This window comes from Peptoclostridium litorale DSM 5388 (assembly GCF_900141635.1).
GTDB classification, from domain to species: domain Bacteria; phylum Bacillota; class Clostridia; order Peptostreptococcales; family Peptostreptococcaceae; genus Peptoclostridium; species Peptoclostridium litorale.
This window is the reverse complement of sequence record NZ_FSRH01000009.1, coordinates 57,672-115,342: the sequence shown is the minus strand read 5'-3', so window position 1 is coordinate 115,342 and position 57,671 is coordinate 57,672. Positions and strand designations below refer to the sequence as shown.

Here is a 57,671-nt window from a genome sequence, read left to right as displayed (position 1 = left end):
GAGAAACATTCGTGGGAGGGGTTTCTTTCTCGCTTAAGAAACTTCTAAAGGCAGGAATAGTCCTTCTGGGATTCAAGCTCAGTTTTGGGAGCATAATAGAGCTTGGCCCAAGGCTGCTTCTCACGGTAATAATTTTTGTGGCGCTGGTTATGGCTCTTTCTGTAATGATTGGAAAGGCTCTGGGTGCGGACAGCAGGCTTTCGGCCCTTGTAGGGGTTGGGTCATGCATTTGCGGCGCATCGGCCGTTGTGGCCATGGGCCCGTGCATAGATGCAAAAGAGGACGATTGCATACTTGCTGTTTCAGTAGTCAGCTTTTGGGGGGCTGTGGGAGTTATAGTATATTCTGCTGTGGCTGCCGTGTCGGGCATTACTGATGTGCAGTATGGGATATGGTCAGGACTTTCTCTTCATGGTGTGGCTCACGCAATCGCAGCAGCATTTGCAAGGGGAGATGATGCCGGGAACATAGGAACTGTTGTGAAAATGGCGAGGGTGCTTATGCTCGTGCCCCTGTCTATTATCCTCAGCGCTGTGTTTGCGGGAAAAGAAGAGGGCAATAGGGCAAAATTCCCCATGTATGTGGGCTATTTCATAATTGCAGGGGTACTATCTTCATTGGGAATAATGCCTGAAGTGGCGGTCGGCTTTCTTTCAAGCGTGAGCTCGTGGTTTATAATGATGGCCATGATATCCATGGGCATAATGGTGGATTTCAAGCAGATAAAAAGCAGGGGAATGAAGTCGATTGCAATAGGCACTGTGCTTTTTGTGATAACGGGCCCGCTGTCATATGCGTTGGTTCTTAAAATGTTCTAGGTTATGCCTGCACTAAAACGATGCCAGAGTTAATCACATAAAAGTCACATAAGACATAAAAAATCCAACCTCAGTGCGGGTTGGATTTTTTGAAAGCTGTTTTTAAGATGAGATATAAAGACATATCGATTAATGGTGTTACCTTGTATACGCTATTCTATCACTATCACTGAGGCCTGTCCTATTTTAACCCAGTTGTACAGGAACTGGGCATGGGAAGTGAAATTCCTTACGCACTTGTGTGATCTTGGAACCGTCCCAAGCGTTATTATGGACTCCTTGTGCCCTGGGTCTATGAGCTGGCCGCCTGATTTTATATAGTCAACCGGAACCCCGTGTACATATGCTCCTCCTGTAAACCTTATTGCATATGGAGCATATCCCGATATTTCCTTCGTTATATCGTCGAGATACAGGAATTTTGGCTTTCTCTCTATGGCCATGAAGTAGCCAAGAGGCGTCTCGAGCTTGTATTTTGCCTGAGCGCCCGTGGTTGCAAATGAATATGATATCATCTGCCAGCCAAGGTCAGTCCACTCGAAAACTGCTTCATTCTGATTTTTCCTGTCTACAACTATGACCTGGGACAGGGTGGAAGGCGCATTTTTTGTGTAAACATATTTTTTTGGAACCCAAAGCGCCTTTGCATAGTCAACTGATTTGACCTTGTAGTATGAGCCCTGCTCATCAAGTATTGAAAAAAGAGTCCCATCGCCAAGGTATATGAATTCCGACTTGTTATTCAGGTTGTAATATGCGGGTGCGCTTTGGTCCCTGAGGTTTCCGAAAGCATCAGAGGTCGAGCTCTTGTACAGAGGAGCCCTGCCGGCTCTGTTCTTGTAGTTTGAAACATATCCCATTTTGCTGCTGTCGACAGCGCCCTTGAGCGTGTCCATTGAAGACTTCATCTTGTCGAACTGGAAAGTGCGCCTTTGGCCTAGCGACGAGAGCATGTATCCAAATTGCATTTTTCCGTCCTTATACCAAAAAACCTTGTACCATATGTCGGAGCCGTATGATGATATATACTGACCCCTTACGGATTCTATTATGTTCAGCTTTTCGAAATATGCGGCGGTCCTTAAAATTTTCGACTGTGTAGTCGGCTCCTGCCTTATATTTCCCGCGGATCTGTGAAGCAGAACGTAGTCGTATGCAGGAAGGTGCTTGTCGTATTTCAGGTTGAGAAACATTCCTTCCGGAAGATTGGTATTATATTTTGCTACAAGGGGATAGCCGGAACCCGACAGAGCGATTTCGACCTCTTCGACTGCTGGTTCTGCTGGCGCTGAAACCTCTTCTTCAGGCTCTTGCTCGAGTGGAGCTTCGCCAACTTCCACTTGTGAGAGCTTATCGTCTTTTGAGATATCTTCAGCGTTTATGTTTTCCTCCACGTCATATTTTTCAAGGTCAGCACCATCTACGACCTGCTGGCTGGCTGCGGCTTGGATATGCGCCGAGGCAGCACTCACAGGAACCCTTATGACGTCTGTAGAAGTGCATACCGGAGCGGAGCCCAGAGTTGAGAGTATAAGCATTTTGACTAAAAGCTCATTCATTTTACCACCATCCTGATTAGATATAAGTATATAAAATTCCTACTTAAAAAATTATACCATGTATAAGGACGTTGTATGAATTTTGTAACAGTATTGTAAAGATATTAATTCATGAAAATTCCGACAATAATTTAGTGTAATGGGTTTGCGTCTGCAGGTCGTGGGTATATAAGAAACACAGTTGGATTAATCCGGATGGCTGATGCAATAATATTATATGTCTGTTTAAGGGATCGACATAACGGTATAAATATAAGAATATATTATTAAAGGGGGATTTACTTATGAAAAAGATACTTTTACCTGTTGACGGATCAGAGTTTTGCACGAAGGCCTATGATATGGCGAAGGATTTTGCTAAAAAATTCGGTGCTGAAATAGCGGTGATTCATGTCGAAAACATAGAGTCAAGCTTTTCGTATGCATATACTACTACTAACTTCCAGTCTATAGACGCATATATAAAGGAAAAGTCTGAAGAGATAATAGAAAAGGCTAAAAAGCATTTTGAAGGAGAAGACTTCAAGGTGACGTTTGAGACTACAACAGGTGACCCCGCTTCTGAAATAATAGACTATGCAGAAAAGGAGAACTGCGACCTTATACTTATATGTACACACGGAATGTCTACTACAAGGAGATTCCTGATAGGTTCGGTTGCAAACAAGGTGGTTCACCACGCTACAGTGCCTGTATTTGTAATAAGATAGATTGTAAGTCCTTGTAAAGGCCGATTGCCCTGCCCATGGCAATTGGCCTTTATAAATGGAGAGAGGCAAATGTACTGCGCTTTCAAATGATAAAAAAATATCAAAATCAAAAACTTTGAATAATCCATTTGGATTTGGGAATAGAATAAATAGGCTGCTAAGATTTAAATTTATAAAACAAGGGGGATTAAGTTATGGCGGAAAAAGTTACAATTTCAGTTCAAAAAGGTCTTGGGGATGTCGCTGATTTTCTGAGGGAAAAGGGCTATTCAGTATGTGTTATGGGTGACTGCAAGAAGAAGGCTGACATAAACATAGTGGAAATACACGATTCGGACTGGGAGGAGATAAGCTCGGCTCAGTGCAGGCTTGACGGCGACCAGGAGGTTCTAGTTATAAACGCTGCAAAGTATTCAAAAGACGAGATACTAAAGCTCGTTGAAAACAACATGTGCAAAAAGCCAGAGAGCTGGATAAAGATGGAGCTTTAAGCTGATCGAATTGAATAGAAGCACATGAAAAATGAGTATAGGCCATTTTTATTTTAGATGGCCCATACTCATTTTTGTATTCCGGTGTTTTGCTGACATAGGACTATCTTGGTATTAGTCCTATCTTTTTTTGCATTTTCCTGAGCGTTTTGGTCGCAGCGTAGTTTGCCTTGTCGGCGCCCTTCTTGTATATTTCCTCAAGGTAAGCCTTGTCTGAAAGGTATTCGTTGACTTTTGCCTGTATAGGCTGGAGCTCTTTCACTATTATTTCAGCTACGTCGGATTTAAGCTGGGCATAGCCGCATCCATTGTACTTTTCGACTATTGATTCAGGAGATTCTCCTGTTATGGCGCTTATTATGTTTATGAGGTTTTTTATTCCCGGCTGCTCGTCTGTGTAGTTTATCTCGCCCACAGTGTCTGTAACGGCTCTTGATATCTTTTTTCTTATTACATCAGGAGGGTCCATTATAAGTATATAGCTGTTTGCATTTTCGTCAGATTTGGACATTTTCTTGGCAGGATCTTGAAGATTCATTATCTTTGCGCCCTCTTTAGGGATATACCCGTCTGGAACCTTGAAAGTAGGGCTGTACAGATTGTTGAACCTTTCTGCCAGGTCTCTTGAAAGCTCAAGGTGCTGCATCTGGTCTTTTCCAACAGGGACAAGGTCGGTATTGTAGAGTAGTATGTCAGCTGCCATTAGCACAGGATAAGTGAAAAGTCCCACGGGAATGCTCTCGCCCGCCTTTTGGCTCTTGTCCTTGAATTGCGTCATTCTTGAGAGTTCGCCCATGTATGTAGAACAGTTTAGCAGCCACTGGGCCTCGCAGTGTGCAGGCACGTGCGACTGTATGAAAAGAGTGGCCTTTTCAGGGTCTATGCCTGAAGCAAGGTATATTGCCAGGACCTGAAGCGTTCTGGCTCTTAGGTCTTTTGGAACCTGCCTTACAGTTATTGCGTGAAGGTCCACGACGCAAAAATATGATTCATATTCTTCTTGAAGCTTCACCCAGTTTTTTATTGCCCCTAGATAGTTGCCAAGCGTTAGTTCGCCTGAAGGCTGAATACCGCTGAATATAATTTTTTTGTCACTCATTCTATCACCCTCCAATATTCATAATTCTATATACTATCATAAGTTTTTTTTGACATATAGGCAACAGTATAAGGCGAATTCATATGCATATAGCCGAATAAAAAAGCATAAAATTAATTGTTAAAAAATATACAAATCTTACCGGCTTTAAATTTTGGTTTTTTTAATTTATAGTATGGAAGACGTTTAAAAAAATATTGATTTTTATTTTTTTAATTAGTATAATAGTCTGGCGTTTAGTTTTGATAAACATAGAGTTTACTATTACAAACCTGAAAAGCATGCGCAATGCGTGGCTTGAAGTGAAAATAAATTGCATGTGAAATAGCAGACGGCAGTGCTCTGAAACAGGGAGAAGCTGATCTGCGGCAGTATTGGCAGGAAAACAGCATTCAAACGGATTATAAAAAATGCGTTTGAACAGTCTATATAAAGATATGTGAAAAGGAGTGATTTAATGGTGAAAGACCAAAATAAAATGCCTCTTTTTGAAGCCGTGAAGGCGTACCATGACAAGAAAGTGGTTCCATTTGACGTCCCAGGACACAAGCATGGACAGGGGCTTTTGGAATTTGCTGATTTTGTTGGAGAGACAGTGATGCAAATAGATGTGAACTCGATGAAGCCGCTTGACTATCTGAGCAATCCGGTGAGCGTAATAAAGCAGGCCCAGGAGCTTGCAGCACACGCGTTTTCAGCTGATCACTGCTTTTTTCTTGTAAACGGAACAACATCAGCAGTGCAGGCGATGATAATGAGCGCATGCAGCCCTGGGGACAAGATAATACTTCCAAGGAATGCACACAAGTCTGCAATAAATGGAATAATACTAAGCGGAGCCCAGCCCGTATACGTTCAGCCCGAACTGGACAAGGAGCTTGGAATAGCAATGGGAGTGACGCCTGAGGCCATAGAAAAGGCCATAGATGAAAATCCCGATGCAAAGGCGGTATTCATAATAAACCCGACATACTACGGATACACGAGCAATCTCAGTGATATAGTGAAGCTGTGCCATGAAAAGGGCATAATAGTGCTTGTAGATGAAGCTCACGGAGCCCATTTTTCATTCCACGAGTCGCTTCCGCAGTCTGCCATGAGCGCAGGAGCAGATATGAGCTCTGTAAGCCTTCACAAGACGGGAGGATCGCTTACACAAAGCTCTCTTCTTCTGATGAAGGAAGACCGCATACAGGAAAGCCTTGTAAGGGCCATGATAAACCTTACACTGACAACAAGCGCATCGTATCTTCTGATGTCCAGCCTTGACGTTGCAAGGAAACAGCTTGCAGTCAGAGGGAAAGAGACACTAGACAGGGTGCTTCAGATTTCAAGATGGGCAAGAGATGAGATAAACAAAATAGACGGCCTTTATGCATTCGGAAGGGAAAGGATAAACGGCTGCGGCGTATTCAATTTTGACGAGACGAAGCTTGGAATAGACGTGAACGGAATAGGCCTAACTGGATTTGAGGCCTATGACATACTAAGGGACGAGTACAATATCCAGATGGAACTTGGAGACGTGTGCAACATACTTGCAATAATAAGCGTTGGAGATGATGAAAAATCCGTTAAAGCGCTTGTCGATGCAATATCTGACATGGCTAAAAGATACAGGAGGGAAAGCCTTGACATAGGAACTCTTCCTCTTGAAAATCCGGAAGTCGTTGTGTCTCCGAGACAGGCCTTTTACGGAATGAAAAAAATGGTAAGGCTTGAGGAGTCTGAAGGAATGATATGCGCAGAGTCCGTAATGGCATATCCTCCCGGAATACCTGTTGTGACAATGGGAGAGAAGATAACCAAGGAGATAATAGAATATATACAGTTCATGAAGACACAGCATACAACTCTTTCGGGAACTAAGGACCAGTATATAGAGAATATAGAGGTTCTTGCATTTTAGTTTGAGGCTGCAACATTGGGATTTTAATGCTTTAAGGCTTGCTGAAGGGACACGTTACAAAAAAATATTGACAACATGAAAAAATGTAGTATATTTATTATATATAAACACGAAGTTTATTTTTAGTAAATATAATATGCTTATTTTGATTCTTTATGAAATCATTGCTGCGAGTTGAATGTCAAGGGGTATCCGCCTGTTGCCAAAGAAACTCGCACGCGGTGATTTTTATGGAGATTTTTTTATGTGACATAGTTTAGTAATAATAAGTATTATAAACAGTATAAGTTGATTTGATAAAGGAGAATGGGAATGAAAATAGAACAACTGGGAAGACATATAATAGCGGAATTTTACAACTGCGATAGAGAAATAGTAAACAACCACGCCCTGGTTGAGCAGTACATGAACGAGGCTGCAGAGGCTGCAAATGCAACAATAGTTACAAGCGACTTTCACATGTTCAACCCATGGGGAGTGAGCGGGGCTGTAATAATACAGGAATCGCATCTTACAATACACACATGGCCTGAATACGGATACGCGGCTGTTGACCTTTTCACATGCGGAGACAGCGTAAACCCTTGGGTTGCATTCGAATACCTTGCTGAAAAGTTCGACGCACAAAAGACTGAATCTACTGAAGTTCCAAGGGGAATCGTGGAAAAGATAAAGATGTTCTCGAACAGAGAACTAGGCGAGATTAAATACAAGACTGAAATAGATGATGAAGAAATACAAGATGCGGTATAATATATTTGAAAACTAATTAAGGCCGCATAGGCAGAAGGGAAGATTGCAATGGAACTTTGGTTTACAGAAGAACAGACTGACAACGTAAGATTTTCTATAAAGGTGAAGGAGCATCTTTTTACTGGAAAGAGCGATTTCCAGCAAGTGGATGTATTTGACACTGACGAGTTTGGAAAGGTGCTTGCGATAGACGGGCTATTCATGGTTACTGAAAAGGACGAGTTCGTATATCATGACATGATAACTCACGTCGCTATGGCTACGAACCCGCAGATCAAGAACGTTCTTGTGATAGGCGGAGGAGACGGCGGAACAGTAAGAGAGCTTGTGAGATACAAGGGAATAGAGCATATAGACTTTGTTGAAATAGACGGGCTTGTAATAAAGGCGAGCAGGGAGTACCTTCCGATCACGGCATGCGGAATGGACGACGAGAGAGTTGACATACTTGTTCAAGACGGAATAGAATTCATAAAGGGCAAGGAGAATGTGTACGACCTTATAATTGTCGACTCGACAGACCCGATAGGGCCTGGAGAAGGGCTTTTCACATACGAGTTCTACGAGAACTGCAAAAAGGCCCTTACTGAAAACGGAATACTTATAAACCAGAATGAGAGTCCTTACTATGAAGGAAACGCAAAAGAGATGAAAAGGGCCCACAAGAAGATAAAAGAGGTATTCCCTATATCAGAGGTTTACCAGTACATTCTTCCAACTTATCCGTCGGGACACTGGCTGTTTGGATTCGCATCTAAAAAGCTTCACCCTGTAAGGGACTTCAAGCCGGAAGTTTGGAACAGCCTTGGACTAAAGACTAAATACTACAACACCGACATACATGTGGGGGCTTTTGCACTTCCTACATATGTAAGGGAGATGCTTGACAGTGAATAAGAACATATCCACATTCATAGGATTTGACAATGAATATGGCGAATCTGAAATAGTGGTTTTTGGAAGCCCTTTTGACGGAACCACTTCATTCAGGCCTGGAACGAGATTTGCGCCCTCGATAATGAGGCAGGACTCATACGGCCTAGAAACGTATAGCCCTTATCTGGACATGGACCTTGAGGATGTAAATGTTTTTGACGGCGGGGACATAGATTTTCCTTTCGGCAACACAGGCAAGGTCCTGGACATGATATACGACTATTCGAAGAAAATAGTGGAAGACGGCAAAACTCCTGTTATGGTAGGGGGGGAGCACCTTGTGAGCTATCCGGCTATAAAGGCGGTGCATGAAAAACATGAGGACCTTCACATAATACATTTCGACGCCCATACAGACCTTAGGGACGACTACATGGGAGAGAAGTTTTCTCATGCAAGTGTAATAAAAAGGGCTTGGGATATTGTTGGAGACGGCAGGATATACCAGTTCGGAATAAGATCTGGAGAAAAGGCTGAGTTCGAGTGGGCCAAGAGCCACACTAGTCTTACGAAGTTTGACTTTGAGGGATTAGAAGGCGTGGTAAAGGCACTCAAGGGAAAGCCTATATACATCACAATAGACCTTGACGTTTTGGATCCTTCGGTATTTTCGGGAACGGGCACTATAGAGCCTGGAGGAGTGACTTTCAAGGAACTTGTAAATGCCATATGCGCGCTCAAGGAGCTTGACATAGTTGGAGCAGATGTCGTGGAGCTTTCTCCGCACTACGACCAAAGCGGAACTTCAACTGCGGTCGCATGCAAGGTGCTCAGAGAACTTGTGCTTGCAGTTGCATACAAATAACATGAAAATACGCATAATCAGTGCATAAAAAAAGGGCCGCCCAGGCATGTGAAATTGGGCGGCTTTTTTCGTAAAGTGGCTAAAGACGAAATATTAATACAATTAAGAATACAAATGTATTGATTTTTAAAGTGCATATAAGTATAATAAATAATCGGGTGGTTTAGTAATTATAAACTTTATATTTAATATTGCATATATAAGCATAATATATGTTTTAGTGAGGAGATTTTTTATGGAAATCGGTAAAAAAATAAGGCAGCTGAGGATGGCAAAAGCACTTACCCAGGAAGAGCTTGCAAACAGGTGCGATCTTTCCAAGGGCTTCATATCGCAGGTTGAAAGAGACCTTACTTCACCGTCGATATCGACCCTTGTGGACATACTTGACAGCCTTGGGACCAATCTTAAACATTTTTTCAACGACGAAGAGGATGAAAAGATAGTTTTTACAGGGGAAGATGCATTTGGAATAAAGGATGAAGAGCTTCTGTATAGCATAGACTGGATAGTCCCGAATGCCCAGAAAAACTCAATGGAGCCCATAATGCTCACGCTTGAGCCGGGGGGAAGATACAAGGAAGAAGAGCCCCATGAAGGCGAGGAATTCGGATATGTCCTTACGGGAACGGTGGAGATACACCTTGGAGCCAGAAGGCACAGGGCGAAAAAGGGAGAATGTTTTTACTACAAGGCAAAGTCGAATCACTACATTTCAAATTATGGAAAAGGCATTGCAAAGGTACTTTGGATAAGCACCCCGCCTTATTTTTAACATGCTTACATTTGGAGGTGGAATTTTTTGAACAAACACATGATAGAGCTTAAAAACATAGTGAAGGAATATGACGGCACAAGGGTTCTTGACGGCATAAACCTGCATATAAAAGAGAATGAATTTTTGACACTTCTAGGGCCGAGCGGATGCGGAAAGACGACTACGCTCAGGATAATAGGTGGATTTGAGCAGGCCACTTCGGGAGAGGTTTATTTTGAGGGAAATGTAATAAACGATCTGCCGCCTTATAAAAGGCAGATAAACACGGTTTTCCAAAAATACGCCCTTTTTCCACATATGGACATATATGAAAACATAGCTTTTGGCCTCAGGATAAAGAAGATGACTGAAAAGCAGATACAGGAAAAAGTGGAGAGAATGCTAAGGCTTGTAAACCTCAAAGGTTTTGAAAAGAGAAGCATAGATTCGCTTAGCGGAGGACAACAGCAGAGAATTGCAATAGCAAGGGCTCTTGTGAACGAGCCCAAGGTGCTCCTCCTTGACGAGCCGCTTGGGGCGCTTGACCTCAAGCTCAGAAAGGAAATGCAAAGGGAGCTTAAGCAGATGCAACAGGATCTTGGGATAACGTTCATATACGTAACTCACGACCAGGAAGAGGCCCTTACCATGTCGGACACGATAGTTGTAATGGACAAGGGGCAGGTTCAGCAGACAGGATCTCCTCAGGACATATACAACGAGCCTGAAAACAGGTTTGTGGCAAAGTTCATAGGAGAGAGCAACATAATAGAGGGCACAATGATACGCGACTACGAGGTTGAGTTTTCAGGACACAAATTCAAATGCGTAGACAGCGGATTTGGGGAAAACGTACCTGTAGATATCGTGGTAAGGCCTGAGGATTTGAAGATTACAGACCCTGAAAAGGGAATGATAAGGGGAAAGGTCGTTTCTGAAATATTCAAAGGCGTTCACTATGAAATGCTCGTAGACTGCGAAGGATTCGAGTGGCTTGTGCACAACACTATAAGGGTTGAATACGGGCAGACTATAGGGCTTAGCTTAGAGCCAGAAGATATACATATAATGACGAGGTCGGAAAGTTGAAAAAGTGGACGGCATCGCCGTACATAATATGGAGCGTAATATTCATAGTATTCCCCCTTTTCCTAGTGCTGGGGTTCAGTCTGACAAAAGCAGGCCACGTGGGTGCGACCTTTGAAAACTACAGGAGGCTTCTCGACCCAATATACATAAGCGTATTCACGCGCTCTTTAAATCTTGCGTTGCTTTCTACGATCATATGCCTTGTACTGGGATATCCCCTCGCTGCAATACTTGCAGGGACAAACAAGAAATACAGAAATATAATAGTGATGCTTTTCATACTTCCCATGTGGATGAACTTTCTTCTCAGGACGTATGCATGGATGGCGATACTGGGGAAAAACGGGTTTATAAACACGACACTTAAGCTCGTGGGGCTTCCGACTGTAAAGCTTCTCTACACCGACGGAGCCGTGCTTCTGGGCATGGTTTACAATTTCCTGCCATTCATGGTGCTGCCCATATATACAGTGCTCAGCAAAATGGACAAGAGCATAATAGAAGCGGCCCAGGACCTTGGGGCAAACAGGCTCAGGGTTTTTATAAAAGTCATATTCCCGCTCAGCGCTCCCGGAGTGCTTTCTGGAATAACAATGGTATTCATGCCTGCGGTGAGCACATTTGTGATATCAAGGCTTCTTGGAGGCGGACAGTACATGCTCCTTGGAAACCTTGTGGAGCAGCAGTTCCTATGGGTTGGAGACTGGCATTTTGGATCGGCCATATCCATAGTCATGATGATAATAATACTGATATCAATGGCTGTCATGGCGAAATACGACAAAGATGAAAGTGGTGCTGGCCTATGGTAGAAAAAATACTAAAGAGAATATACATGATGCTGATTTTCATATTTATGTATGCGCCGATAGTCGTGCTTGTTGTGTTTTCGTTCAACAACTCAAAGTCGAGGAGCAGCTGGGATGGATTCACACTAAAGTGGTATATTGAGCTTTTCAAGGACAGGCAGATAATGAAATCGCTATACTATACGGTTACCATAGCGGTGATGGCATCAGTGATTTCAACGGTTACGGGAACAATAGCCGCAATAGGCATATATGACATGAAGAAGCTTCCTAAAAAGCTTCTTTTAAACATAAACTATCTTCCCGTATTAAACCCGGACATAGTGACCGGCGTAGCGCTTATGACGCTTTACATATTTGCGGGAATGAGGCTGGGATTTATGACCATGCTGCTTTCGCACATAACATTCGACATACCTTACGTAATACTGGCTGTTCTTCCAAAGCTCAGGCAGCTTCCCAAAAACACTCTTGAAGCTGCAATGGATCTTGGGGCAACTCCGTTTTACGCACTTAGAAAGGTAATACTTCCGCAGATAAAGCCGGGCATAGTCAGCGGGCTTTTGATAGCTTTCACAATGTCAATAGACGACTTTGTAATAAGCTTTTTCACTACGGGATCGGGAGTTACAAATCTTTCGATAACCATATATTCAATGGCAAGAAGGGGTATAAACCCTAAAATAAACGCGCTTTCAACACTTATGTTTGCGACGGTTCTCATGCTTCTTTTGATTTTGAACAAGAAGTCTCCAAAGGAGCTTATTGGAAAAGGCAGTGATGAGCTTTACTAAAAATACAAATATTAAAATGAAAGGGAGTGTATTTATGAAAAGAGTATCTAGGTTTATAGCGATTATCACAATGATTATGATATTCGCAGTGTCTCTTGCGGGATGTCAGTCAGGCAAAGGAGACAAGGTGGTTCTCAACGTATACAACTGGGGAGACTACATAGACGAATCAGTGATTGGCCAGTTCGAAGAGGAAACCGGGATAGAGGTTAACTACGAGACTTATGCGACTAATGAAGACATGTATGTGAAGATAAAGACCGGCGGAACGAGCTATGATATAGCAATCCCTTCAGACTACATGATAGAAAAGATGGTAAAGGAAGACATGCTTGAAAAGATAGACTTTGAAAACGTGCCAAACTATAAGAACATAGACAGCTCGTTCAAGAGTCTTGGATTCGACCCTGAAAACGAATACTCGGTTCCATACATGTGGGGAACTCTTGGGATAATATATAACAAGACAATGGTTGCAGATCCAGTTGAAGGCTGGGACATCCTTTGGAATGAAAAGTACAAGGGTGAAATACTTATGCTTGACAGCCAGAGGGACTCTATAGGAATAACTCTTAAAAAGCTTGGATACTCGCTTAACACTACAAATGTAGCTGAGCTTGAGGCTGCAAAAGCTGAGCTTGTAAAGCAAAAGCCTCTTGTGCTTGCTTATGTAGGGGACGAGGTAAAGGGAATGATGACAGGCGAAGAGGCCGCTATTGCAGTGGTATGGTCTGGAGACGCCGTTACAATGATGGAACAAAATGAAAACCTTGAATATGTCGTTCCGAAGGAAGGTACAAACATATGGTTTGACAACATAGTAATTCCAAAGGGAAGCGAGCACAAGAAGGAAGCCGAGATGTTCATAGACTTCCTTTCGAGACCGGACATAGCTCTTAAGAATACCGAATATATAGGATATTCGTCGCCGAATGCAACGACTGTGGAAATGCTCGACGAAGAGACTAGAAGCAGCGATGTTTCATATCCTGACACGGACAAGCTTAAAAGCAGCGAGGTGTTCCTTGACCTTGGAGATTTCGTGAAGGAATACGACAGGATTTGGACTGAAGTCAAGGTTCAGTAGTAATTAATAATAGGAATCTCTAATATATGACACGTCATATTTAACTGAAAGCTCTCTCAAAAACTCCTTTACCAAGTGTAGGGGAGTTTTTTCATTTCTATAGGACGAAAGAAGGCCCCTGAATTTTTCCCGTTCGCCGTCCCCTGCTGCCTTTTTGAAGTATCCCCATACGTGTTCGAGTGAGTTTGATGCCTGCCCTGCGTCTTCGGGAAGGCTCAGTATCTCATTTATTCGAATGAACAGTTCGCCGGATGGTGACGGACATTTTGCAACTGCATTCCCGATTTCCTTGTAGGCTGAATACGACTTCTCCATGACGCTGTATTTGTACTTTGCCCACTCGCGCTGCATCTGCTCTTTATCCCCACGCATCAGTCCTATTAGCTTTTCGGCGGAAATGTTCTTGTCCTTTACTTCTAGCATTATGTCCATGTCGAGGCCTTCAAGGCCGCTTGTAAACTTGAAAAACGAGTCGGGCATTATGGTCTTGGAGTGGGCTCCGGGCCTTTTGGAGCTGTCCTGCTGGGAATAGTGCATCTTGGGTATCCCGTCGCATGCCTTCCAAGTCTTTGCGAACTTTCGAATGAGGCTGTACTCGTTGTAAGTACTTGGATTTATGCTGTTGTGGAGATTGTCAAAAACTGCAGGCGCGCCGGTGAGAGAGCTTACATGAAGCACGTCATGTGCGCTGTAGCTCTTCTCATCATTTTCTATTACAAGCCTGTCCCTTATGCACTGTGAAAGACTATTGTAGTTTTCGACAAATCGATTTACTGCAGAATTTTTGTCGCCATACACCCCTCCCACATGGAGTATTATCTTGTGGATTTTGGAATCGGTAAGGGCGTCTAGAATGCGGCAGTGGTACTCCAGGTCAGCTATGGCATTTCTTACCACCTCGGGTTTTGGAGAGTTGAGGACGGTGTACTGGCCCGGATGCATCGAAACCCTCATCCCACTTTCTTTAATGAGCCTCGCTATTATATCAAGCTGGGGCTTGTAGTCGTCCCACCACTTGATTGTGTTTACGGGATGGGATGCGAATGGTATTAGGCCAGAGCTTATCCTGTAAAGCCCTATTTTCTTTTTTATATTGTATTGTATTATATTTTCAAGTCCAGAAAGGTTTGTTTCTATGAGATCTCTCAGCCTTTTTTCGGTGGCATTTTTGAGTATGCAGCTTTTGCTTGTCGGGGCGTCTATAGAAAGGTTTATGCATGCATATCCTATTTTCATATTTATCACCTCTGTTTGTAGTATAGTGAATAAGAGTGCCAGCTAGAATGGAAAGTGGCATATGTTACTGAGTTGTTATACCCACGTTGGGAAAATGATACACCATTTTTAGCATTTCGACCAATTTTACACCTTTACTCCCATAATTTGCTGAAATTATGGGAGTAAAGATGTAAAATGATATTGTCGATACTTATGTAAAGGAGTGTATAAATATAAGTTGCGGGGTGGTCAAATGAAAAGGTTGGGTTTTTCAAAACAGATAGTACTGCTTCTCATGTCACTGGTGGTAATATGCATCGCGTTGACGGAAGTCATCAGCTACAATATGACATCGGACCTGAACAACCGCTTGGTGATGGAGAATCTTCAAACTCTTACAGATTCAACATACAATCTTATAGATTCGTCTGTAAATGTGTCCATTAAAAATTACCTTAAAGCAATTGCGGAAAAGAACAAGAATATTGTTGAGCTTTATTACGGCAAATTCATGAAAGGGGAACTGTCAGAAACTGAGGCGAAGCAGGCCGTAGCAAATATTTTTGAAACCCAGAGCATAGGGGAGACTGGATACATATACATTGTGGACTCAAAAGGTGTATTGGTGGAACACCCTGCTTTAAGGGGGGCTGATATTTCCAATTATGACTTTACAATGATGCAAATTGAAAAAAAGGAAGGCTATATGGAATACCTGTGGAAGAATCCCGCTGATGACCGGGAGCGGGAAAAGGTGCTGTATATGGTGTATTTTGAACCGTGGGATTACATAATATCGGTCACATCATACAAGTCGGATTTCATAGACCTTATCGACACAAATGATTTTAAAGACAATATATTGTCTGTCGAAATAGGTAAAACGGGATACATGCATGTTATGAATTCTCAGGGCGAACTGATAATACACCCAAAGCAGCAAGGGGTGAGCATTTACGATTCTGTAGACACGGCTGGAAATCACTTCATACAGGAGATCATAAAAAATAAAAATGGAAGCATAGTTTATCCATGGAAGAACCCCGGTGAGCTCTACTACAGGAATAAAATAGTAATTTATAAGTACTATGAGCCCATGGACTGGTATCTTTGCAGCGGGGTCTATATAGGTGAAATTACAGAGCCCGTTGAACTGATGCAAAGGAAGATGATTACGGTATTCATACTCATATTTGTGGTGACGGCCGTAATAGCCCTCATATACAGCCGTATAATACTCAAGCCCATAAATCAGCTCATATTGGCGATGGAAAAAGTCATAAGCGGGGAGTTTGACATCAATATAGACAGCAATAGGAACGATGAAATCGGCAGGCTTACCAATATATTTAACGACATGATATACAAGGTTAAAAATTACATGGATAGGCTCAGTGTATCAAACTCCAGGCTGGAAGAGATAAACGAAACTTTGGAGAATAAGGTGAAAGAGAGGACCTGTCAACTTGAACTCTTGTCGAATCAAGACGGTTTGACAGGCCTGTTCAACAGAAGAAAACTGGACGAATATTTAGAACAATCATGGACTGAGTCGCTGGAACTCAAAGAGCCGCTGACGCTGTTGCTTATAGATATTGACCACTTCAAAGGATATAATGACACTTATGGACACCCTGCCGGCGACGAGTGCCTAAAAGCAGTTGCGGGGGCGATAAATGAAATGTCGCGAAAAGAAATCGACTTTGTGGCACGCTATGGAGGGGAGGAGTTTCTTGTCGTATTGAATGACACGGATAGAGATACGGGAGTCGACGTAGCAGAGCAAATTAGAAAAGCAATTGAGGATTTGAAAATCCCCCACATATCTTCAGCTGTTTCCGATTACGTTACAGCCAGCATAGGAGCCTGTACGCTAAGCGGATTTGAGAATAGTGATTTGAAAGGGTTTGTGGAACTTACGGATGAGGCCTTGTATAATGCGAAGACAGCAGGCCGGAATCGAGTGAAAGTAAATAGCTATTAAGCGATGAATACAGTTGGTGAAAAACGAAGGCGATATCATTTGAATGAGATTGCCTTCGTTTTGATTTTCATTGGTGATTTGGTTACTCAACAACTTATTCGAATATTACATAATTGCTTCCGGGAAGTTTTTTGACCCTCTTTTTCAGCTTTGTCATGTGATTTGAGATATGGTCGGGCCCGTTGAAGCTGCTAGGGTCACCTGAAAATCCTGCAAGCGATATGGAAGTGAGGTCGAACCTCACGGTTTTTCCGCTTCTGTCCCATGTCTCTATGAAGCCGTTGTTTTTGTCCAGCTCATTGAAAAACTGGAGAACCTCTTTGTCGAAATCATCTATTATGTCCCAGCACAGGAGATTTGAATCCTCAATACCGCCTTCTGTGATGAAAAGAAAGTCATCGCCGCCTATATGTCCTACAAAGCAGTTAAACGGATGTTTTGACTTAACTCGTTTTTCTATTATATTGGCGGCTAGCTTTATTATCTTGTCTCCGTTTTCAAATCCGTACACGTCATTATATGATTTGAAATTGTCGAGGTCCGCATACACTATGCAGCAGTTTTTGCTGTAGCTTATAGTATCCGTTAAAACCCTGTTTATTATTACATTTCCCGCAAGCCCTGTAAGGGGGTTGAGTTCTCTGGCATAGCTCTTTTCCATTGCGGTTGTGTACTGGAGAAGTTTTTTTATGGACACTAGGCCGCTGTATTTGAACCCTTTTGTGATAATTATGCAGTCGTATATCCTGGCGCTATCCCTGTCCATGGCGAGTTCGGAAACAGTATTTATGGGGGTGTAATAGTCCACTATCAGGGGATTGTAATCCATTATAAGTGATATGGGTTTTCTGGAGTACAGAGGTATTCCGTACTGCTTTGCCATTGCGGAATTGAGGTTGTTTTGCATTATAAGACCCTTGGGTATTTCGTCTTCAACCAGGCACACCCCGTCGAGAATGTTTTCGTCCAGATGTCTTTTCACATCAATGCACAGAGTGTCCTGTCCAAGGGCTTGCTGTTCTTCTGTTATGGCTCCGATATAGTGATAAGTGCTGCTGTAGTCAAACACGTTGTTTGAAAGCGAGTTGTATTTGGCTATCTTGTTTTTTATGACTTCGGGTATTTCAAGGAAAGTCCCGGCAGGGCGCTGTAGGAAATACCCCTGCCCGGCATACACTCCGAGCCTTATTAGCGTTTGAAGCTCTTCTTCCGTTTCTATGCCTTCGGCTATTATATTTATATTTGTAGAGATGGAAAGGTTGACGAAGTTTTTTATAAGGGCCTGTTTGAAAGAGTCCCTGTCTATGCCCCTTATTAGCTCCATGTCTATTTTTATGTAGTGGGGTCTTGTCTTTGTTATTGTCTTAAGCCCGGAATATCCGGCCCCCATGTCGTCTATGGCTATCTTATAGCCCTGCCCCGTGTAGTTTTTCAATACGTCGCAAAATGCCGCATAGTCTTCTATGGCAGTCCTTTCGGTTATTTCGAATATTATCGATTTTGGAGATATATTGTGGTTTCTTAGGAACTCCTTTGTAAAGCCTCTCCTGAACTTCTCGTCTTTTATTATGTTTGGGTCTATATTTATAAAAAGGTATTTGTCGGACTTTATGCACTGGGATCTTTCAATCGCCTTTGTCCTGCATAGCAGCTCGAGGTCCCAAACCATTGAAAGCTCGTCGGCGGTCCTGAACAGAACTTCTGGAGAAGTGAGTTCTGAATCCAATGGGCCTCTGCTGAGAGCCTCATATCCTATTGTATTTCCGTTTTTTAGCGACACAATTGGCTGGAACACAGTTGTAATGTCTGCGGTCTCTAGAATTCTTTTGAATTCGTTAAATCTTTTTTGTCTTCTTTCTTGTCCGACAACGTCCATGATATTCACCTCTAAGTATATTTTATAAAAAAAGGGACATTTATAGGATTGAATCCATGTTAAGTTTGTAAACTGGAGGTTAAAAATAGCTATATGAAAATTTGCAGGCATAAAAAAAGACGTCCAGACAAAGACATCTTGCTAGCACGGCAGGAGATGACTCTAAGCTATCTCCTGCTTTTTACTTTTGATCTTTTGGGCGTATCTATTGATTTCGATTTCTATCTGGTGCCAGTCGTATACGCGCTTTGCATTTTCAGGAAGAGGTCCCTTGTTATATTCGCAGTTTATAAGAAGCACATCGAATCCGGCATTTGAAATCTCCACGGCGTTTTCATACCTGTCCTCTATGAATATGTCACAGTCGAGTTCTCTTGCTTTTTCAACCTTGTAGTGGGAACCAAGAAGATGAAGGCTTCCAAGCATTATGTCGTGCTTTTTAAGCCAATTTTCAGTAGTAAGTTCAAGTGATTTTTGCCTTGCAGTCACATAGTTTACACTGCAAAATGACGACAGTCTGGATATGATGTCCTTTGAATGTTCTCTTATTTCAGATTCCATGTGAAGCTCGTGGCAGCACTGATTGTAAAATTCAACATACTCCTTATCGCTTACGCCTATTACCTTATGGATTTCATAGCTTGTAACATCACAGGGCTTAATATCGCATCCGAAATGGCTGTTTGCTCTTTCAAGCCAGTAGTAAGGCTCTGTTACAGTACCGTCTATGTCTATGCACAAATTGATTTTCATAATATCACTCTCCTCATTTTTATTTTTATTTCTGAGTCCATTTTACAGCCGTATCTTTAAGAAAATATTACGTAGGTGTTAAGAGGACGTTAAAAAGCTTTAAAAGTATGTAAATGTGCTTGAAAGAGACTTCTTATTATATTAATCTTTAATTGGAAAAGCTGTTGATTGTATATAAAGAGGAGGAGAAAAGATTGAATTTCCTTATAAGCATAAACCATATTGGATTTGACTGCGCGCCTGAAATGCTTGTGCAGATAATGAAGTGCGCAGACATTTCAAACGCCGTTGACGGCATAGAACTGAATGTAGATGTATTTTGTGAATTCGAAAGGGCATACATGGAAAGAATGGCAAGGACTCTGAAGGAAGAGGGCATGATACTCCAGGTGCATGCGCCAAATCCTGAAGGGCATTTTAACGACAGGGAAAAAATAGCCCGTATGCTGAGATTTTACAACGAGATTGCGGGCATAATGGGAGGCAAAGTAGACGTTGTTTTCCATCCGATGAGCGGCCATAGCGAGATGGAAGCAGTGAAAAATACTGCTGAATATGTAAATATGCTTCTGCATGAAATAGATTCAAAAGGCCTTGCCATAAACCCGAGCCTTGAAAACCTAAACAGCACAAAAAATCATATAAGGCTTGGCACAAACCATATATCAAGTATAATAAAAAACAGTCATATGGGGCTTTGCTGGGACATAGGCCACGAGGTTGCGTCAAACAACCATTCATACAGGCTTGAAAAAGGCCTTGAATCCAGAATAAGCAACATACACATACACGATGTGCAAGGAAGCGACCACTGCCCATTCTACCATTTCAATACGGACTTTATAAAGGCCATGAAATACTTGGACTCAATGGGATATGAAAACAGCGTGGTGCTTGAAATCAACATATCCAAGCTGAACTCAAGCTCACTTTTCAAAAAATATCATGAATATGTTGGAAACCTTCTAATGCTCAAAAATTACGACAATCCACTGCTTGTGGACGACTTCACCCCTAAATTCAATCCGCCTGTCAGGGAGGTAATATAGCTTTTCGCATAGAGATGCATGAAAATGTGTTTTATCAATCCAAAAGGGTATATATATCCTATAAGATGCACAGGAGGGAATATAAACCATGCAAGAAATAGCCGCAGACAGGATGGACATGCTGTTTGAAATGATACAGGGCCAGGATGATAAGCCTGATTACTACGAAAAGCTCAAAACATCAATAGATGAAAAAATAACTCTATACACAAGCCTCATAAGGGAAAACTAACTTATGGGGCTGTTTTTTTGACACCTTTCGACTTTTGGAATATAGTAGTTATATAAGAGTTGTCTGATGCGGTTTAAATTATATTTATAGGGGTAATTTAAACCATATAATGGCAAAAAAAGAGTGCATTGATGAAAAGGGGTGATAAATATGAGACTTGTAATAGTAAGGCATGCAACGGCCCAGGAAAGGGGCAGCGTTAAGGACGATTCAAAAAGAGAGCTTGTGTCAAAGGGCGTAGAACAGGCTGAAAACACCGCACTGCAGATAAAACCTCTTGTGACAAGATGCAGCAATGTATATATATGGACAAGTCCTCTTACAAGGGCTTGGCAGACGGCAAAGATAATAGAAGACGTTTTGGATATACACTATATTCAGCAGAAGGATTTTATCGAAAACGGAACTTCACTTCAACTTATTGAGGAGATGAAACAGCTTGATGGAACGGACTGCCTTATAGTGGTGGGGCATGAGCCTAATGTGAGCGAATGGACGAGCGATATAACCGGAAGGCAGGTGCACTATAAAAAGGGACAGGCCGCACTTTTGGAGTTCAAGGACAGGAAATATGTCGAGGATTCGCTTGTAATGCTTCAAAGGAAAGAGTAGAGTTAAAATATCTGTGTACATGTGGCGGTAGGGATAATATAATTGTCTTGGCGGCATAAAAATATTTTAGGAGGACTACAATGGAAGAAAAAAACATGGTAATACTTAAGGATGAAAATGGAAACGACGTTGAATTTGAACTTGTAGAAGAATTAGAGATGGAAGGTGTTGTATACGTGCTTCTTGCAGATCCGGGAGACGAGGATGACGCATACGTGTACAGGAAGATAGAGGAAGACGGAAAATTCAGATATGAAGCTGTAGAAGACGAAGACGAATTTGAAAGAGTTGTTGAAGAGTACGATTCATATTTTGACGAAGAATAATTCTAAAGGAGACTTAGCATATGGAGCCATTTAGAATGATAGTTATGGAAAAAGACATTGAAACTGGGATTTTGGAAAAAGAAATAACAAGCTATGACATAGAGAAAAACGGAGAGATAATAGGCGGAATATATGCCGAAAAGGCAGATGAGGGCTACGATATAGTTATGAGGCTTACAACAGACAAAGACCTTGAGGACTGGGAGTTTGTGGCTGTATTTGACTACTATGACATCTCTGAGATAGAGGAAAAGGCAAAGAGTGTTGAAGAGGATGATTCTTACTTCAATCCAGTATGGGCCATAAGGCTTGAAATGGACGAAGATGATGAGAAGATGGAGCAGGAGATACAGGGCATTGTTAATATTCACATAGAGCAGCTCCAAAAGGCATATGAAGAGATAAAGGATAAAAAAGAGGACTACTCGGAATTTGACGAGCAGCCTCACGTATACTAGCATTTGAAAGAAAGTCTTAGGACTTTCTTTTTTGATGGTGTCTTAATGATGATTCGAGCTATATGGAGAGGACTACTGGGCAGTGGTCTGAGCCGTGCACTTCATCTAGAATGTCTGCGCCTTTGACCATGTCAATCATGTCATCAGATACGAAATGGTAGTCTATTCTCCAGCCCGCATTTCTCTCCCTTGCCTTGAACCTGTAGCTCCACCACGAATACTTGACCTGCTCAGGGTGAAAATGCCTGAAAGTATCGACATATCCGTTTTGTATGAGCTTGTCAATCCACTCCCTTTCGACAGGTAAAAATCCGGAAGTCTTTGAATTTGCCTTTGGATTTTTAAGGTCTATCTCCCTGTGGGCCGTGTTGTAGTCCCCGCATATCACGAGTTTTTTGCCATTTGACCTCAGGCCGTTGCAGTATTCGAGCACTGCATCATAGAATTCAAGCTTGTATGAAAGCCTGTCATCGTCCTTTTGGCCGTTTGGAAAATATATGTTCAAAAGGATGAACTCGTCGTAATGGGCGATTATTATCCTGCCCTCCTCGTCAAATCGTTCTATGCCTATTCCATACTCCACAAGATTAGGCTCGACTTTGGAGTAAAGCGCCACCCCGCTGTAGCCCTTTCTTTTTCCAGAGCAGAAATACGAGAAGTAGCCTGGTATGTTTATCAGGCTGTCTTCGAGTTGTTCTATATGGGCCTTTGTCTCCTGAAGGCATAGTATATCGGGGGCGGTAGTGCCAATCCACTCGAAAAAGCCCTTTTTTGCAATGGACCTTAGCCCGTTTACATTCCAAGAGTATATAGTCATAATATCACCATCCATATGTATTTTAAGCCATGACTATATAATACCATATGGAAAGGGAATGTGTACATTTTAGGTAGTGTATTAGTTGAGCTGTTTGGCTTTTATTAGTCGTCATTCCTAAGGATGTTTATATCCTTGCCTGCCATAACCCTGTTCATGGTTCTCACGGCGCACATCTTTCCGCACATTGTGCATGAGTCCTCATGTGCAGGAACAGATGATGCTCTATATCTTCTAGCCTTTTCAGGGTCCATTGAAAGCTCGAACATCTTCTCCCAGTCAAGCTCGGCTCTAGCCTTGCTCATGCTGTTGTCCCAGTCTCTTGCACCAGGTATTCCCTTTGCTATGTCAGCTGCGTGAGCTGCTATTCTTGAAGCTATTATACCTTCCTTCATGTCGTCAAGGTCAGGCAGTCTAAGGTGCTCTGCAGGTGTTACATAACATAAAAAGTCTGCTCCGCTTGCCGCAGCTATGGCTCCCCCTATCGCGCTTGTTATGTGGTCGTATCCTGGAGCCACGTCTGTAACTATAGGTCCAAGCACATAGAATGGCGCTCCGTGGCAAAGTTTCTTTTGAAGAAGCATGTTTGACTGTATTTCGTTAAGGCTCATGTGTCCAGGTCCTTCAACTATTATCTGAACGTTCTTCTCCCAGGCTCTCTTTGTAAGCTCTCCAAGCAGAATGAGCTCCTTTATCTGGCTTGCGTCTGTAGAGTCGGCTATGCTTCCAGGTCTGCATGCGTCTCCAAGGCTTATTGTAACGTCGTACTGCGCACAAATGTCAAGAAGCTCGTCGTAGTACTCATAGAATGGGTTTTCGTTTCCTGTAAGCTCCATCCATGCGTAAAGAAGAGATCCTCCTCTTGAAACTATGTTTGTAAGTCTTGAATTTCTCTTGAATATGTGGGCAGTTTCCCTGTTGACTCCGGCGTGTATAGTCATGAAGTCAACTCCGTCTTCAGCGTGCTTTTTCACGACGTCCAAAAATTCTGATGCAGTTATATCTTTAAGTTCCTTGTCGTAAAAGCCTACAGCATCGTACATTGGAACTGTTCCTATCATTGCAGGAGACATTTCTACGACTCTTTTTCTGAACTCTTCGGTCTTTCCGAAAGAGCTAAGGTCCATTATGGCTTCAGCCTTCATGTCTATTGCCTTTTGAACTTTTTCAAGCTCAGTGTCTATGCAGCGGCAGTCCTTTGAAATTCCAAGGTTTACGTTTATTTTAGTCCTAAGCCCTTCTCCAACGCCTTCAGGGCTTAAAGATACGTGGTTTTTGTTGGCAGGAATTGCAACCCTTCCGCTTGCAACCAGCTCCATAAGCTTTGAAGTTTCCATTCTCTCCTTTTTTGCAACTGCTTCAATTTCTTTTGTGATTATGCCTTTTCTTGCGGCATCCATTTGAGTCGTGTAGTTTTTCATGATATATTCTCCTTTTCGATTTTGTATATGATGTCTAACGTTTGATTTTATATAATTCAGGCTCTGGGGCCGGTGAATCTGTTTGAATTATTTCTACAAACTCTATCTTGCGGCTTTTATGCTCTTGAAAACTCCTGAAAACTGTGCGGATTTCAAAATAGCAAGAGCTATGAGGCTTCCCCCTATTGTACTTGCCGTAAATGGAATTATGAAAAACAGCGCTCCGACCTGTTTGCCCATTATGAAGTATGCCATGGGGAATGAAAGAAGAGCCCCTATTATTCCAGTGCCTGCAATCTCGCCGGCTGCAGCGAAATACATGTTTCTTGACTTTAGGTATGCAAACGATGCAATAGCCGCTCCTATCATGCTTCCTGGGAACGCGAGAGGGGAACCTGTGCCGAGTATGTTCCTGAGTAGCGATATCAAAAATGCGTTCGCCAATGAATACCAGGGGCCAAGAAGAACTGCCGATATTACATTTATTGTGTGCTGCATTGGGAAACATTTGGCAACGCCCACGGGGATATATACCATGTGTCCCGTTATGGTGCCTATTGCCACAAGAAGTGCTGAAAAGGTGAGTTTTCTGACATTCATATGATCTTCTCCTTCGCTTGAAATTGAAAAAAGTTTCAAATTTGCCGAATGCTGGCATAAAGTCGGGAGAGAAATTTTAGCGAAAAGGATTTGTGAAATAAAAAAAGCACAAACCCAGTATAAGGATTTATGCTTTGAGTGTAATGCACATCATCGCCCAAACTTCCCTACGCTGGCATTATCCAGATCAGGTTGAGGGTTAAAGAAATGCATCTTTATCTCAGCCGGTCTATCCGGCACCCCTAGTTCTTTAAAAAACATTAAATTCAAATTACAGTTAGATGATAACACAATAGCATTTTTAAAGCAAACGTTTTTTGTCAAATTATTCATTGTTTGTTCACAGTATTGTCACAAAAGGTGGGCATAATGAGAGTAACAAATAAAAATAAGCCGCTTCAAATAGACAGGGCAGACAAGGGCAAGGACACTTACTTAGCAGATGAAACGGATATTTTTGATTTGTATATTGGGCGGCAGGCTTAAAATTTTGAAAGGAGATGTGTATAATGAAAAAACTTAAAAAATTGACTAAGATTATAATAGGTGGAGTGATGGTCATATCACTTGGCGCGGTAGCATTTGCCGATTCGGTTATGACACCGGCGCAGGTTTATTCAGATGTTACAGGAAAGACGGTTGAAGAGGCCTATGAGGACAGGCAAAGCGGAAAGACTTACGGAGAGCTTGCCCAAGAAGAAGGGAAATACGAAGAGTTCAAGGAGCAGCTTCTTGAAAACAGAAAAGCGCTTCTCGAAGAGAGGGTTGAAGATGGAACTTTAACCAGGGAACAGGCTGATTTAATGCTCCAGAGAATGGAAGAGTGCGATGGAACTAATCCAGGGCAAAATGGATTTGGACTTGGAAGAGGAAACGGCGGCTGTGGAAATGGACAGTGCGGCTTCGGAGGTCAAGGACGAGGATTGGGCCAGGGAAGAGGAGCGAGCAAGGGATTTGGACAAGGCCAGGGACTTAGACAGTTTGAGGAAAAATAATATTTAGATTAAAGAGAACCCGCATGGGTTCTCTTTTGGGTTGCGGGGATATATAATTTCAGAAGGATATGAAACTTTAGGCGAGGCATTTGCAGGTACAAATCAGGCAGCTGTATTCTGGAAAATGGGGTATACTAATTGTATTAAATGTAGCTGGAGGTGGTTTTTTGAACGGGCAGAAGATTCTAATAGTGGAAGACGAAGTCAGGATGAGGATGCTCATATCGGATTACCTGAAACGAGAAGGTTTTGAGATACTTGAGGCAGGGGATGGCCAGCAGGCTCTTGATATATTCGAGCAAAATGACCTGGACCTTGTGGTCCTTGACATAATGCTTCCAAAATATGACGGTTGGACGGTATGCAGGAACATAAGGAAAAGCTCAAATGTACCCATTGTGATGCTGACGGCAAGATCCGAAGAGTCTGACGAGCTGTTCGGGTTTGAACTGGGCGTAGACGAGTATATAACAAAGCCTTTCAGCCTCAAAATCCTTGTGGCAAGGATAAAGGCCCTTCTTTCAAGGACCTCACCGCTTTCGAATGATGAAATAAGCATAGGGGCAATAGTCATAGACACATCTGCGCATATTGTAAGTGTAAACGGGCAAATAGCAGAGCTCACTCCAAAGGAATACGAGCTTTTGATATATCTTGTCAAGAACAAGGGCATAGCCCTGTCGAGGGAGCAAATACTCGATGGCGTATGGGGGTATGACTATTACGGCGACCTGAGGACTGTGGATACTCACATAAAAAGACTCAGGATGAAGATTGGAGAAAGCGCAGTCCTTATACAGACTGTAAGGGGAATTGGATACAGATTCGGAGGACAGATATGAAAAAATCCATAATGGCGAGGCTGTTTGTATATACCACAGGGATAGTATGCTCAATACTTGTGCTATTTTTGATTTTGAATTCGGTGTATTTTGAAAGATATTACACGGGCATAAAAAAGGGGCAGCTCCAAAGCGGTATAATTAATATAGAAGAGATTATAGGCGAGGGCTATGCACAGACGGAAATTCATGCCCGAATTTCAGAGATTGAAGAGGAGAAGGGTATTAAATTTCATATCCTGACTGTGGATTATGAAACTGTGTATCCCGAAAGCTTTGGCAGGGGAGCCATGATGGGACAGGGCGGAATGGCGGGGGTAAGCAGAGAAATAGTAAGTGCCATGGAAGAGAAAGGTGAACTGTTTGGAATATACGAGCATCCCATGCTGGGAGCCCAGTTTTTGACCTATGCAAGAAGGCTTGAAAATGGATATGTAGTAATAGCCCAGTCGTCAATGGGGGCTATTAGGGAAAATGTATATGCAAACCAGCGGTTTTCGATATATGTGTCATCGGTGGCCCTTTTGATAGGGCTGGCTGTATCTTATTTCATGGCGAGAAGCATAGCCGATCCTATAAGGAAGATAGGAGAGGTTGCAAATTCAGTTGAAAACCTTGACTTTAAAGCGAGGTATGAGGGGGAGCGCCGTGATGAAATAGGAAGGCTTGGAAAGAGCATAAACAGCATGTCATCCAGGCTTGAAGCTGTAATAGGCAGCCTTAACAGCGCAAATGAGCAGCTGAAGCTTGAAATAGAAAAGGAAAAGAAGATAGACAAAATGAGAAAGGACTTCATATCTGCCGTATCGCATGAACTCAAGACTCCGGTTGCTCTCATACAAGGCTATAGCGAAGGCCTTATGGATAATGTCGCCGACGATGAGCGGAAAAACTTCTACTGCGAAGTCATACAGGACGAGTCGGGAAGGATGGGAAGCCTGGTAAACGAGCTTTTGGAGCTTTCGAGGCTCGAGTCGGGAAAGGCTGAAATGAAAATGTCGGAGTTTGACATGGTTGAGATTGCAGTCGAAATATCCAAAAAGCACAGCTTGATGGCAGGGGGAAAAAATGTAGAGATAAAAACGGATATAAAAGGCGAGGATTTTGTTGTGTTTGCAGACCGGGGGAAAATAGAAAGAGCTATTCTCAACTATATTCAAAACGCCATAAAAAACGTGCGGGAAGGTGGCGAAATAGAGGCTGCAGTCGAAGAAAAGGAGGAAGCTGTAAGATTTGGCGTATACAACTCGGGAAGCAGCATACCTGAAGATGAGATTGACATGATATGGAGCTCTTTTTACAAACTTGACAAGGCGAGAAGCAGAAGTAAGGGTGGAAGCGGACTCGGGCTTTCGATAGTGAGAGAGATAATTAATATCCACTCTGGGAGCTACGGGGTCTTTAACAGGGACGAAGGCGTCGAATTCTGGTTTGAAATCCCCAAGAACATAAAAACATGATTCGCGTGGAACAAATGGCCGTCGTGAATTTCAAATGAGTTCATAGGGGTCATTTTTTATTGAGCAGACTGTGAAATTATTGACTTGCAAGGATGGACTTTTTAAAGTGAAAAGAAGGAATTCTGCTTGGGGTTATGGGGATAGACATTAAAGTGGACGATTTGAAAACCACAATTGAGAAAGTGCAGGTATACTAGATTTGGAGAAGAAATAGGCGGAATTGCAAAGTCGATACAAGAAGTTGACTCAAGTGCCAAGGAGGCTCGGAATCTGGCTTTTGAAAGCAGCGAAAGCATGGAGGCACTTGTGGAGTCAGTAGGAAAAGTGAGAGCTTCATTTGATGATTTTGTTGTCAAGGTTTCAGATTTCGGTGAAAATATGGGAAAGATAAATCAGATGACAAATGTCATAAATGGTATTGCCGAAAAGACTAATTTGCTGGCTCTTAACGCATCTATTGAAGCTGCAAGGGCTGGAGAACATGGAAATGGATTTGCAGTAGTGGCAGGGGAGATAAGAACCCTTGCAGAGCAATCAAAAGCATCTGCGGAAAGCATAAATGTTTTAGTGGATATGATATCTAAGGATATGAACACAATGATTGATACGACGGAACTGATTAAGGGAGAGTTCAAAAATCAGACCGGTGTTATAAATACAGCCATGGATTCGTTTGAAAAGATTATTGAAGGAGTGGAGATGGTTGTGCCCGAAATTGAGACTGTTAACTTGCTGGCTTCCAGTATAAATGGCAAAAAAGAGGAGATTTTAGAAAAGGTAAAAAATGCTTCATATGTTGCGCAGGAAGTTTCAGCTTCATCCGAAGAAATAGCGGCATCGGCTGAAGCAATGAGTGCATCCATAGAGGAGGTTTCTTCGGGGGCGCAGTTGTTGAGCAAAATGGCTGAAGAAATGATGGAACAGGTGGATAAATTTAAGTTATAGTGATTAGTATCGGCATTGTATTGCCATAATAGTTACAGCTATACACATATGTGCTTAATATGGTATATTTAAATGAGTAAGTGAAGATACGATTTTTACAGGCTTGAATCTTTAGGACGATATGCTGCAGTGTATTAAACAGGCATGTCTCTGATTGATCAAACCCTTGAGTTGTCAATGGAAATCAGATGAGTAATTTGACTTGGAGGAGATTTTTATGGAAAAAAATAATGGATGCGGCTGCGGTTGCGGTTGCAATGAAGAAAAAGACGCATGCAACTGCACAGGACACGAGCGTGCTCATGATCACGATCATGAATGCGGATGCACTGGAGAAGACGAAAGAACTATAGACCTTGTGCTTGAAGACGGTTCAAGCCTTAAGTGCATAGCACTTGGAGTTTTCGATATTGAAAACATCCCGGGAAAAGAGTATATAGCACTTCTTCCTCAGGGGCATGAAGACGTGTTCCTTTATGGATTCAACGAGAGCCAAGAAGGAGTTGAACTTTCCAACATAGAAGATGATGAAGAGTTTGACGCTGTTTCAAAGAGATTCATGGAGCTTTTTGAAGACGAAGACGAAGAATAAAAAAATACGACCAGTTGATTATGCGACTGGAATATTAAAACCCCCGCATCTGTAGATGCGGGGGTTTTAAAAAGATAAACCCACCAGCTTGGCTGATGGGTTATTATTTTTAGTATAGGATACTGATTATTTACCTAATTTTTCTTTGATAGCGGCATGTGCAGCTGCAAGTCTTGCTATAGGCACTCTGAATGGCGAGCATGAAACATAGTCAAGACCAACTCTGTGACAGAATTCAACAGATGAAGGCTCTCCTCCGTGCTCTCCACATATTCCAAGGTGAATGTCAGGGTTTGCTTCTCTTCCAAGTTCACAGCCCATTTTTACAAGTTTTCCTATTCCGCCTTGGTCAAGCACTTGGAATGGATCTCTTTCAAGTATTCCCTTTTGCTCGTACTCTCCAAGGAATTTGCCTGCATCATCTCTAGAGAATCCGAAGCCCATCTGAGTAAGGTCGTTAGTACCGAAGCTGAAGAACTGTGCTTCTTTTCCTATCTCATCTGCAGTAAGTGCAGCTCTAGGGATTTCTATCATTGTTCCCACAAGGTATTCAAGCTCCACGCCAGATTCAGCTATAAGCTTGTCTGCTATTTCAGTTATGAGAGCCTTAACGTAAGAGAACTCTTGAACAGTTCCTATAAGAGGGATCATTATTTCAGGCTTTACGTCTAATCCTTCCTTCTTAACTGAAAGCGCACCTTCTATTATACCTCTTGCCTGCATTTGATATATCTCTGGGTATGTCACAGCAAGACGGCATCCTCTGTGTCCAAGCATAGGGTTGAATTCCTTAAGGTCGTCAACTCTTTGCTTTAGTTCTTTTTCAGATATATTCATGCTTTCAGCAAGAAGCTTTATGTCCTCGTCATGGTGTGGAAGGAACTCGTGAAGAGGTGGATCGAGAAGTCTTATTGTAACTGCTCTTGATCCCATAGCCTTGAATATCCCTATGAAGTCTTCCCTTTGCATAGGAAGAAGCTTGTCAAGCGCTTTAGTTCTTGCTTCAAGAGTTTTTGCAAGTATCATCTCTCTAACAACAGGGATTCTTTCGCTGTCGAAGAACATGTGCTCAGTTCTACAAAGACCTATACCTTCAGCTCCAAAGTTTACAGCTGTTTGAGCGTCCTTAGGAGTGTCCGCGTTAGTTCTTACCTTAAGTCTTCTTGCTTCGTCAGCCCACTTCATGAACACTTCGAAGCTTCCTGAAAGCTCAGGTTCAACTCTAGGAATCTCTCCAAGATATACTTCTCCGTTTCCGCCATCTATTGAGATGTAGTCGCCTTCTTTTACAGTGACATCGCCAACTGTGAAAATCTTTGCGTTTTCATCTATTTTTATGCTTCCGCAGCCTGCTATACAGCATTTGCCCATTCCTCTTGCAACAACTGCTGCGTGAGAAGTCATTCCGCCCCTTGCAGTAAGTATACCTTCGGCGCAGTCCATTCCCTCTATGTCTTCAGGAGAAGTTTCAAGACGTACAAGTACTGATTTTTCTCCATTTGACTTTGATCTTACAACATCGTCGGCGTTGAAGTAAACCTTTCCTGAAGCTGCTCCAGGAGATGCCGGAAGACCTTTTGCAAGCACTGTGGCTTCGCTTACGGCTTTTGCTTCGAAATTAGGGTGTAAAAGCTCGTCTATTCTGTTAGGCTCTATTCTGAGTATTGCATCTTCCTTGCTTATACGTCCTTCGTTAACCATGTCAACTGCCACGTTTATTGCAGCCTGAGAAGTTCTCTTTCCGTTTCTAGTTTGAAGTATATAAAGCTTTTTGTCTTCAACAGTGAACTCGATGTCCTGCATGTCTTTGTAGTGATCTTCAAGAAGCTTTGTGATATCTACGAACTGGCTGTAAACATCAGGCATTATGTCGTTCAGCTGCTCTATTGATTGAGGAGTTCTTATTCCGGCAACTACGTCCTCGCCCTGAGCGTTCATAAGGAATTCTCCAAACAGCTTGTTTTCACCTGTTGCAGGGTTTCTTGTAAAGGCAACCCCTGTTCCGGAAGTTTCCCCAGTGTTTCCAAATACCATAGACTGCACGTTTACAGCAGTACCAAGGTTGTGAGGTATTTCATTAAGATTTCTGTATGTCTTTGCTCTTGGGTTGTTCCATGAGCTGAACACAGCCTTTACAGCAGTAAGAAGCTGCTCTAGAGGATCAGAAGGGAACTCGCTTCCAGTTTGCATTCTATATATGGTCTTATACTCGCCTACTATATATTTAAGGTCTTCAACAGTAAGCTCGGTATCGTTTTCATATCCTTTTTGGTCTTTCACTCTGTCAAGCACAGACTCGAAATTGTATTTTGGTATTTCCATTGCCACGTCAGAGAACATCTGTATGAATCTTCTGTAGCTGTCATATGCAAGTCTTTCGTTATTAGTAGCGTTTGCTATTCCAACCACAGACTCGTCGTTAAGCCCAAGATTTAGTATTGTATCCATCATACCAGGCATTGAGATAACAGCACCAGATCTTACAGAAACAAGAAGAGGATTTTTTGAGTCTCCAAGTTTTTTACCCATTTTTCCTTCGAGTTCTGAAAGCTTTGCCTTTAGTTCGTTTAAAAGTTCGTCCCAAAGCTGTTCATTCTGGTTGTAATATTCTGTACAAGCACCTGTAGTTATTGTGAACCCTGAAGGAACTGGAAGCCCTATTCTGCTCATTTCAGCAAGATTTGCGCCCTTTCCGCCAAGAAGGCTCTTCATTTCCTTTGTTCCTTCTGAAAAACTGTAAACGTATCTTGTCATCGTAGCACTCCTTCTTCATAGAAATTTCTAATTTAGTGTTTAAAATAGACTAAAGCAAAACGTATTCAATTTCAATATAAATTTTAATAAAGTATCATATTTACATATAAAAGAATTTATATGTTGGTTCTGCCTGGAAGCACACTGCTTCCACCTTGAAAATCATCAATATATAGTTGCTTTATTTATAAATGTCTACAGAATAAAAATGGTGATGGCGCGTATTAGTATGGCTTATTTGCGTTTAAAACACGAAAAATACATAATATTTATACCCTATTATAACCTATATAATCAAAAAGGTTAACACATATTTTATATTTTTTAAAAATTTTTGCTGTCATTCCTATAATAAAATGCTCCAGGGGTATACTTATATAAATTTTACGAATTACCAAATGTGTTTGGTTTCAGATACATCCAAGAGTGAAGCTGTGGATATGGAGGATGCTATGAATATAGGTGTGGACATAGGGGGAACGAATATAGCTGCTGGGATTGTAGACGATGGTGGGCGCATAATAAAAAAAATCACCGCATCCACAAACAGAGGGCGTGGATATGGGGCGGTTGTCAAAGAGATTTCCATAATTTTAAACGCTCTTTCAAAAGATTTTGAAGGGGGGCGAAAAGTGGCAGTGGGGCTCGCCATTCCCGGGGTGGGGGATGAATATGGTAATGTCATAAAATGTGTGAACCTCGGCTGGAGAAATGTGCCACTTTCGGATGACATAAAAAAACTTACGGGGATGGACTGTGTGATTGAAAACGATTCAAATGCTGCAGCAGTCGGGGAATACAGGTTTGGAAGCATGAAGGGGAAAGAAAGCTTTGTAATGCTTACGCTTGGAACAGGACTCGGAAGCGGGATAATAGACGGTGGGAGGCTAATGAAAGGTTTTCACGGAGCGGGGGCGGAAATTGGACATATGGTTGTAGGCGAGAACTTCTACAACTGCACATGCGGAAAAAACGGATGTCTTGAGACTTTTGCATCGGCCAGTGCGCTTGTCAGGTACTTTAAAAGAATAGCCTCGGCTGGAGACGAATACACTGTTGCAATAGATATGGCGGGGGGAGACGTTGAGCTTGTGGATTCGAAGATTATAACCCAGGCCGCAATGCGGGGGGATGTCCTTTCGCTAATGGCTTTTGACAGGCTTTGCAAATACCTTGCTACTGGAATAGTGAACATAATAAATGTAATTGATCCCCAGGAAATAGTCATAGGGGGCGGACTGTCGGGGGCAGGAGATTTTCTGCTGGAAAAGGTGGACTCTTATGTGAAAAAAAGCATATTCTACAATGAGCTCACACATGCGCGAGTCAGGCTGGCATTGCTAGGAGATGACGCGGGAGTGGCGGGAGCTGCGGCGCTGCCGGAGTTTTTAAAGTATCCCATATGAATGGGATTGACATTCAAAATTTGAGGTATAAATTGTACTGCAGTGAATTTTAAATATAATTTAAAAACGTAACACGAGTTACAGATTTATGGATGGTGTTGTTGTAGTATTGAATAAAGCTGTTTGGAAAATTAACGACCTATTAAATTTTACATCGAGACGCATCGATGTAATGGACATGCGCAGGTATCAATCGAGTTTATATTGAATATATTATATAAGGAGGAGTAATGTATGAGTATGTTTTGCTATCAATGTCAAGAAACTGCAATGAACAAGGGATGTTCAATGAAAGTGGGGGTATGCGGAAAGACTGAGGACGTAGCTAACCTTCAGGATGTACTCATCTATTCCCTAAAGGGAATGGCCATTTATGCCGTGAAGCTCAGGGAGAAGGGAGGCCTGCCAACGGATGAGATCAAGGTGTTCATGGCTGAAAGTCTTTTTTCGACAATAACAAATGCGAATTTCGACAGGGATGTTTTTGTAAATAGAATAGGCGAGGCCCTAAGACTTAGGGACGAGCTGAAGGCGATGGCCGAAAAAGCAGGCGCAGACCTTTCAGATGTGGTTCACGACGCTGCGCTTTGGAGCGGGTCTAGTGCTGAGGACTTTGACAAGAAGGGCGAAGAAGTTGGAGTCCTTATGACAGAAAATGAAGACGTAAGGTCTTTAAGGGAACTTACAATTTACGGTGTAAAGGGAATGGCGGCTTATACTACTCACGCCCAGCACCTTGGATTTGAAAACGAGGAGCTGTTTGCGTTCATGGAAAAGGCGCTTGCGGATACTCTAAACGACAACTTGAGCGCTGACGAGCTTGTGGCCCTTGTCATGGAGACAGGAAAGTTCGGAGTAGAGTCAATGGCTATACTGGATAAGGCAAACACCCAGACCTACGGAAATCCTGAAATAACAAAGGTTAACATAGGAGCAGGGGACAGGCCGGGAATACTAATAAGCGGACACGACCTCAGGGACATGCAGGCACTTTTGGAGCAGACAGAGGGAACTGGCGTTGACGTATACACTCACAGCGAAATGCTTCCTGCAAACTACTACCCTGCTTTCAAAAAATATTCTCACTTCCACGGAAACTACGGGAACTCGTGGTGGATGCAAAAAGAGGAGTTTGAAAGCTTCAACGGACCTGTGCTTTTCACTACAAACTGCATAGTGCCGCCTAAAAAAGACGCTTCATACGCCGACAGGGTGTACACTACAAATGCATGCGGCTACCCGGGATTCAAGCACATAGTTGAGGATGGAAACGGAAAGAAGGACTACTCTGAAATAATAGAGCACGCTAAAAAGTGCAAGCCTCCTGTTGAAATAGAAAGTGGAGAAATAGTCGGCGGATTCGCTCACAATCAGGTTATCGCCCTTGCGGACAAGGTCGTGGAAGCTGTGAAAAGCGGGGCCATAAAGAAATTCTTTGTAATGGCAGGCTGCGACGGAAGGATGAAGGACAGAAACTACTACACTGAATTTGCGAAGGCGCTTCCAAAAGACACTGTGATACTTACTGCGGGATGTGCAAAATACAGATACAACAAGCTTGACCTTGGAGACATAGGCGGAATACCAAGAGTGCTTGATGCTGGTCAGTGCAACGACTCTTACTCTCTGGCGGTGATAGCTCTCAAGCTCAAGGAGGTGTTCGGGCTTGAAGATGTCAACGAGCTCCCTATAGCCTACAACATAGCCTGGTACGAGCAAAAGGCTGTAATAGTACTTCTTGCGCTGCTATACCTTGGGGTTAAGAATATACACCTTGGACCTACGCTTCCGGCGTTCCTTTCGCCGAATGTTGCGAACGTGCTGGTTGAAAAGTTTGGAATAGCTGGCATAGGAACAGTTGAAGACGACGTAAGACTTTTCATGGGTGAATAATCAAAAGCATCCATATGAAAACAAAGCAATTCAGGGAAGCCCTTTCGGGCTTCCTTTTATATTTTTTGAAAAAACTGAGCTTCTAAAATAACGATGAACATGCCGCAACATACGCTCTCTCTGGCGTGAGAGTGCAGATTAGAGGCGGCGGAATTCCATAAAACAAATTGATTGATACTAGTAGTATCCATTTCATGAATTATAAGCGAGATTTGTGGTATACATAGCATATGAGAATAAAACAAAGTTTTCATAACATGAATGGAGGGATTGGGATGAAAAAGATACTCGTGCCAGTTGATGGTTCAAAGCACTGCTTCAAGGCTCTTGACTATGCAAGTAGCATTGCCGAAAAATACGGTTCTAAAATACTGCTGCTCAATGTTCAGGAAGGGTATATACCGCTGATAGTGGGCGTTACATACTACAGGATAACTGAAACACTGTCTCCGCAGGAAAGCCTTCATCCAAGGCCGCTTGAAAAGACTTATGAATCCGGACGGATAGAGCCGGACAACAAGGGCATACATACAGACGAGCACGAGGTCAAGGGAGCCGCCATAGTTGAGGAGGCAAAGCGCTATATAGAGGAAAACTCTCCAGGGGTAGATATTGATGTGGTAGTGGCATTTGGGATACCGGCGGAGGCCATAATAGAGATAGCTGACAGAGATGATTGTGATGCGATCATAATGTGCACTCATGGGATGGGTGGGATTAAGCGATTCACAATGGGAAGTGTTACAAACAAGGTTGTTCACACTGCAACTGTGCCAGTTATGGTAATAAGGTAAGGCTGTATTACAAATCTGAACAGTATACGGTGCAATAGCAGGCCTGAAAATAAAAAGAAGGCCCAAATGGATTTTGGGCCTTCGATATAACATAACATGCCGTTTTGCAATATGGTTTTTTAAATTTAATTTTAAAACAAATGGAAATGCAAGGAGGATTTTGGAAATGAAGACTGATTTTTTTGTACAGCACAAAGGTTTGCAGGTTTGCAAAAACGACATTGTAAGGACTATAAAGGATTCTTGGATGGAACAGGGCAGGCTGATAAAAGATATAAAGACCCTTCAGATGTACTATAATGCAGATGAAAGCAGGTGCTACTGGGTGATAAACGGCGAAGAAAAAGGATGCATACAAGTATAGATTTGGAAAATAAAGCCGGCACATTTGTGCCGGCTTTTCAAGTATATCTATTTTAGCTCTGCGCGGTATGATTGTAGTTCCTTGATTCTTGGAGTAATCATTTCGACGGTATTGTTTATTATAGACGCGAAAAGTATCCCCGCCCAAGAGCCTATGAAAATATATCCGGCTGTATAGGTGAGAAACACAGTCCACATATTAGAAGCGCCTATTGAAAGCTTTATTATATCCAGAGCTATACATGCCACTCCTCCTGCAAAAAAAACCTCAATGGACCCCGTAAAAAAGCCTATGAGAGACCACAGTATGGCGGAAATTTTAAGAATCATAAAAAACCCCTCCCTGTATATGGAGCAATCAAAGTATCCTATTTAAATAAATACTTATTGAGCGTGATTATATGTATTTATTGGTTATATATATATTATACCTCAAAGACTCTATTGGAATCATAAATAGTCGTATATGCAAATAATATTTTGATAATATAAGGGGGGAGACAGATATGATAAAAAAAATACTACTGCCTGTGGATGGCTCTGAATTTGGAATGAAGGCGTATGAATACGCATTGGAGCTTTCCAAAGCGTATGACGCGGAGATTTTAGTTCTCAATGTCCAGCCTAAGCATGTGCCGAGTTCGGTAGAACTTGCATATGACAACGAGGGGATATACCAGTCGGACACAGTTGAAAAAGACGATGCCAACCACGAAATAAGAGGAGAAGAGACCGCCAAAAGGGCTATGGATTATTTTTTGGAAAGGGACGTAAATGCGAGCGCCAGAGTGCTTTTGGGAGACCCGGCAGAGATTATAGTGGAAGTATCCAAGAATGAAAAATTCGACCTGACTATAATGTGTACACACGGCATGGGATTTACAAAGAGATTTAGGATGGGAAGCGTTACAGACAAGGTTGTACACCATTCATCTGTGCCGGTTTATGTAATAAGATAGGGATTGTGAATCAAAAGGGTATTTGCATAGAAATTTCTTATGTATAAAAATTATACTTTAAAAACAGTTTTAAAAAAGGCTTTGAGGGTATAAAATTACTAAGCTCATGAGCATTATACAAGGGGATACTACGAATGTTGATTAGGAAACCAGAAATATTAAAAAGGGGTGTATTTTATTGAAACTGCTTAAGATAATAAAGGACGGCGATGATAAACTCAAGAGATTCATTGACACGCTTAAAAGATATAATATGACAATAGAGACAAGGGACGTAGATGCTGAAAAAGCATACATAAGGGTATATGAATACGATTTGAACAGAATACACCAGGTGGCGAGGAAAAACAGGGTTCAGATACTTGAAGCTTAATATGAAAAATTAACAGGGGAAATGCAATGGGGAGGGGCCAGGTCTTTCCCCTGTTTTTATGGGAAAGAGAGCTATAGGCGACATGAAAAACAACAAACAGGGGGTCTGCGGATTAAGCGCGGCCCCCTGTTTATTGTTTACAGATTTTCAGTGAGTGTTTCAAAGGAAGGTATAGGCTTAAGTTCAATTATGTGTTCTTTGTCAGGATGGAGAAGTATTTTTTCGGAGTGGACGTGTAATTGCAAGGGGTCTCCAAAATTCAAAACGAGTTTTAAAAGCTTTTTACCAGATTCACCCACAGCCTCTATGCTTATTGATCTTCCGCTAAAGTTGAAAGAAAAGCCATATCCATCTATCCCATCTGGAATGAAGGGGCTCATATTCAAAACACCCTCTACTATACGAATGCCTGCAAATCCAAAGGCAATGCATGTATAGGCTCCTGACATGCTTGTGATGTGAAGCCCGTCTTTTGTGTCTCGGTTTACATTGTAAAGGTCCAAAAATATGGCCTGTATGAAAAATGACAGCGCCTTGTCTTCATATCCGGCGATTGAAGCTGTTATAGAGTGTACGAGAGCGGAAAGCGAAGATTCATGGACTGTCAAAGGCTCGTAGAAGTCGAAATTTTTTTTGACTACGTCCTTTGAAAACTTGCTTGGAAACATGTAAAATGTCTGAAGAACGTCGGCCTGCTTTACAAAGCAGGACCTTAGTATCCTGTCCCATGACCAGTTCATCCAAAGGGGAAGATTTTCGGTTGGAATAACGCTGGATGGACGGATATCCTTGTCCTTGAAGCATTCATTTTGCTCGAAAATTTCCTCGCCAAGCATGGGAATGAAAATATTAGAGGATATACTCCTCCAGTTTTCTATTTCGAAATCACTTATGCCAAGGCTAGCGCATTTTGAACCGTAGAGAACGGTATCCGATTTTTTCAAATCGTCTAAAACCTGCGCGGCATAGCCCATGTTCCAAGATGCCATGTAGTTTGTGTAGAAATTGTTGTTTACATTGTTTTCGTACTCATTGGGACCTGTCACGCCGAGTATTACATATTTTGATTTTGCGCTGCTCCAGTTGACCCTTGAGGCCCAGAATCTGCAAACCTCGACTATTACATCAATTCCGCGAGTGAACATGTAGTCCATATCGCCCGTATACTGCGAGTGCAGGTATATGGCATGAGCTATGGCCGCATTTCTGTGTATTTCTTCAAATGTTATCTCCCACTCGTTATGGCATTCATCGCCGGTCATTGTGACCATGGGATAAAGCGCTCCTTCAAGTCCTAATTTTTTTGAATTCTCAATAGCTTTTTGAAGGTGGGAGTGCCTGTACTCCAAAAGATTTTTGCTTAAGGACTCGCCAAATGCCAGAAGATAAAATGGAAGGCAGAAGCTTTCGGTATCCCAGTAGGTCCCCCCGCCGTATTTTTCACCCGTAAAGCCCTTGGGACCTATGTTCAGCCTGTGATCGTGCCCTGTATAAGTTTGAAGGAGATTGAATATGCAAAAGCGAACTCCGCCTTGAAGTATAGTGTCGCCATATATTTTTACATCGCATTTTTTCCAAAGACCTTCCCAAAACGCACAGTGGTTTTCAAAGAGAGCGTCATACCCAAACGATGCAGCAAGCTTCGCCTTTGAAGCAGACAAATCTGAAAGGGAGCTTTCGCTGTGGTCGCGACTTGTCAGGACTGATACGTATTTTTGTATTTCAACAGTATTGCCTTTGCTGCAAAATGAATTGAAGCTTGAAATCACACTTTTTTTTGTTTCGGTTGATGAAAATAGCTCGTCTTCAATTGCTGATGAGTTTATATATGCTTTGCACTGCATAGACATTGACACGGAAAAGCCGCTTTTTCTTGTCTTCACAGTCAAACCCCCCTGATTTTTGAAGGCGTATTTTTGAATTTCTTCCCAAAAGGATTCGCTGTAGTTGGAGTCCTCGTTTGAGACATCGCCATCGAGAGACATATGTGCGGATACAGTGCAGTCACAGTCCAATGGGGTTATGCTGAGACTTATGCAGGCAATCTCCTTGTCATCCATGCTTAAAAACCTGCAGGATTCAATGCGCACCCTCTTTAGCGGAGCGTACTCAGCCACTGCATATCTTGTCAAAAGGCCTCTTTTCATGTCTAAAACCCTTTTGAAATCAGTTATTTTCAATTTGGCAAGATCAAGCCTCGCACCGTCTATATGGATGTCTATTCCAAGAAAGCTCGGGGCGTTTGGAATTTTTGCGTAAGATTTTGGATATCCGTTTTTCCACCAGCCGACCTTTGTCCTGTCGGGATAGTATACGCCAGCTATATAGGTCCCCTGCAGACTGTCTCCCGAAAAGAACTCCTCCAGATTTCCGCGCATTCCCATGTGTGAATTTCCCGTTGACATTATGCTTTCATAAAACCTGTTGTTTTTAAGATCCGGGGAAATTTGCTCTATGCTCCAGTCTTTTATTTCGATATTTTTCACTGTGACACCTCCAAGTCATAAGGTTTTATGCTGTAGCTTGTATACCCAAGCCGCGCAGTGCGTCAACAGCGTTTCGGAGACAACCTGAGGGGTATCTAGTATAGACGGGGGAAATGGGTATGAATCTGGTATAATGAGTATAGTGTTAATTGTCACAGAGTAAATGACTAAAGGACGTTTATATGGGGGAGAGAGATGATTAAAGCGTGCATATTTGATCTTGACGGTGTTGTTGTGTATACTGACCAGTACCACTACCAGGCGTGGAAAAAACTTGCAAACCACATGGGATATGATCTTACGCCTTTTGAAAACCTGATGCTCAAGGGCCTTTCTAGGAGAGATTCGCTTGATACTCTTCTCGAGATGAAGGGTATAAGGGCGTGCGAAAACGAAAAGCTTATGCTTTCAGAGCTTAAGAACAAATGGTACAGAAGGCTTCTAAAGGACATAGACATGAGTGCGGTTGCAAAAGGGGCTGAAGACCTGATACATGATCTTCGGAGCGCCGGCATGAAGACTGCCCTTGCATCTTCAAGCAAAAACGCCGGAATTGTGGTGAAGAAGCTCAGGCTTGAAGGACTTTTTGACGTGATAGTAGATGGGAACATGGTTTCGGCTTCAAAGCCGGATCCTGAAATATTTGTAAAGTGCGCGGGCATGCTGAAGGTCGATCCGAATAAATGCATTGTATTTGAAGATGCTCAGTCTGGTATAGACGCGGCTAAAAGCGCCGGCATGCATACTGTCGCAATATGCGAGGAGACAAGCCTTAAGGGTGCGGACATAAGCGTGAAAACCATTTCGAATGTAAGTTCCAATGAAATAATTAAATTCAACTCAAACAATCAAAACTAACCAGGTACATGGTATTCCATACTGATTGCATATAAAACGGGGCTTTTGACGCTTGATGTGCAGTGGTATAATGGAGAAAGCAATAACTATGCCGCTGCGAAAATGCTGCGGGTTTGTCTGAAAAGCCAATAGCAGTGAGGAGAATAAAACATGAGAAAAAAACTTAAGTTCAAGACAATAAGCCTTCCTAAACTGAACGGACTGTCGCCTTCGCTCGAGAGCACGGCGCTCAAGGTTGCTGAGGAACAGGGGGAACTTGCACGTGCAATAGGGAAATTCAGGGGTATAAACGGTGAAAAGGTCAGCATGAGCCAAAAAGAAGTACTTGACGAGATAGCAAAGGAGCTTCTTGACGTTGCACAAACCACCATATCCATGTGCTTTGTGCTGGAAGAAGAGTACGGAGTTGACATAGATCAGAAAATAGACGAGCACATTAAAAAGCTCATGGACAAGGGATACATTCAAGTTATATAGTAATGAAATAGCATGCTACTGCAGCCGCGGCAAATCGATAATCGAATTGCCGCGGCTTTTAATTGTCTTTCAATTGGGTATTAAAAAATGTAAAAATGAGGTTAAATATACTGAAAATACTGGAAAAAAATCTAAATATATAGTATAATGGACTTGGGGTTAAATGAATTGTTAAAAGAAATTTTTCTGTGGGCTTTAATTTGACAAGGGGGCGTGTCAATGCTTAATGGAAGCAAAATCAGGGAGTTCAGAGTGAATCTTGGATACACTGCAAGAGACATAGAAAGTATAACCCAGAATCCCAGATATTCTACAGCGATATCCAAATCCTATTTGGAGGAGCTGGAAAGAGGAGACAAAAAAAACCCTAGTTTTCAAAAGGTAGTAGTGCTTGCGTCTGTACTTGGATGCAAACTCGACGAACTTGTTATGACAGTTTAATTTAAAATGTAATTATTTAGACACACCGGATACGGTGTGTCTTTTTTGACTGGATAGATATACGGCAAATTTAAATCGAGGATATATTGACAATGTGTATTAAAAGGAGTATTATTTGAGTATGGAAAGTATATGCGCGTATGCTCATATACGAATTAGGATAAGACAGGGGGAGTTGACATGTTTGACTGGCTAGACAGCTTGGTTAGGATTCTTGTTGAAAACACATTTGATATTTCAATGTCCACAAGACTTGGCTCAAGCGTTCACTTTTTTATTTACGACACCATAAAAATTATAATACTTCTTGGAATAATGATATTTATGATATCATACGTGAGAAGTTATTTTCCGCCTGAAAAGACTAAGCGAATACTTGAAAAATTCAAGGGAATACAGGGTAACATAATGGCATCGCTTCTTGGAATAGTGACTCCGTTTTGCTCGTGCTCTTCAGTGCCCCTTTTCATAGGATTTGTGGAGGCGGGCATACCTATAGGGGTGACGTTTTCATTCCTCATAACATCTCCAATAGTAAACGAGGCCGCATTCGCGATACTTCTTGCGGCATTCGGCTGGAAGGTAGCCCTGACATATGTGGCGGCAGGTGTGGTAGTTGGAGTTGCGGGGGGAATAATAATAGACAAGCTCCACATGGAAAAAGAGGTTGAAGAATACGTATACAATATGCAGATAGGAAAGGGCGAAATAGTCGACATGGACAATGCACAGAGGCTGCGTTTCGCGTTTGACAATGTAAAGGAAATAGTGGCTAGGATATGGATATTTCTCATGGTTGGGATTGGAATAGGGGCTGCGATACACGGCTGGGCTCCGGCGCCTCTTCTTGCGAAGTATGCAGGCCCGGACAACCCGTTTGCAGTGTTTGTGGGGGTCGTGTGCGGAATTCCTCTTTACTCGAACGCCCTAGGAACAATACCGATTGCAGAGGCGCTGATGAACAAGGGAGTCGGAATAGGAACTGCGCTTTCATTCATGATGGCTGTTACGGCGCTTTCGTTTCCTGAAATGGTGCTGCTTAGAAAGGTGATAAAGCCAAGGCTTATATCTACATTCGTAGTTATAACGGGAACGGGAATAATACTTGTAGGGTATCTGTTCAATGGAATAGGCCATTTGATTGCCGTATAGTAATGGAGACGGAGTGTAAATGCCGGCCAAAAATGATATTATAGCAGGAGCGGATTGAAAGTAAAAAGCATTGTATTGGAGTGATAACATGGAAAACAAAAAGATAGTTGCATTCGTATGCGTTCACAATTCATGCAGGTCCCAAATGGCTGAAGGCTGGGCGAAAAAGCTTGGATCTGACGTGCTTGAAGTATATTCTGCAGGAACTGAAGACTACCACGAGGTAAAACCGCTTGCAGTCCAGGTGATGGAAGAGGCCGGAGTTGACATGAGCGCCCACAGGCCGAAGCTTTTGAGTGAGATACCTGAGTCTGTGGATGTGCTTGTAACAATGGGATGCAATGTGCATTGCCCGTTCCTGCCACACGAGCATATGGAGGACTGGGGTCTTGAGGATCCGTCGGGAGGTCCTTTGGATGGATACAGAGTGACCAGGGACATGATAAAAGAAAAGGTCATAGATCTTATAGACAGGGTGAAAAGAGGAGAACTGTAAAGAATTCAATTAAAAAAGCCCCCAACTTTTAAAGTTGGGGGCTTTTTTGGCAAAGAGAGATATTTACGCTTTGCGCATTATTCCTGAATGTCTTTTTGGGGTCTTGGAGGCCTCGGTCCGAAATACTGGTAGAAATAGCATTTTATCCTTCCGTTGTAAAGCTTCCTGTTCTTGCTCGACCTTTTGCCAAAGCTCTTTTCGAATTCCTCGCTTGACGTTATCACGTAATAAGACCATGTATCAAGCTTTGAAAAAGCCTCTCCCATTGTAGAGTAAAGCTTTTTTACGCTGTCCTTTTCACTTAGCCTTTCACCGTACGGCGGGTTGCATATTACCTTGCCGTATTTTTTAGATGAACTAAGATCCTTAACGTCCCTTGCCTGGAAGTGTATGAAATCCTCGACACCCGCGTTTTCGGCGTTTTCCATGGCAACCTTTATAACCCTTGGGTCTAGGTCGTATCCTTCTATGCTCATTTCAACATCGTGATTAATGCCCTCGTAGGCGTTTTTCTTGACTTCCTTCCATGAGCTTTGAGGGATTATGTGCCAGCCCTCAGAAACGAATTTTCTGCCAAGGCCTGGAGGTATGTTAGCGCCTATCATGGCGGCTTCTATAGGTATTGTTCCCGAACCGCAGAAAGGGTCTATAAGGGCTATGTCACTTTTCCATTTGCTAAGAAGCACAAGAGCCGCAGCGAGGGTTTCCTTTATAGGGGCCTCCGAGGCCCTTTCCCTGTAGCCCCTCTTGTGAAGGCCTGTGCCGCTTGTGTCTATTGAAATTGTAACATTGTCCTTTAGTATTGAAACGTGTATTGGATATTTGGCGCCGTTTTCAGGGAACCACTGGTTTCCGTAAGTCTCTTTCATCTTTTCGACAACCGCCTTTTTGGTTATGGCCTGTATGTCTGAAAGGCTGAAAAGCTTGGATTTTACGGATTTGGCATCAGCCACAGGAAACTCGGCGTCTGCAGGCAGAATTTCAGCCCATGGAAGACCTTTTACCTGCTGGAAAAGCTCTTCAAATGTAGTGGCTTTGAATTTGCCCATGTTCAGATACACCCTGTCCGCACATCTCAGCCATATGTTAGCCTTTGGAACGGCGTATTCGTCCGCTGCGAAAGTTACTTTTCCGTTTTCGACAGTGAGATCGCTGTATCCAAGAGATTTAAGTTCGTCCGCAAGCACGGATTCTATGCCGAAAGCCGAAGTGGCCATAAGCTCAAGTTTAGCCATTTTATAAATCAAATCCTTCCGTTTTTTCTGATTTGCACTGCTGCATACTCGTTCTCAGACTATTATACAATATAGGAGGGGCCCGAAACAGCTTTTTGTCATTTTCATTGATGTGTTTATGGGTATAAATAAATCACCATTAGGTCGAAATTTGTATCCATGGCAAGGGGAGATGAACATGTTTGAAAAGATAGACCTTTCGAAAAAGCTCAGCAAAAGCGAATACAAAAAGGTGATGAAGGAAATAGAAATCAGGATAGGGCAGCTTCAAAGGCAGGCACACGAGATGGATATTCCGGTCATGGTAGTTTTTGAGGGCTGGGATACATCAGGAAAGGGAAGTGTTATAAACGAACTCATACTGCCAATGAATCCGAGACATTTCACAGTATATTCCATGCACGAGGAAAACGACGACGAAAAAAGAAGGCCGTTTTTGTGGAGGTTTTGGATAAAGACACCAGCAAGGGGTGAAATGGCCATATTCGACAGGAGCTGGTACAGGAGGATAATGGACGATGTCGCCCAGGGCGAAATAAGGGGGAAGGAGCTTGAGGGTACATACAGGGAGATAAACATGTTTGAAAGGCAGCTTTATGAAGACGATTTCGTTATAATCAAACTCTTCCTGCATATAAGCAAGCAGGAGCAGACAAGAAGGATGGAATCCCTCATGAAAGACGAGTCCACAAAGTGGAGGGTGTCCAAATCCGATTGGGTGGAGAATGAAAACTATGAAGAGTACAAGGAGGCCATAGAAAAGGCCATACAGGAGACGGACACGGGATATGCTCCTTGGACAATAGTGGAAAGCGAGGACGGGCGCTTTGCAACTGTCAAAACTCTAATGCATTTTATCGAATTTATGGAAAAAAACATAGAGAGGATATCCAGAAAAAGGGCCATAGTGGAGCATGCGGCAAGCGCCATTGGAGAAGGTGAGAATGAAGGAGCCACATTTGAAAGCGCAATGCCGAGCATAAAGAATCTCAATTCATCAATGCTGGACAAGGTTGACCTTTCAGTGTCAATAGAAAACGGGGAGTATAAAAAGGAGCTTGCAAAGCTTCAGAAAAGGATGAAAAGCCTTGCAAACGAGGTATACCTGAACAAGATACCCGTTGTAATAGTCTACGAGGGATGGGATGCTGCAGGAAAGGGCGGAAACATAAAGAGGCTGGCAGCCTCTCTCGATCCGCGGGGATACCAGGTCATACCCATAGGAGCGCCAAATGACATTGAAAAGAGACACAACTACATGTGGAGATTTTGGAATCAACTCCCCAAAACAGGCCATTTTGCGATATTCGACAGAAGCTGGTACGGAAGAGTTCTGGTGGAAAGGGTAGAAGGGTTTGCAAGCGAATGGGAGTGGAAGAGGGCATACAGGGAGATAAGGGAATTCGAAGAGAGCCTTGTCAATTTTGGAGCGGTGCTTATAAAATACTGGATTCACATAGACAGGCAGGAGCAGCTGGAGCGGTTCAATGCGAGAGAAAACGACCCCAACAAGAAGTGGAAGATAACACAGGAGGACTGGAGGAACAGGTATAAATGGGACAACTACAAGGACGCGGTGGACGAGATGCTGTTTAGAACCAGCACGACATACGCCCCGTGGACAATAGTGGAGTCCAATTCCAAAAAATACGCAAGGATAAAGACTTTAAGGCATACGGCAGATGAGCTTGAAAAGGCTGTGAAGGCGGCAAAAAGCAGAAAATAGCACAAAAAAGGCCCTCGGACAAGAACTATTCCGCGGGCCTTTTACAGTATGACTATTTTCCATATACTATGTCAAAGCCTGAATCTGTTATTTGGACCTTGTAGCCTGTATATCCCATTTTCAGGAGATACTTTTGCTTTTCTATGTCGCGGTGGTCTATGTTTATTGAATCCGCATACAGCATCTTTGGCTTATCGCGAAAATCCATTGTCAGAAGAAGCCTCAGCTTCCCTTCGTACTCCTCGTTGTCAATCCTTTTGAGTCCTCTTACAGTAAGCCCCACATTCATTATGTTTTTTATGCTTGGATAATTGTAGGGGGATATGGTTGTGCAGACGTGGAGCATTCCGCGGGCCTTTCCGAAGTCGAGGGCATATCTTGACATCTTTTCCTGGAGCGAATTTCCGCGGAAATCGGGATGAACCACAGTTGCTTCAAAGTGCATCACTCTCGAAAGCTCGTCTTGGGGGATGTTTTTATGGTCTTTCCCAAAATTTCTGGCTGAATTCATCGGAAAGCTTACGCTCCTGTACGCCACAAGTTTTCCCTCGCAAAGAACTCCTATCAAAAGCCCTTTGCCGTCGAATATATTCTCCATAAAGAAGTCTTTTGAATCCTTTATGAACAGGTCTTCCCTTTCAAGAAGTGACACAACAAGCTTTGCAAGTGAAATGACGTCGTCTATATAGCTTTTATCCAAGAATTTCATTTCATATGGCGCAGGAATTTTTCTATCGGTTTCTATCTTATTCAAAACGCCGGTTTCAAGAATGTCGGAAATTGTCTCTCTGGAACTTGCTTTTTTCAAAAGCTTCATAAACCCACTCCCCTCGGATAATCAAAAATGATAGCAGTTGTAATATGTTTAATATTATTGCCATAAGAGCGGATGGTTAATCAGTATAGAAGAAAATTATAGCGAAAATAAAAAACGATTATAAAAAAAGGTGAAAATGCCGCATCGGCATGGAATTACATATGCAAGTCATGGACCGCTATAGGTTTAAAATGTATTATGTTTATGGTAAAATGAGTTGTTATAGAAAAATACAAATGGGCTTTTGATTGAAAAAGAATATAAATATTGATATAATATCCTCAAGTATTAGTACCAGATACTAAAATTAACTATTAATTTCTTACTTATATTTATTATGATTGAAAACGGGGAATTCCCCTTAAATTTGGAGGTAAACATGCTGAATGTAAAAGATATAAAAGAGCTTATAGAGGCGATAGACAAGACGAGCATACAACAATTTGAAATGGAAGATGGAAGCTCCAAAATAAAAATAAGCAAGTGCAAGGAAGTTGTAGGAGCCGCAGTATTCAGCGCACCAGCACCTGCAGTGGCATCGCCAATTCAGGTTGAGGCCGCTACTGTGCCTGCAGAACCACAAGAGGCAGAGGATGTCTACATAGTGAAGTCTCCTATAGTGGGTACATTCTATGCATCATCAAGCCCGAATGCAGACCATTTTGTAAGAGTTGGAGCAAAGGTTTCAAAAGGAGACACACTTTGCATAGTTGAAGCGATGAAGATAATGAACGAGATAGAAAGTGAAGAAAACGGAGAAGTTGTCGAAATACTTGTTAAGAACGAGGACATAGTAGAATACGGACAGCCTCTTATGAAAATCAGGAGGGCGTAGAATGTTTGGCAAAATACTGGTTGCAAACAGAGGCGAGATAGCGCTCAGGATAATAAGGGCATGCAAGGAAATGGGCATAAAGACTGTAGCGGTGTATTCGGAGATAGACAAGGACTCACTGCATGTACACGTTGCGGACGAAGCTGTATGCATAGGGCCTGCACAATCTGCAAAGAGCTATTTAAGCATGGACAGCATAATAAGCGCGGCGCTTACAAGGGGAGCAGACGCCATTCATCCGGGATACGGATTTCTTTCAGAGAACCCTCAGTTTGTAAAAAAGTGCAAAGAAAACGGTATAACATATATAGGGCCAAATGAAGACCACATAATAAGCATGGGAGACAAGGCTCAGGCGAGAAGCAGCATGATAAAGGCCGGAGTCCCTGTTGTGCCTGGATCGCAGGGCTGTGTAACAGACATAGAAGAGGCTGCAAAGCAGGCCCAGGAAGTGGGCTTTCCGGTAATGATAAAAGCCGTAAGCGGCGGCGGCGGAAGAGGAATGAGAGTCGCAAGGGACATGCAGGATTTCATGAAGCAGTTCAACGTTGCGCAGGGAGAATCTGCAGTCGCATTTGGGGATTCTTCTATGTATATTGAAAGGTTTGTTGAAAATCCAAGGCATATAGAGGTTCAGATAATCGCTGACTCTCACGGCAATGTTGTTCACCTTGGAGAGAGGGACTGCTCGCTTCAAAGGAGAAACCAAAAGGTTCTTGAAGAGGCTCCGAGCGCTGTGATATCGGATGACCTCAGAAGAAAGATAGGAGAGGCAGCAGTAAGCGCCGCAAAGGCCGTGGGCTATATAAACGCAGGGACGGTGGAATTCCTTCTGGACAAGAACATGGAGTTTTTCTTCATAGAGATGAACACCAGGATACAGGTCGAGCATCCAGTAACTGAAATGGTTACAGGGGTTGACATAGTAAAGGAACAGATAAGGATAGCTGCAGGCGAAAAGCTTTCATTCACTCAGGAAGACGTAATAATAAACGGACATTCAATAGAGTGTAGGATAAACGCGGAGGACCCGAGGAATGGCTTCAGGCCGTGCCCAGGAACTATAATAGACTTTTACTTCCCTGGAGGATACGGGGTGAGGGTTGATTCGCACGTATACAGCGGATACAGGATACCTCCGACATACGACTCTATGATAGGAAAGCTCATAGTGTGGGGCAAGGACAGAAACGAGGCAATAAACAGGATGAAGAGGGTGCTTGACGAGACTGTGATACTGGGAATAGAAAGCAATATAGATTTCCAAAGGCACATCATTTCAGACGATGATTTCGAAAACAACAACATAGACACAGGCTTTATAGACAGGAAATTTTTCAAAAATAACGGGAAATAAGAGTATTGACGAGGTGGTATGATGCTTAAGGATCTCTTTCATAAAAAAAATTCCCAGGACAAGGGATATGCTGTAATAACTGTACAAAAGGAAAGAAGCGCCAAAGAACTTGACTATGCTGCAAAGTACAGCTTTGAAAAGAAAAAAGTCGAGGAAGAGCCCCAGGAAGGGCTTTTGACTTGCAAGGGCTGCTCCGCAAAGCTTAACAAGGACGAAGTGGCAAACAACAAGGGAGTTTGTCCGCAGTGCTCTCACCATTTCAGGATGAGGGCTATAGACAGGATAAACATGACAGTGGACAGTGGAAGCTTCATAGAATACGATACGGACATAAGAACCGTAAACCCGCTCGAGTTTGAAGGCTACGCAGAAAAGCTCGATCAGGCGAGGGAGAAGTCATCTCTTGAAGAGGCAGTGGTCACAGGAGAGGCGAGTATAGATAAAAGCCCCTGTGTAATTTGCGCTATGGACTCGGCGTTCATGATGGGAAGCATGGGATCTGTAGTTGGAGAAAAGATATCAAGGGCGGTTGAAAAGGCCATAGAAAAGAGCTTGCCGGTTATAATATTTGCAACATCCGGCGGAGCCAGAATGCAGGAGGGGATGCTTTCGCTCATGCAAATGGCAAAGACTTCGGCGGCGCTTGGAAAGCTTGACGATGCAGGCCTTCTCTATATATCGGTTCTGACAGACCCCACTACCGGAGGGGTGACAGCTTCATTTGCAATGCTGGGAGACATAATAATAGCTGAGCCAAAGGCCCTTATAGGATTTGCAGGGCCTAGGGTAATAGAGCAGACGATAAGGCAAAAGCTTCCGGAGGGATTCCAAAGGGCGGAATTCCTTGAGGAGAGAGGATTCGTGGACATGATAGTCCACAGGCATGAAATGAGAGATAAGCTTTCAAGCCTTCTTAAAATCCACTCGATGGGAGGGGATATAAATGAGTAACAGACTTGACTTTGAAAAACCAATAGCGCAGCTTGAAGAAAAGATAAAAGAGCTTCAGAGCATAGTTGACCAAACTGGTGTTGACCTTTCAAGCGAGATAGAAATGCTTTCAGGCAAGGTGGCAAATATGAAGGACGAGGTGTACCTTCATCTTTCTCCTTGGCAGAAGGTCAAAATAGCAAGGCTTAACGAAAGGCCTACCACTCTTGAGTATATAGACAGGATAATGGACAGCTTCATAGAACTTCACGGAGACAGGCTTTATTCAGACGACAAGGCCATAGTTGGGGGAGTCGGCGTGATGGATGGAATGCCTGTCACGATAATAGGGCACCAAAAGGGAAAAGACACAAAGGACAACATAAAGAGGAACTTTGGAATGCCTCACCCTGAAGGATACAGAAAGGCCCTTAGGCTTATGAAGCAGGCCGAAAAATTCAAAAGGCCCATAGTAACATTCATAGATACTCCGGGAGCTTTCTGCGGACTTGGAGCCGAGGAAAGAGGCCAGGGAGAGGCTATAGCCACAAACCTTCTTGAAATGAGCAGGCTCAAGACCCCCGTGATAGCAATAGTCATAGGGGAAGGCGGAAGCGGAGGAGCTCTTGCGCTTGGAGTGGGAAACAGGATAGCAATGCTTGAGCACTCTGTGTACTCGGTAATATCGCCAGAGGGGCTTTCGAGCATACTGTGGAAAGACGCGTCAAAGGCACAGGATGCGGCAGGTGTAATGAAGCTTACGGCACAGGATCTGAAGGAGCTTTTTGTAATAGATGACATAATAGCAGAGCCAATGGGGGGCGCGCACAATGACGTCGACTTCATGGCGGCCAACATCAAGGATTATGTAAGCAAGTGGCTAAAAGAGCTTTCAGCTGTTTCAGGAGAAGAACTTTCGAATCAAAGATATGAAAAAATAAGAAAAATGGGAGTGTGGGCATAAGCCCCCTCCCTTTTGTTTTGGAATACTTTTGAAGTATTTTGAATATTTGCTGTTTCGCATACAGGCATGCATGGTATTAATACAATAAGTGAATTGTTATTTTTATCTTACTGGAAAGGGGCGGTATATATGAAATGGATGACGTTTTTTAGATTTGATAAATTTAAACGGAGAGCTCAAGAAAAGGCTCCTCAAAAAAGAAAAGGCGACTATGGGAAGGTCATATATGTCGACTTCGCACAAAAGTCAGTCGAACAGGAGACTTCAGAAGAAATCCAGCTAGAAGAGGCTAAAAGACATGTATAAAAAAAGACATCTGCTCCTTTCGTTTATTGCAGGAGGAAGCTTGGGCCTGTTGTTTTTTTCGCTAATCAGAGCGGCAGCGCGAGGTGAAAAAACTTACGGAAAGCAGAATTGACTGACGATTCGGGAAAAACGGGGTGGCGATGTGCATGCCCAGATTAAATATAAAGTTTTGAGGAGAAAGAATATGTTGATTGAAGAAATCCAATAGAATCCCTTTGCCATATATGATGGTGAAGGGATTATTTGTGTCTAAATCCAGACATTCCATTGGGTTTGCCATTCCAGGCGGCAGCTGCCGTGGCAGGAAGATCTGAAAACAGCATTTGATGAGTCCGTTGGCGCAGTTTGCATGTTTTCACAAATATATTTACGGGTATAAAATATATTCGAGGAGCTATCCAAACTGTCCGGCGTTCAATTTTTAATCTTACATTAAGGATTACTTAAGAATTATGATGTATAATCCATATAAAGAACAGGCGTTAAATATAATGAAAGACATTGTGAATTGAGAAAATACATAATATGTAAATATTAATCGGAGGGAAGATATGTTTAATTTCAAAATACACCAGGAACTCTCGTGCATAGCAGAAGGGGACGGGTATTTCTACGCCAAGGCGGGAGCCATGGTGGCATACAAGGGGCAGTTCACCGCGGAAAAGGTGCTTTTGGACCCGAACCAGAACCAGAGCATGCTAAAGTCGTTTGTAAACCTTGCGGCAAGAAAGCTCTCGGGAGAAAATATTCCTATAATGAAAGTCAGCGGAAACGGCGCATACTATATGGCTAATAGGGCTCAGCACGTGAGCATAATAACTTTGGACAAGGGCCAAAGCCTTGGGGTGGAAAGCGAAAACCTTCTGGCATTCACCCCGGACTGCAAGTACAGCGTAAGGTTCATAGGAAGCGGAGTAGTATCCCAAAAGGGTCTTTTCACTTCCAATTTCACAGCAAACGGGCCGAACGCACAAGTGGTTGTAACAACAAATGGAAACCCTATAGTTCTTGAAACGCCTTGCGTTGTTGATCCTGATGCTGTAGTTTGCTGGACGGGTCCAGACCCGGGCTTCAGGGCGGATGTAAACTGGAAGACATTCCTCGGACAGACATCGGGAGAGTCGTATTTCATGGAATTCAACAGCCATGGCGAAGTGGTAATAATACAGCCTTCAGAAAGATTTGGAGGAATAGACATAGGAATAGACTAAAAAAGGGCAGGTGAAAAGCATGAATATAGAAACTGCCAAAAAAGAGCAGATAAAGCCCTTTCAAAATTCTAAGATAAGGGTTGAATACGGAGAAAAGCTCCTCCATTCGGGAGAAATTGACTTGAGGCTTTCAAGAAGCCAAATAGCAAGGGACATATCAAGCCCTGCTGGAAGAGGAGCAATGAGCTTGAACGCGGGCCAGACTCAAAAAGCTGTGCCATCAGCTGCGAAGGCAAGGACGGCAAAATCTCCTTATGGAGAAGGAGCAAAAGAGAGCATAAAAAGGGGCCAAAAGCTTCCGGTTCCGGATGAAGTTCTAAATGGAATGCTTGTAGGACTCAGGACGGTTCAAAAGACGGCAGGAGTGGAAATAGACGCATCGATTTTCATGGTGGACGACAGGGGAAAGACAGGCGAGGATGAATTCATATTCTACAACAACCCCATTAGCCCTTGCAAGAGTGTCAGGGTAAGTGCAATGGCACAGCAGGATTACTACAGCCACACTGTGGACATAAGCCCTCAGGGTATTCCGGGAAGGATAGAAAAGCTTGCAGTCACACTGACCTCGGACGGAGGAAGCTTTTCGGGAACTGAACAGGCGCAGGTTGACATAATAGACAAAAATTCAAAGACTGTGATTATGAGCTTTGATTTCAGCAATGGGATTTCAAGTCAGACTGGAATAGTGGTGCTTGAGATGTACAGGAGAAATGGACAGTGGAGAATAAGCTTCATAGGAAATGGCTTTGAAGGAGGGCTTGAGGCTCTCTGCAGGGAATATGGAATAGACGTTGAGGACTAGCGGCTGGAGATGATTTGCATAAATTCGAAAGGGATTGTTTGCAGCTGAGTCAAATATAAAAATATAAGGGGGACTTGCAATGTCAATAATACTTTCAAAAGGCCAAAAGATAGACCTTTCAAAATCAAATCCGGGGCTTAAAAAAGCCATAATAGGACTTGGATGGGACACAAAAAGATACGACGGGGGATTCGACTTCGATCTTGACGCATCGGCATTCATGGTAGGTGAAAACGGCAGAGTGAATAGCGATATTGATTTTGTGTTCTACAACAACCTTGAGCACCCGAGCAAGTCTGTAATGCATACAGGTGACAACAGGACCGGCGAAGGCGAAGGCGACGATGAGCAGATAATAATAGATTTTGAAAAGGTGCCGGAGTCCATAGAAAAGATAGCCATAACTGTTACAATACACGAGGCGCCTGAAAGAAGGCAAAACTTCGGACAGGTTTCAAATGCATTTGCAAGGCTTGTGGACAGCGCTACAGAAGAAGAAGTGCTCAGATACGAGCTTACAGAGGATTTTTCAGTTGAAACGGCGCTTGTATTCTGCGAGATATACAGGCACAACGGATCATGGAAATTCAGCGCCGTGGGAAGCGGATTCGAGGGAGGCCTTGCATCTTTGTGCAGGACTTATGGGCTTCAGGTTTAACCGGATTGCCAAGGCATTTACAGTCAGGCAAATCAACTGAGGGGAGAAAAATTACATATGCTTAAAATACATCACGAAGGCCTTTCAGCAGAGCAGGTCGAAAGGTCCAAAAGAGAGCATGGAAGCAACAGCCTTACAGAAATAGAGATGGAGACGTTTTGGGACAAGCTCAAGGGGAATTTAGAGGACCCTGTGATAAGGATACTTATAGTGGCGCTTCTCATAGATGTTGTATTTTTCTTCTTGGGCCACGTGGAATGGTTTGAGCCGCTTGGAATAGGCATAGCGGTTGTCATAGCAACTCTTGTGGGGACTTTCTCGGAGTACAGCAACGAGCAGTCATTCCAAAAACTCCAGGCGGAGGCATCTAAGATAAAGTGCAAGGTATACAGGGATGGGAGCCTTCAGGAAATAGGGATAGATGACATAGTAGCGGGGGACCTAATACTGGTGCAGACGGGCGACAAGATACCCGTCGACGGGGTACTGATTGAAGGCCATATAGGGGTCGACCAGTCAACTCTCAATGGAGAAAGCAAGGAGGCTTCGAAGCGCCAGCTGGATGAAGGATACGAATACAGCGGCGAGTCGGCTGACTTTCTGGACGAGTGCAAGGTTTTCAGGGGAACAGTGGTTGTGGAAGGAGAAGCCGTTGTAGAGGCCAGGACAATAGGGGACGAGAGCTTTTACGGACAGCTTGCAAAAGAACTCCAGTCGGAGGACAGGGATTCTCCTCTTAAGGTCAAGCTTTCCACACTTGCAGACGGAATAAGCAGATTTGGATACATGGGAGGAACGATGATAGCCCTCTCGTTCATGTTCAAAAAGGCCGTTTTAGACAGCCTGGCTGCAGGAATACCCATAGCGCAGTATTTTGACAATGTTCCAAAGGTTGCAAGCGATGTAGTGACTGCCGTGATACTTGCCATAATAATAATAGTCGTGGCTGTTCCGGAAGGACTTCCCATGATGATAGCAATGGTGCTTTCGCTCAACATGAGAAAGCTGCTTCACGACAACATACTCGTAAGAAAGCTTGTCGGGATAGAGACGGCGGGCTCATTAAACATACTCTACAGCGACAAGACGGGTACCATAACAAAAGGGCAGCTTCAGGTGATATCATTCTACTCGGGTGACAACGCGCAGTACAATTCGTATCACGACATACCTGAAGGGCTGCGAAGAATGGCTGACCTTTCGCTTTCCCAAAACACCAATGCCGTTTGCAACATACAAGAAGACGGAAAATGCAAGATACTGGGCGGAAACTCCACTGAAAGGGCGCTTTTGGAGTTTGCAAGCGCAGAGATAATAGAATACGATGTGCAGACTATAGGGACAATACCTTTCAACAGCAAGGACAAGTTCTCCGCCACTCAAATAGACGGAGAGTACAAAATGACACTTGTAAAGGGCGCTCCCGAAAACATAGTGAAATACTGCAAAAGATATTATGACCAGTCTGGAGTAGAGCAGCCGTTTGGGGATTCTGTCATAAAATCGATTGAAAAGAGGATGGACAATCTTGCGGAAAGGTCCATAAGGATGATAGCGATTGCAACGACTCCGAGGACTTTGCAGGAAAACCTGTTTGAGGACATGACTCTCGTGGGAGTAGTGGGAATAAGGGACGACCTGAGGGAAGAGTCGGTTGAGGCGATAAAAGAGACCATGGACGCTGGAATACAGGTCGTAATGATAACCGGGGACAAGAAGGAGACCGCCATGGCAATAGCCAAAGAGGCGGGCCTTGTCAAAAGGGCTTCAGACATTGCGCTCACATCTTCAGACATAAACAGAATGAGCGACGAGCAGCTGAAAGAGGCACTTCCAGACATAAGGGTGATAGCGAGGGCTCTTCCTACCGACAAGAGCAGGCTCGTAAAGATATCCCAGGAGATGAATTACGTCGTTGGAATGACAGGGGACGGAGTCAACGACTCTCCGGCGCTTAAGAAGGCCGATGTCGGATTTGCAATGGGATCTGGAACAGAGGTTGCCAAAGAGGCCGGCGACATAGTGATACTCGATGACAATTTCAACTCAATAGCAAAGACAATACTGTATGGAAGGACAATATACAATTCCATAAGAAAATTCATAGTGTACCAGCTTACTGTCAACGTAGGGGCGATAATGATAGCGTTCCTCGGACCTTTTGTGGGAGTGGACCTTCCGCTTTCAATGACTCAGATGCTGTGGGTCAACCTTGTAATGGATACGCTTGCAGCACTTGCATTTGGAGGCGAGGCGGCGCTCATGAGATACATGAGGGAAAAGCCAAAGAGCAGAACGGAGTCCATAATAAACAAGGACATGTGGAGCTCAATACTCTTAAACGGCTCGTTTGTAGCGGGAATGAGCGTCTTTTACCTCAAGACTCCAATGTTTAAGGAACTCATAAGAAGAGGGCCTGCCGGCAGGGAAGACATATATTTCCTCACTGCGTTCTTTGGATTCTTCATATTCATGAACGTGTTCAACATGTTCAATGCAAGAACAGAAGAAAAGAATCTCTTCGCAAACATCACAAAGAACAGGGGATTCCTCAAAGTAGCCGCAGGAATAGCCATAGT

General features: G+C 43.0%; 57 protein-coding genes and 1 riboswitch (2 of these 58 cut by a window edge). Of the genes, 44 read left to right on the top strand and 13 right to left on the bottom strand.

What is annotated here, in order from left to right:
• Positions 1-818: the 3' portion of a YeiH family protein gene (locus BUQ87_RS09720; protein WP_038262004.1), read on the top strand. 160 nt of this gene lie to the left of the window's left edge; 818 of the gene's 978 nt are visible here — the last part of the coding sequence; its start codon lies beyond the left edge, outside the window; the stop codon is at positions 816-818.
• Between the two features lie 152 nt (positions 819-970).
• On the opposite strand, the gene BUQ87_RS09715 is transcribed toward BUQ87_RS09720, so the two are convergent.
• On the bottom strand, positions 971-2,377 hold the full coding sequence (locus BUQ87_RS09715; RefSeq protein ID WP_052635913.1) for a L,D-transpeptidase family protein: 1,407 nt from the start codon (positions 2,375-2,377) through the stop codon (positions 971-973).
• Between the two features lie 284 nt (positions 2,378-2,661).
• On the opposite strand from BUQ87_RS09715, the gene BUQ87_RS09710 reads away from it, so the two are divergent.
• Both BUQ87_RS09710 and BUQ87_RS09705 read left to right on the top strand, forming a co-directional pair.
• Positions 2,662-3,087, top strand: a complete 426-nt coding sequence (locus BUQ87_RS09710; protein ID WP_038262002.1) for a universal stress protein — start codon at positions 2,662-2,664, stop codon at positions 3,085-3,087.
• Positions 3,088-3,281: 194 nt separating this feature from the next.
• On the top strand, positions 3,282-3,578 hold the full coding sequence (locus tag BUQ87_RS09705; RefSeq protein ID WP_038262000.1) for a YkuS family protein: 297 nt from the start codon (positions 3,282-3,284) through the stop codon (positions 3,576-3,578).
• A gap of 103 nt (positions 3,579-3,681) precedes the next feature.
• On the opposite strand, the gene trpS is transcribed toward BUQ87_RS09705, so the two are convergent.
• Entirely contained in the window at positions 3,682-4,677 is a 996-nt protein-coding gene (trpS, locus tag BUQ87_RS09700) for a tryptophan--tRNA ligase (RefSeq protein ID WP_038261997.1), read from the bottom strand.
• A gap of 457 nt (positions 4,678-5,134) precedes the next feature.
• Here trpS and BUQ87_RS09695 point away from each other — a divergent pair, with 457 nt between their 5' ends.
• The 9 genes from BUQ87_RS09695 (at position 5,135) to BUQ87_RS09655 (ending at position 13,616) form a co-directional block, all read left to right on the top strand.
• Positions 5,135-6,586 carry an aminotransferase class I/II-fold pyridoxal phosphate-dependent enzyme gene (locus BUQ87_RS09695; RefSeq protein WP_038261994.1) on the top strand — a complete coding sequence of 484 codons (1,452 nt, stop codon included), beginning with the start codon at positions 5,135-5,137 and terminating at the stop codon, positions 6,584-6,586.
• Positions 6,587-6,898: 312 nt separating this feature from the next.
• Entirely contained in the window at positions 6,899-7,339 is a 441-nt protein-coding gene (speD, locus tag BUQ87_RS09690; protein WP_038261990.1) for an adenosylmethionine decarboxylase, read from the top strand.
• Between the two features lie 48 nt (positions 7,340-7,387).
• Positions 7,388-8,236, top strand: coding sequence for a polyamine aminopropyltransferase (gene speE, locus BUQ87_RS09685; protein WP_038261987.1), 849 nt, complete (start codon positions 7,388-7,390; stop codon positions 8,234-8,236).
• The gene (gene speB, locus BUQ87_RS09680) at positions 8,229-9,080 is read left to right on the top strand and encodes an agmatinase (RefSeq protein ID WP_330391322.1); all 852 of its coding nucleotides are present in this window, start codon (positions 8,229-8,231) and stop codon (positions 9,078-9,080) included. Before speE ends, speB begins: the two co-directional genes overlap by 8 nt.
• 235 nt (positions 9,081-9,315) lie before the next feature.
• Positions 9,316-9,855, top strand: coding sequence for a helix-turn-helix domain-containing protein (locus BUQ87_RS09675; RefSeq protein WP_038261982.1), 540 nt, complete (start codon positions 9,316-9,318; stop codon positions 9,853-9,855).
• Between the two features lie 27 nt (positions 9,856-9,882).
• Positions 9,883-10,926: a spermidine/putrescine ABC transporter ATP-binding protein gene (gene potA / locus BUQ87_RS09670; RefSeq protein WP_038261979.1), complete on the top strand. Its 1,044-nt coding sequence runs from the start codon at positions 9,883-9,885 to the stop codon at positions 10,924-10,926.
• Positions 10,923-11,738 carry an ABC transporter permease gene (locus BUQ87_RS09665; RefSeq protein WP_038261976.1) on the top strand — a complete coding sequence of 272 codons (816 nt, stop codon included), beginning with the start codon at positions 10,923-10,925 and terminating at the stop codon, positions 11,736-11,738. Before potA ends, BUQ87_RS09665 begins: the two co-directional genes overlap by 4 nt.
• Positions 11,732-12,529, top strand: coding sequence for an ABC transporter permease (locus BUQ87_RS09660; RefSeq protein WP_038261972.1), 798 nt, complete (start codon positions 11,732-11,734; stop codon positions 12,527-12,529). Before BUQ87_RS09665 ends, BUQ87_RS09660 begins: the two co-directional genes overlap by 7 nt.
• Before the next feature lie 34 nt (positions 12,530-12,563).
• Positions 12,564-13,616 (top strand): ABC transporter substrate-binding protein, encoded by a 1,053-nt coding sequence (locus tag BUQ87_RS09655; protein ID WP_038261969.1) that lies wholly within the window; start codon positions 12,564-12,566, stop codon positions 13,614-13,616.
• Positions 13,617-13,619: 3 nt separating this feature from the next.
• On the opposite strand, the gene uvsE is transcribed toward BUQ87_RS09655, so the two are convergent.
• Positions 13,620-14,852 (bottom strand): UV DNA damage repair endonuclease UvsE, encoded by a 1,233-nt coding sequence (uvsE, locus tag BUQ87_RS09650; RefSeq protein ID WP_038261966.1) that lies wholly within the window; start codon positions 14,850-14,852, stop codon positions 13,620-13,622.
• Positions 14,853-15,087: 235 nt separating this feature from the next.
• Here uvsE and BUQ87_RS09645 point away from each other — a divergent pair, with 235 nt between their 5' ends.
• A complete protein-coding gene (locus BUQ87_RS09645; RefSeq protein WP_038261963.1) occupies positions 15,088-16,818 on the top strand; it encodes a sensor domain-containing diguanylate cyclase in 1,731 nt (576 codons plus the stop codon).
• Positions 16,819-16,912: 94 nt separating this feature from the next.
• Here the strand turns inward: BUQ87_RS09645 and BUQ87_RS09640 are convergent, their stop codons facing one another.
• Together BUQ87_RS09640 and BUQ87_RS09635 are read right to left on the bottom strand one after the other, a co-directional pair.
• On the bottom strand, positions 16,913-18,694 hold the full coding sequence (locus BUQ87_RS09640) for an EAL domain-containing protein (protein WP_038261960.1): 1,782 nt from the start codon (positions 18,692-18,694) through the stop codon (positions 16,913-16,915).
• Positions 18,695-18,856: 162 nt separating this feature from the next.
• A complete protein-coding gene (locus tag BUQ87_RS09635) occupies positions 18,857-19,447 on the bottom strand; it encodes a 5' nucleotidase, NT5C type (protein WP_038261955.1) in 591 nt (196 codons plus the stop codon).
• Between the two features lie 194 nt (positions 19,448-19,641).
• On the opposite strand from BUQ87_RS09635, the gene BUQ87_RS09630 reads away from it, so the two are divergent.
• From BUQ87_RS09630 to BUQ87_RS09615, 5 genes are all read left to right on the top strand, one after another.
• Complete coding sequence (locus BUQ87_RS09630; RefSeq protein ID WP_038261952.1) at positions 19,642-20,496, top strand: sugar phosphate isomerase/epimerase family protein; 855 nt, start codon at positions 19,642-19,644, stop codon at positions 20,494-20,496.
• 88 nt (positions 20,497-20,584) lie between these two features.
• Positions 20,585-20,728 (top strand): hypothetical protein, encoded by a 144-nt coding sequence (locus tag BUQ87_RS15255; RefSeq protein ID WP_159434312.1) that lies wholly within the window; start codon positions 20,585-20,587, stop codon positions 20,726-20,728.
• A gap of 150 nt (positions 20,729-20,878) precedes the next feature.
• Positions 20,879-21,340 (top strand): SixA phosphatase family protein, encoded by a 462-nt coding sequence (locus BUQ87_RS09625; protein WP_038261950.1) that lies wholly within the window; start codon positions 20,879-20,881, stop codon positions 21,338-21,340.
• A gap of 80 nt (positions 21,341-21,420) precedes the next feature.
• Positions 21,421-21,666 carry a DUF1292 domain-containing protein gene (locus BUQ87_RS09620; RefSeq protein ID WP_038261947.1) on the top strand — a complete coding sequence of 82 codons (246 nt, stop codon included), beginning with the start codon at positions 21,421-21,423 and terminating at the stop codon, positions 21,664-21,666.
• Between the two features lie 20 nt (positions 21,667-21,686).
• Positions 21,687-22,124, top strand: coding sequence for a DUF6762 family protein (locus tag BUQ87_RS09615; protein WP_038261945.1), 438 nt, complete (start codon positions 21,687-21,689; stop codon positions 22,122-22,124).
• Positions 22,125-22,182: 58 nt separating this feature from the next.
• Here the strand turns inward: BUQ87_RS09615 and BUQ87_RS09610 are convergent, their stop codons facing one another.
• The 3 genes from BUQ87_RS09610 to thiW form a co-directional block, all read right to left on the bottom strand.
• Positions 22,183-22,941, bottom strand: a complete 759-nt coding sequence (locus BUQ87_RS09610) for an exodeoxyribonuclease III (RefSeq protein ID WP_038261943.1) — start codon at positions 22,939-22,941, stop codon at positions 22,183-22,185.
• Positions 22,942-23,045: 104 nt separating this feature from the next.
• On the bottom strand, positions 23,046-24,362 hold the full coding sequence (thiC, locus tag BUQ87_RS09605; protein WP_038261940.1) for a phosphomethylpyrimidine synthase ThiC: 1,317 nt from the start codon (positions 24,360-24,362) through the stop codon (positions 23,046-23,048).
• A 102-nt stretch (positions 24,363-24,464) separates the two neighbouring features.
• The gene (thiW, locus tag BUQ87_RS09600) at positions 24,465-24,962 is read right to left on the bottom strand and encodes an energy coupling factor transporter S component ThiW (RefSeq protein ID WP_038261938.1); all 498 of its coding nucleotides are present in this window, start codon (positions 24,960-24,962) and stop codon (positions 24,465-24,467) included.
• A gap of 147 nt (positions 24,963-25,109) precedes the next feature.
• Positions 25,110-25,216: riboswitch (TPP riboswitch) on the bottom strand.
• A gap of 255 nt (positions 25,217-25,471) precedes the next feature.
• On the opposite strand from thiW, the gene BUQ87_RS09595 reads away from it, so the two are divergent.
• From BUQ87_RS09595 to BUQ87_RS09575, 5 genes are all read left to right on the top strand, one after another.
• Entirely contained in the window at positions 25,472-25,957 is a 486-nt protein-coding gene (locus BUQ87_RS09595; protein WP_038261935.1) for a DUF2680 domain-containing protein, read from the top strand.
• A 167-nt stretch (positions 25,958-26,124) separates the two neighbouring features.
• Positions 26,125-26,799, top strand: a complete 675-nt coding sequence (locus tag BUQ87_RS09590) for a response regulator transcription factor (protein WP_038261931.1) — start codon at positions 26,125-26,127, stop codon at positions 26,797-26,799.
• Positions 26,796-28,259: a sensor histidine kinase gene (locus BUQ87_RS09585; protein WP_052635912.1), complete on the top strand. Its 1,464-nt coding sequence runs from the start codon at positions 26,796-26,798 to the stop codon at positions 28,257-28,259. Before BUQ87_RS09590 ends, BUQ87_RS09585 begins: the two co-directional genes overlap by 4 nt.
• Positions 28,260-28,433: 174 nt before the next feature.
• Positions 28,434-29,204, top strand: a complete 771-nt coding sequence (locus tag BUQ87_RS09580) for a methyl-accepting chemotaxis protein (protein ID WP_052635911.1) — start codon at positions 28,434-28,436, stop codon at positions 29,202-29,204.
• A gap of 217 nt (positions 29,205-29,421) precedes the next feature.
• Entirely contained in the window at positions 29,422-29,796 is a 375-nt protein-coding gene (locus BUQ87_RS09575) for a DUF1292 domain-containing protein (RefSeq protein WP_038261930.1), read from the top strand.
• Positions 29,797-29,922: 126 nt separating this feature from the next.
• On the opposite strand, the gene ppdK is transcribed toward BUQ87_RS09575, so the two are convergent.
• Positions 29,923-32,550 carry a pyruvate, phosphate dikinase gene (gene ppdK, locus BUQ87_RS09570; protein WP_038261928.1) on the bottom strand — a complete coding sequence of 876 codons (2,628 nt, stop codon included), beginning with the start codon at positions 32,548-32,550 and terminating at the stop codon, positions 29,923-29,925.
• Positions 32,551-33,002: 452 nt separating this feature from the next.
• On the opposite strand from ppdK, the gene BUQ87_RS09565 reads away from it, so the two are divergent.
• The 4 genes from BUQ87_RS09565 to BUQ87_RS09550 all read left to right on the top strand — a co-directional run bounded on the left by BUQ87_RS09565 (position 33,003) and on the right by BUQ87_RS09550 (position 37,007).
• On the top strand, positions 33,003-33,956 hold the full coding sequence (locus BUQ87_RS09565; RefSeq protein WP_038261926.1) for an ROK family protein: 954 nt from the start codon (positions 33,003-33,005) through the stop codon (positions 33,954-33,956).
• Positions 33,957-34,190: 234 nt separating this feature from the next.
• Complete coding sequence (hcp, locus tag BUQ87_RS09560; RefSeq protein WP_038261923.1) at positions 34,191-35,849, top strand: hydroxylamine reductase; 1,659 nt, start codon at positions 34,191-34,193, stop codon at positions 35,847-35,849.
• Positions 35,850-36,124: 275 nt separating this feature from the next.
• A complete protein-coding gene (locus BUQ87_RS09555) occupies positions 36,125-36,643 on the top strand; it encodes a universal stress protein (RefSeq protein ID WP_052635910.1) in 519 nt (172 codons plus the stop codon).
• A gap of 166 nt (positions 36,644-36,809) precedes the next feature.
• Positions 36,810-37,007 carry a DUF6465 family protein gene (locus BUQ87_RS09550; RefSeq protein WP_052635909.1) on the top strand — a complete coding sequence of 66 codons (198 nt, stop codon included), beginning with the start codon at positions 36,810-36,812 and terminating at the stop codon, positions 37,005-37,007.
• A gap of 47 nt (positions 37,008-37,054) precedes the next feature.
• Here the strand turns inward: BUQ87_RS09550 and BUQ87_RS09545 are convergent, their stop codons facing one another.
• Positions 37,055-37,336 carry a hypothetical protein gene (locus BUQ87_RS09545; protein ID WP_038261921.1) on the bottom strand — a complete coding sequence of 94 codons (282 nt, stop codon included), beginning with the start codon at positions 37,334-37,336 and terminating at the stop codon, positions 37,055-37,057.
• Positions 37,337-37,512: 176 nt separating this feature from the next.
• Between BUQ87_RS09545 and BUQ87_RS09540 the strand changes: the two genes are divergently transcribed.
• Positions 37,513-37,965 (top strand): universal stress protein, encoded by a 453-nt coding sequence (locus BUQ87_RS09540; protein WP_038261919.1) that lies wholly within the window; start codon positions 37,513-37,515, stop codon positions 37,963-37,965.
• 178 nt (positions 37,966-38,143) lie between these two features.
• Positions 38,144-38,338: a hypothetical protein gene (locus tag BUQ87_RS09535; RefSeq protein WP_038261918.1), complete on the top strand. Its 195-nt coding sequence runs from the start codon at positions 38,144-38,146 to the stop codon at positions 38,336-38,338.
• A 137-nt stretch (positions 38,339-38,475) separates the two neighbouring features.
• Here the strand turns inward: BUQ87_RS09535 and BUQ87_RS09530 are convergent, their stop codons facing one another.
• Complete coding sequence (locus tag BUQ87_RS09530; RefSeq protein WP_052635908.1) at positions 38,476-40,824, bottom strand: family 65 glycosyl hydrolase domain-containing protein; 2,349 nt, start codon at positions 40,822-40,824, stop codon at positions 38,476-38,478.
• Between the two features lie 195 nt (positions 40,825-41,019).
• Here BUQ87_RS09530 and pgmB point away from each other — a divergent pair, with 195 nt between their 5' ends.
• From pgmB to BUQ87_RS09505, 5 genes are all read left to right on the top strand, one after another.
• Positions 41,020-41,682 (top strand): beta-phosphoglucomutase, encoded by a 663-nt coding sequence (gene pgmB / locus BUQ87_RS09525; protein ID WP_052635907.1) that lies wholly within the window; start codon positions 41,020-41,022, stop codon positions 41,680-41,682.
• Positions 41,683-41,832: 150 nt separating this feature from the next.
• Positions 41,833-42,159: a MazG-like family protein gene (locus BUQ87_RS09520; RefSeq protein WP_038261914.1), complete on the top strand. Its 327-nt coding sequence runs from the start codon at positions 41,833-41,835 to the stop codon at positions 42,157-42,159.
• A 219-nt stretch (positions 42,160-42,378) separates the two neighbouring features.
• Positions 42,379-42,600, top strand: a complete 222-nt coding sequence (locus tag BUQ87_RS09515; protein WP_038261913.1) for a helix-turn-helix domain-containing protein — start codon at positions 42,379-42,381, stop codon at positions 42,598-42,600.
• Between the two features lie 180 nt (positions 42,601-42,780).
• A complete protein-coding gene (locus BUQ87_RS09510; RefSeq protein ID WP_038261911.1) occupies positions 42,781-43,752 on the top strand; it encodes a permease in 972 nt (323 codons plus the stop codon).
• Between the two features lie 88 nt (positions 43,753-43,840).
• Positions 43,841-44,248: an arsenate reductase ArsC gene (locus tag BUQ87_RS09505; protein WP_038261909.1), complete on the top strand. Its 408-nt coding sequence runs from the start codon at positions 43,841-43,843 to the stop codon at positions 44,246-44,248.
• A gap of 77 nt (positions 44,249-44,325) precedes the next feature.
• On the opposite strand, the gene BUQ87_RS09500 is transcribed toward BUQ87_RS09505, so the two are convergent.
• Positions 44,326-45,483 carry a THUMP domain-containing class I SAM-dependent RNA methyltransferase gene (locus BUQ87_RS09500; protein WP_038261907.1) on the bottom strand — a complete coding sequence of 386 codons (1,158 nt, stop codon included), beginning with the start codon at positions 45,481-45,483 and terminating at the stop codon, positions 44,326-44,328.
• Between the two features lie 178 nt (positions 45,484-45,661).
• On the opposite strand from BUQ87_RS09500, the gene pap reads away from it, so the two are divergent.
• Positions 45,662-47,209 (top strand): polyphosphate:AMP phosphotransferase, encoded by a 1,548-nt coding sequence (gene pap, locus BUQ87_RS09495; protein ID WP_038261906.1) that lies wholly within the window; start codon positions 45,662-45,664, stop codon positions 47,207-47,209.
• Positions 47,210-47,261: 52 nt separating this feature from the next.
• Here pap and BUQ87_RS09490 read toward each other — a convergent pair whose 3' ends face one another.
• Complete coding sequence (locus tag BUQ87_RS09490) at positions 47,262-48,026, bottom strand: hypothetical protein (protein WP_038261905.1); 765 nt, start codon at positions 48,024-48,026, stop codon at positions 47,262-47,264.
• 379 nt (positions 48,027-48,405) lie between these two features.
• Here BUQ87_RS09490 and accB point away from each other — a divergent pair, with 379 nt between their 5' ends.
• The 9 genes from accB to BUQ87_RS09450 all read left to right on the top strand — a co-directional run.
• Entirely contained in the window at positions 48,406-48,861 is a 456-nt protein-coding gene (gene accB / locus BUQ87_RS09485) for an acetyl-CoA carboxylase biotin carboxyl carrier protein (RefSeq protein ID WP_038261903.1), read from the top strand.
• Position 48,862: 1 nt separating this feature from the next.
• Positions 48,863-50,218 carry an acetyl-CoA carboxylase biotin carboxylase subunit gene (locus BUQ87_RS09480; protein WP_038261901.1) on the top strand — a complete coding sequence of 452 codons (1,356 nt, stop codon included), beginning with the start codon at positions 48,863-48,865 and terminating at the stop codon, positions 50,216-50,218.
• 21 nt (positions 50,219-50,239) lie between these two features.
• Complete coding sequence (gene accD / locus BUQ87_RS09475; RefSeq protein ID WP_038261899.1) at positions 50,240-51,169, top strand: acetyl-CoA carboxylase, carboxyltransferase subunit beta; 930 nt, start codon at positions 50,240-50,242, stop codon at positions 51,167-51,169.
• The gene (locus BUQ87_RS09470) at positions 51,162-52,112 is read left to right on the top strand and encodes an acetyl-CoA carboxylase carboxyltransferase subunit alpha (protein WP_038261897.1); all 951 of its coding nucleotides are present in this window, start codon (positions 51,162-51,164) and stop codon (positions 52,110-52,112) included. The genes accD and BUQ87_RS09470 overlap by 8 nt, the downstream gene beginning before the upstream one ends.
• A 129-nt stretch (positions 52,113-52,241) precedes the next feature.
• A complete protein-coding gene (locus BUQ87_RS15250) occupies positions 52,242-52,418 on the top strand; it encodes a hypothetical protein (protein WP_159434311.1) in 177 nt (58 codons plus the stop codon).
• 551 nt (positions 52,419-52,969) lie between these two features.
• On the top strand, positions 52,970-53,629 hold the full coding sequence (locus BUQ87_RS09465) for an AIM24 family protein (RefSeq protein ID WP_038261894.1): 660 nt from the start codon (positions 52,970-52,972) through the stop codon (positions 53,627-53,629).
• A gap of 19 nt (positions 53,630-53,648) precedes the next feature.
• Positions 53,649-54,434: a TerD family protein gene (locus BUQ87_RS09460; protein ID WP_038261892.1), complete on the top strand. Its 786-nt coding sequence runs from the start codon at positions 53,649-53,651 to the stop codon at positions 54,432-54,434.
• Between the two features lie 79 nt (positions 54,435-54,513).
• Positions 54,514-55,092 carry a TerD family protein gene (locus BUQ87_RS09455; RefSeq protein ID WP_038261890.1) on the top strand — a complete coding sequence of 193 codons (579 nt, stop codon included), beginning with the start codon at positions 54,514-54,516 and terminating at the stop codon, positions 55,090-55,092.
• A 57-nt stretch (positions 55,093-55,149) separates the two neighbouring features.
• Positions 55,150-57,671: the 5' portion of a calcium-translocating P-type ATPase, PMCA-type gene (locus tag BUQ87_RS09450; protein WP_052635906.1), read on the top strand. 175 nt of this gene lie beyond the right edge of the window; only the first 2,522 of its 2,697 coding nucleotides appear in the window; it begins with the start codon at positions 55,150-55,152; its stop codon lies off the right edge, out of view.

Coding starts and splice junctions, on each gene's coding strand:
- BUQ87_RS09715 (WP_052635913.1), bottom strand. CDS start 2,377: ATGAATGAGCTTTTAGTCAAAATGCTTATACTCTCAACTCTGGGCTCC.
- BUQ87_RS09710 (WP_038262002.1), top strand. CDS start 2,662: ATGAAAAAGATACTTTTACCTGTTGACGGATCAGAGTTTTGCACGAAG.
- BUQ87_RS09705 (WP_038262000.1), top strand. CDS start 3,282: ATGGCGGAAAAAGTTACAATTTCAGTTCAAAAAGGTCTTGGGGATGTC.
- trpS (WP_038261997.1), bottom strand. CDS start 4,677: ATGAGTGACAAAAAAATTATATTCAGCGGTATTCAGCCTTCAGGCGAA.
- BUQ87_RS09695 (WP_038261994.1), top strand. CDS start 5,135: ATGGTGAAAGACCAAAATAAAATGCCTCTTTTTGAAGCCGTGAAGGCG.
- speD (WP_038261990.1), top strand. CDS start 6,899: ATGAAAATAGAACAACTGGGAAGACATATAATAGCGGAATTTTACAAC.
- speE (WP_038261987.1), top strand. CDS start 7,388: ATGGAACTTTGGTTTACAGAAGAACAGACTGACAACGTAAGATTTTCT.
- BUQ87_RS09675 (WP_038261982.1), top strand. CDS start 9,316: ATGGAAATCGGTAAAAAAATAAGGCAGCTGAGGATGGCAAAAGCACTT.
- BUQ87_RS09660 (WP_038261972.1), top strand. CDS start 11,732: ATGGTAGAAAAAATACTAAAGAGAATATACATGATGCTGATTTTCATA.
- BUQ87_RS09655 (WP_038261969.1), top strand. CDS start 12,564: ATGAAAAGAGTATCTAGGTTTATAGCGATTATCACAATGATTATGATA.
- uvsE (WP_038261966.1), bottom strand. CDS start 14,852: ATGAAAATAGGATATGCATGCATAAACCTTTCTATAGACGCCCCGACA.
- BUQ87_RS09645 (WP_038261963.1), top strand. CDS start 15,088: ATGAAAAGGTTGGGTTTTTCAAAACAGATAGTACTGCTTCTCATGTCA.
- BUQ87_RS09640 (WP_038261960.1), bottom strand. CDS start 18,694: ATGGACGTTGTCGGACAAGAAAGAAGACAAAAAAGATTTAACGAATTC.
- BUQ87_RS09635 (WP_038261955.1), bottom strand. CDS start 19,447: ATGAAAATCAATTTGTGCATAGACATAGACGGTACTGTAACAGAGCCT.
- BUQ87_RS15255 (WP_159434312.1), top strand. CDS start 20,585: ATGCAAGAAATAGCCGCAGACAGGATGGACATGCTGTTTGAAATGATA.
- BUQ87_RS09625 (WP_038261950.1), top strand. CDS start 20,879: ATGAGACTTGTAATAGTAAGGCATGCAACGGCCCAGGAAAGGGGCAGC.
- BUQ87_RS09620 (WP_038261947.1), top strand. CDS start 21,421: ATGGAAGAAAAAAACATGGTAATACTTAAGGATGAAAATGGAAACGAC.
- BUQ87_RS09615 (WP_038261945.1), top strand. CDS start 21,687: ATGGAGCCATTTAGAATGATAGTTATGGAAAAAGACATTGAAACTGGG.
- BUQ87_RS09610 (WP_038261943.1), bottom strand. CDS start 22,941: ATGACTATATACTCTTGGAATGTAAACGGGCTAAGGTCCATTGCAAAA.
- thiC (WP_038261940.1), bottom strand. CDS start 24,362: ATGAAAAACTACACGACTCAAATGGATGCCGCAAGAAAAGGCATAATC.
- thiW (WP_038261938.1), bottom strand. CDS start 24,962: ATGAATGTCAGAAAACTCACCTTTTCAGCACTTCTTGTGGCAATAGGC.
- BUQ87_RS09595 (WP_038261935.1), top strand. CDS start 25,472: ATGAAAAAACTTAAAAAATTGACTAAGATTATAATAGGTGGAGTGATG.
- BUQ87_RS09585 (WP_052635912.1), top strand. CDS start 26,796: ATGAAAAAATCCATAATGGCGAGGCTGTTTGTATATACCACAGGGATA.
- BUQ87_RS09575 (WP_038261930.1), top strand. CDS start 29,422: ATGGAAAAAAATAATGGATGCGGCTGCGGTTGCGGTTGCAATGAAGAA.
- ppdK (WP_038261928.1), bottom strand. CDS start 32,550: ATGACAAGATACGTTTACAGTTTTTCAGAAGGAACAAAGGAAATGAAG.
- BUQ87_RS09565 (WP_038261926.1), top strand. CDS start 33,003: ATGAATATAGGTGTGGACATAGGGGGAACGAATATAGCTGCTGGGATT.
- hcp (WP_038261923.1), top strand. CDS start 34,191: ATGAGTATGTTTTGCTATCAATGTCAAGAAACTGCAATGAACAAGGGA.
- BUQ87_RS09555 (WP_052635910.1), top strand. CDS start 36,125: ATGAAAAAGATACTCGTGCCAGTTGATGGTTCAAAGCACTGCTTCAAG.
- BUQ87_RS09550 (WP_052635909.1), top strand. CDS start 36,810: ATGAAGACTGATTTTTTTGTACAGCACAAAGGTTTGCAGGTTTGCAAA.
- BUQ87_RS09545 (WP_038261921.1), bottom strand. CDS start 37,336: ATGATTCTTAAAATTTCCGCCATACTGTGGTCTCTCATAGGCTTTTTT.
- BUQ87_RS09540 (WP_038261919.1), top strand. CDS start 37,513: ATGATAAAAAAAATACTACTGCCTGTGGATGGCTCTGAATTTGGAATG.
- pgmB (WP_052635907.1), top strand. CDS start 41,020: ATGATTAAAGCGTGCATATTTGATCTTGACGGTGTTGTTGTGTATACT.
- BUQ87_RS09520 (WP_038261914.1), top strand. CDS start 41,833: ATGAGAAAAAAACTTAAGTTCAAGACAATAAGCCTTCCTAAACTGAAC.
- BUQ87_RS09515 (WP_038261913.1), top strand. CDS start 42,379: ATGCTTAATGGAAGCAAAATCAGGGAGTTCAGAGTGAATCTTGGATAC.
- BUQ87_RS09510 (WP_038261911.1), top strand. CDS start 42,781: ATGTTTGACTGGCTAGACAGCTTGGTTAGGATTCTTGTTGAAAACACA.
- BUQ87_RS09505 (WP_038261909.1), top strand. CDS start 43,841: ATGGAAAACAAAAAGATAGTTGCATTCGTATGCGTTCACAATTCATGC.
- BUQ87_RS09500 (WP_038261907.1), bottom strand. CDS start 45,483: ATGGCTAAACTTGAGCTTATGGCCACTTCGGCTTTCGGCATAGAATCC.
- pap (WP_038261906.1), top strand. CDS start 45,662: ATGTTTGAAAAGATAGACCTTTCGAAAAAGCTCAGCAAAAGCGAATAC.
- BUQ87_RS09490 (WP_038261905.1), bottom strand. CDS start 48,026: ATGAAGCTTTTGAAAAAAGCAAGTTCCAGAGAGACAATTTCCGACATT.
- accB (WP_038261903.1), top strand. CDS start 48,406: ATGCTGAATGTAAAAGATATAAAAGAGCTTATAGAGGCGATAGACAAG.
- BUQ87_RS09480 (WP_038261901.1), top strand. CDS start 48,863: ATGTTTGGCAAAATACTGGTTGCAAACAGAGGCGAGATAGCGCTCAGG.
- accD (WP_038261899.1), top strand. CDS start 50,240: ATGCTTAAGGATCTCTTTCATAAAAAAAATTCCCAGGACAAGGGATAT.
- BUQ87_RS09470 (WP_038261897.1), top strand. CDS start 51,162: ATGAGTAACAGACTTGACTTTGAAAAACCAATAGCGCAGCTTGAAGAA.
- BUQ87_RS15250 (WP_159434311.1), top strand. CDS start 52,242: ATGAAATGGATGACGTTTTTTAGATTTGATAAATTTAAACGGAGAGCT.
- BUQ87_RS09465 (WP_038261894.1), top strand. CDS start 52,970: ATGTTTAATTTCAAAATACACCAGGAACTCTCGTGCATAGCAGAAGGG.
- BUQ87_RS09460 (WP_038261892.1), top strand. CDS start 53,649: ATGAATATAGAAACTGCCAAAAAAGAGCAGATAAAGCCCTTTCAAAAT.
- BUQ87_RS09455 (WP_038261890.1), top strand. CDS start 54,514: ATGTCAATAATACTTTCAAAAGGCCAAAAGATAGACCTTTCAAAATCA.